Here is a 57,671-nt window from a genome sequence, read left to right as displayed (position 1 = left end):
ATTGTCTGCCGTGCGTCGGATGATCCACGAGACGCCGTTCTCGACTGCTTCGCATCTGACCTGCGTGGGGGCAACGCGCGAGGAAACGCATCGTGTCATCGACGATTTGCTCGCCGCCGGCACCCGCCGTTTCGTGGCGTTGCGTGGCGACCCGCCGGGCGGGGTCGGCTCCGCCTACCAGCCGCATCCGGGCGGCTACGCCAATGCGGCCGAGCTGGTATTGGCACTACGCGAGCGCGGCGATTTCGATATTTCCGTCTCCGCCTATCCGGAGAAACATCCGGAGAGCCGTGATACAGCAGCCGATATCGACATGCTGAAGCGCAAGGCCGATAACGGCGCCAACAGGGCGCTGACCCAGTTCTTCTTCGACAATGACGCGTTTGAACGTTATCACGACCGCGTCCGTGCCGCCGGTATCAAGATTCCCGTCGTGCCGGGTATCATGCCGATCCAGAACTTGACGCAATTAAAGCGGTTTGCCGGCGCCTGCGGCACCAACATTCCTTCCTGGCTGGACGAGCGTTTTGACGGCTTGGACGAGCAGGCCGACAAGCGGGCCAATGTCGCTGCGGATGTCGCCGCGGAGCAGATCGAGGACCTGGTTCGTCGCGGCATTCATGAGTTTCATCTCTATACGATGAACCGCTCGCCGCTGGTCTCGGCCGTTCTTGAGCGATTGGGCATACAGCGCAGGGCAGATGCGCGTGCCGGCGCCGCCGCCTGACAAGATCTGGGGTGTGAACATGAAAAAGCGCATGTCGGTTTCCGGCATGCGCTTTTTAAATGGAATAGGTGTTTTGTTCGCTTTCAGGAGTTCGGTTTCCTGCACTGTCGCTATTTCGTCAGATGAAAAGCATCGTCAAAACGAATAGGAACGCTGCACTGACCACTAGGACGTTGATGGATCGCGTCAATCCCATGTCTTCCTCCTTAGTCAACTGTTAGAGCCTATGTCAAAAATGTGTCGCTTGGAAAGCGAATTCGATGCTGCGACGCGGTAGGTTGCGCAGGTTTTGAATCGAGATATCGTGGCAAGTGATTGTTTTTAATGCGAAAACTATAAAGGTGTGGCGTTCACGAAATTTAATGCATCGTTAATTTAGCTGTGAACAAGATTAAGGCGGATGTCTTTTGCTGAGGCATGAATCGGTTAATCTGGGATATTCGCCGGCAGTGGAAAGGGTGGGTGAAGTGCGTCATGAGCGATGAGATAAATCGGTCGCGAGCGCACGATATCGGTCTTTTCCTCGTTCTTGTCGTATTGGCCGGCTTGCTTCTTCCGGCGCGAAACGGCGCGCTGAGCTTGACCGGCACATTTTATCTGGCGCTGTTCATCCATATCGGTTTTTCGATCTATATCGGCGATTTCTCAGCCTGGCGGAAAGTGCCGTGGGTCCTGCTGATCGGCGTTTGGGTGATGTCGGAACTGGTACCCTTCCTCTCCTTTCTGGTGCCTTGGGGACAGTTGGAGTTCTGGCTGGCGCAATTCCCGTTGATTGGCAACATCATGGCTGCCTGGTCCGTGACGGGCTATGATTGCAAGATCGTGCTGTCGCTTGCGCTCCTGATCGTCGATCTGGGCGTCATGCATCATGCGACCTGGCAAAGGCACTCCTGGCGTCGGATCATGATTTTCCTTGCCGTGGTTGGCGTCGCGGCGGTGGTCTCCGGCATTGCTTTCGGTCTGACGATGAACCGTCTGTTCAGCCTTCCCGATTTGCCGACGGAAGATACGTTTCAGATCGTGTCGCCCTGGTATCTTCTCCCGTTCTATGCGTTGTTGCGCGCGACGGAGAATAAGCTTGGTGGTTTGCTGTTGATGTTTGGCGCCATGCTCGCTCCGGCAATCGCGCCCTTCATGCGCGCCGAAAGGCTGCGACAGGGGCATCTGTGGCGTCTCTGGCTGTTCGCTTGTCTGGCTCTGGCCATCATCTGGGCCGCCCTCGGCTATCTCGGCAGTCTTTCTCCAGACGAGAGTGCCGTCGTCTATTTGGTGCCGGTGCTGACCACCCTTTATTTCGCGTTTTTCCTGATCGTGCCGTCAGTGCTTGGCAGATTGGTCCGGCGGGCCGTTGCGGCCGAATTATAGGTCACCCGTTCCCGCGTTCGGTCGCAGGCGTGCGAAAAGCCGCCCGTCGAGAATGAGCAGGCCTGTGCCGATCAGCAGCATGCCGGCAATTTCCGTCAGTCCCAGGCGTTCGCCGAGGAAGAGAAAGCCGAGGAGAATGGCGCTTGGCGGTACGAGCAGGGTCACCAGCGAGGCGTTGGTGGCGCCGGCGAGCGCCATGATGCGGAAATAGAGGATATAGGCGAAGGCCGTCGACAACAGCGCCATGCCGAGAATGGCGGCGAGGGCGCTGGCTGGTGGCGTGGCCAATGTCCAAGGTTGATCCAGCAAAAGAGCCATCGGCAGTATGAGCGCCGCGGAGCAGGTCAGTTGACCTGCTGCGATAACGGGCGGCGCCATGCCTTTGAAACGCTTGGCATAGATCGCGGCGAAACCGTAGGAGATCGCGGCAAGGATTGGCAGCAGCAGCGCCCAGAGCGGAACTTCGGCTCCACTCGCCACGCTTGGGCCGAGCAGCACGATCGTGCCGGCGAGCCCTGTCAAGCAGCCGGCGAGCTTGGCGGAGGTCAGCCGCTCGTCGGTGGTGAAGTGATTGCCGATCAATACGGTCCAGATCGGCGTCGTTGCGTTCAGAATGGATGCGAGCCCCGCACCCATCTGGGTTTGACCGACGAAGATCAGCGCATGCGGCACGGCGTTGTTGATCAAGCCCAGCAATAGGAACTGCCGCCAATGGGTTCGCAGCAAATCATAGATTGCGAAACGACCGGCAATGTAGGCATGCAGCGCTATTGCCGCGAGCGACAAGCGAAGGAAGACCAGCGTAAACGGCGGCACATAATGGACGGCGATGCGGGCGAAGAAGAATGAACCGCCCCAGATCAAGCCGAGCGCCAACAGCAGGCTCCAGGTCAGTGCGTTCATGCCATTGCTGGTGTTCATCCGCTGCACCTCCGCCATTTTGAGTTTATTTTGACGAAATCAGAGGCGCTTTCCACCCGTTTCTTGCCGAGCCTCGATCGGATACCCGGAAAATCATCTGATAGTTGCAGGTGCAAAAACGAAAAAGGCGGCCAGCGGCCGCCTTCCATGGCAAGGCAATCGCCCTTAAAGCGCGTTCAGCAATGATTGTGTCGCCCAGCCGTCAGCGGGAAGGCCGAGGCGAAACTGTTCTTTTTGAACGGCGACGCGCGTGCCCGAGCCGAGAATACCGTCTATCTTGCCGACATCGTAGCCGCGTGCCGAAAGCTTGGTTTGAAGCGCTTTCATATCGACATCGTTCAGCCCCGCTTCCGGTGTGCCTTTGTTATAGGTTGGAGCGCCAGCAAAACGTGTGGCGAAATAGGCTGCGGACGTCGTGTAGATGAACGACTGGTTCCATTCCAGATAGGCGTTGTAGTTCGGATAGGTCAGGAAAGCCGGGCCTTTGCGGCCCTGCGGCAGGATGAGGGCGGCCGCCAGGGAACCGAAATTGGTGTTACCGTCGCGCGGCTTGACGCCTAGCTGGAACCAGTCGGCGGCCGTGAGTGGGCCGCCCAGGCCGGATTTCTCCCAAGGCAGATTATCCGGCACCGTGACTTCCTGCAGCCAGGGTTGGCCGCGCTGGAAGCCCAGGCTTTGGATGTATCGGGCCGTCGTCAGAATGACGTCGGGCGCGCTTGTCTTCAAATTGACGTGGCCGTCGCCATCGCCATCAACACCGAAAGCAATGATCGAGGGCGGCAGCATCTGCGTCTGGCCGATTTCGCCAGCCCATGCACCGGTCGTGGTTTCCGGATCGGCATCGCCATGCTGCACCATTTCAATGAATGCGATCAGACGAGGGCGGAAAAACTCGGGGCGCCGGCAGTCGTGCGAGAGAGTAACGAGCGCGTTGCGGGTGTTGAAATTGCCCTGAACGGCGCCAAAATCGGTTTCCATCGCCCAATAGGCGGTGATGACGCCGGGCGGCACGCCGTAGTCCTGCTCGGCCTTGGCGAAGACGTCGGCATACTGCTTTATCTTCTGGCGGCCGATGTCGAGGCGGGCCTGGCTGACAGTGCGCTGCGAGAATTCGAGGAAGGTCTGGCGGAATACGCCCTGGCTACGATCCATAGCGAGGACCTTCTGGTCGATCTGCGCGCCGGCCAGTGTCTTGTCCGCGGCCGCAGCATCCGCGCCAGCCGCGGTGGCCTCGGCCTTGACGCCGGCCAGGAAGGAAGAGAGATCACCGCCGCAAGCCACCTGCGGGGCATTGGTTCCACCTGCATTCGCCGCCGCGGTCGGGGTCGCGTTCTGCGCCATTGCCACACTTGCCATGGCTGAAGCGAAGACAAACGCGAGTGCGCTGCGTCGAATGGTATAGGGGTCCATAGGCGATCCTCTTTGCTGATAGAATAGGGTCGCTTTCACAGAAGATTGTGACAGAAGCAAGAGAGAAATTCAGGTAGTCTCAAGAATTTCCTTGCTTCTCTACTGCCGCCACCCAGTTGTGCCAATTCTGTTCGGAACCGGCAAAAACATTGATGTCCGTTGGCCCCTTGATGCCTGGAATTACGCCTGTCGACGTGTATTGCCAGAATGCCCAGGAGCGATCGGCATAGGTCGCCGTCGGATGCTTTGCGACCGAGCGGACCCAGAAGTGATAATCCTTGAAATAGCCGGCAAGATTGTCGCGATGGAAGTCGACCGACGTATAGATGATCGGGCGCTTGCCGTAATAAGCCTCCAGGCGGTCCATGAACCGCTTGATCTCTGTGCGCACCGTCTGCGGATCCGGCCGGGTGCGGCAGGTCTTGGATTCGGCGTTCCACTCGACGTCGAGCACCGGCGGCAGCATCATTGCATTCTTCGGCACATTGTTGATGAACCAGTCGGCCTGGTCGTCCGCTGTCGAGCAGAAATAGTAGAAGTGATAGGGGGCGTACGGAATGCCGGCGCTATTGGCTTCCTGCCAATATTCGTTGAAGCGGGGATCGACCCTATCCTTGCCTTCGGTCGCCTTGATGAAGGCGAAGGCGACGCCGGAACTCTTCACCGTCCGCCAGTCGATATCGCCTTGCCATTTCGAGATGTCGATGCCGTGAATGGGGTGGCGCTCCGGATGGTCGCGACCGAAATCCTGCGGCTTCGTATCCTTGAAACGCGTCTTCGGTATCGACGCGGTCTGGAAGCTGTCATAACCCATGGTGCAGCTATTCAGCAGGAGGGCGAGCGGCAGTAAGCATGACAGAAGCCTGCGCATGGATATCCCGTTATGGCGCGAGTAATCTTGCTGCCCCAAGACTTGGCTTCCGTGATGTGTGGTCCCCAAAATCCAAAAGAGGCAAAGGACCAAGCTGTTTGTCAGCCGGCCCTTGCCACTTTTTCACCATATCAACGTAAAAAATGCGTTATCTTCAAGTAAATTCTTATACTTGGAATGCCGCATGAGCGGATTTCGTGCCGAATTCCACTTTTTTTGCTAGGCGGCCGGCTTAATGACGACAGCTCTCCATGCATAACCCCGGCCGATTTCTTCGAATACCAGCTTCGCGCCGCGCGCCGCGACTCGCTCTTCGAGCACGGCGCGGAGGTCGGCGCGGGGGGTGACGTGGAACTTTGTCAGCCAGCCTTTCAGCATGGTGCGGAACCAACCAGGCAGGCGCTCCTGTTGGCCGAAATCGACGATGTGCAGTTCGCCGCCGGGAATGACCGCGTTCAGCGAAGCATCGATCGCGCTCTTCCAGTCCGGGATCATCGAGAGTGCGTAGGAAATCATGACACGATCGAAACCGTCGACACCGAAATCACCAGCCGAGAAGGCAGTGGCGTCGGCGACGCGGAAATCCGGTACTTGTTTCAGCCCGCGAAAATTATTGCGGGCCGAAATCAGCATCTCTTGGGAGATGTCGAGGCCATAGAGTCTCGCCGAGGGAAAGCGACGATGAGCCAGCAACATGTTGCGGCCGGTGCCGCAACCCACTTCCAGTAGGGAGCCGCTCAAAGGCACGTTGAGGTGCGCAATGGTGCGATCGCGGCCGAAGAGGTAATATTTGCGGGTCAGGTCGTAGATGTGCCGCTGGTAACGGTACATGCCGTCCATCAGTCCGGCATGGTTCTTCGAGCTTGTCTGAAGACCTGTATCCGCCTGGCTCACGCTTTTTTCCCGTAGATGTGGAAGCCGCCGTAGATCGCCGAGCGGTCGCGGACGTTAAGCTCCTGCGAGCGCTCTTCGAAATAGACCCACTGATCGCGAATGGCGGGGGAGAGGCGACCTTCGATGATGCTCTTTTCGGCGGCGGTGCGGAAAATGACGCGGGCGCCTTCGCGGGCCGTGCGGGTAATTTCAGCCCAGAGGTCGTTGAGCTGTTCGTCGGTCATCCAGTCCTGGGCGTCGAGCAGGATATAGCGGTCGCGCGAAGCGGCGGGCTTGGAGGCCAGAAGCTCCGTGAAGTTGGCATGATGCACATCGACGCGGTCGGCATTGGCGCGGATTGCGGCGTAGTGCTCAGGCCGCAGATAGGTCGGCAACGGGCCTTGGTGTTGGGAGGCATAGCGCCGCGCAAAGGCCTGCCAGGCGAAATAATTGTCCCGCATCGGGAAGTGGCAGGCCAGCTTTTCCAGGCGGTGCTTCAGGACGCCAGATATGGAATCGTCACCTGCGAGGCTCGCAAGTTCGTCATATTGTTGCGGCGGGATGCCGAGGCCGAAAAGCGAGCTCTTACGGCCGAGTAGCCAGCGGACCATCGGCTTGTCGAAGATCGGCGCAATTTCGTTGTCGAAGAACTGCCGCTGTTCGCGGACCGTGCGGGCTTCCGTCATCTTGCCGAGGCGGACGCCGTGCAGGCGGGCCAGCACATGGGCGGCGCCGATGAAGCGGCCGAGCAGGCCGGTCTTATAGATGTTGCGGTTGAACACCGTGACGCGGCGGCGGCCATACATGTCGCGGCCATCCCAGTGAGCGGCGGTCGCCGGATCGAGACGCGGCGCGATGAACTGATCGTATGCCTGGCTATTGGCGCTAACGTCCGGCGTGCCGAAGAAGCGCACGAGATCGGCATGTCCGGGTAGCAGCCGGAAGGCGGCGAGCTTGAGCTTGTTCAGCGCGATGTGGTGACGATTGAGGTCGACGACATCGATGGAAGCCGGGTTCTGCGAAAGATAGGCGAGCATGTTGCAGCCGCCCGAGCCGATTGTGACGATGCGGTGGTGCGGCTGCAGCTCCATCGCCTCCATGTCGATATCCGGATCCTCCCAGATCTGCGGATAGACAAGGCCGGAAAACAACATGCCGAACAGGCGCTCCGAAAAGCCGGCCTTCGACAGAGCCTTGTGTTGCAGCAGAGCGTCCTTGAGTTTCCGATTCTTGTGGAGACCGGCATCCGGGGCAAATTCCGTCATCTGAGTCTTGTCACCGATTTGTCAGGTTCAGCGCGTGTAACCCGGCAATGCTACAGTCTGATGACGTGGACTGTTGGCAGACCCGGCCGGTAGGGCCGTCACGGTGATATTTGCAAGGCTGTGGCGACGATAGGTCTTTCACATTCCTGCATTTCCTGATTGTCTCCGCATTCCTTCGGAGGGTGTGTGATATGCGTTTAATATCGAGAGTGGTCGGGGCTCTTGTTTTTTTGCTGCTGATCATTGTCGCGGGCGGTGCGGTCTGGCTTTCGGTCTGGCCACCGGAATTGTTGAGGGTCGGGGACGGCTATGCCGCCAAGATCGTCTGCTCGAATACCTTTATCGCCAAGCGCGATCCCGAGCGGATATTGGCGGATGACGTGCAGGCGCCGGGCAATCCGGCGCTGAAGCTCGTTCGGGTTTCGGTCAATCGAGAGGAAGGCGTGGTAACCGCCCGCTTTCTCGGCATGTTTGCACCAAACTATGCGCTCTACCGCGGCGCGCTCGGCTGCACGACGGTGCCGGACGGCGATCTGCCGGCGGCGCGCAGCGCGGCGTTCCTCAATAAGATCAAAGCGGCCAAAAGCGATTCTCCTTGGCCGGATGGCGATAAGGCCGTGCTGGGCCAAGACGACACCGGCCTCGCGCTCTCCAAGCTCCTTGCCAATCCGGACTTTGCCGGTCCCGCCATGCGCGCCATCGTCGTCGTCAAGAACGGCCGCATCATCGCGGAGACCTATGGCGAGGGATTCGACAAGGGCACGCCTTTGATCGGCTGGTCGATGACGAAGACCGTCAATGCCGCCATCATCGGCCGCCTCATGCTTTCCGGCCGCATGTCCTTCGACGATCAGAATCTTTTGCCGCAATGGAGTGCCGACGCGCGCAAGAACATCAAGCTCAGCGATCTCCTTAGCATGGAGAGCGGTTTGGCCTTCAATGAGGGATATGGCGCAGTCTCAGACGTGACGCGCATGCTCTATCTCGATCCGGATTCGACCAGGGTTGCCTCGAGTGCGCCTCAAGAGGCGGCGGCAGGCGAACGATTCAGCTATTCCAGCGGCACGGCGACGCTGCTCTCTCGGATTTGGATGAACAAGCTTCCCAATGAGAGTGCGGCGATCACCTATCCGCGTGAAGCGTTGTTTGCGCCGCTCGGCATGTTCAGCGCTGTGTTGGAAGCCGATGAGCGCGGTACTTATGTCGGCAGTTCCTATCTTTATGCGACGCCGCGCGACTGGGCGCGCTTTGGCCAATTCCTGCTGCAGGATGGTGTCTGGAAGGGCCAGCGCCTGTTGCCGGAAGGCTTTGTTGGCGCGATGCGCACTCCGACGACGGCATCCGAAGGCATCTATACGCAGGTTCAAGCCTGGCTTGCCGGTCCCGGTGGTTCGGATGCGCAGTTCGGCCTGCCGACGGATACGTTCTGGATGCTCGGACATGATGGCCAGAGCGTCGCCATTGTGCCGTCAGCCAATCTCGTGCTGGTGCGCATGGGGCTGACGCCGGGCTGGCTGGACTATAAGCCGCAAATTCTACTGAAGAGGATACTGGATATAATCAACGCCGGTCAGGACATGGCCCAACCGGCGCTGGCGAAATGATCCGGGATAATCAGTAATTGCCTTGCGCGACGTCCGGCAGGCCCTTGCGCTTGGCATCATAATAATAGCCGCGCGCATAGAGCTGAACGGCATTGGCTTCTTTGGCCTCGGCCTTGTTGTCGGCCACCATCCATGCGCCGCGCAGATATTTCGCGGCATATTTGATGTTGGTCTCGGCATCGAGTAGGCCTGCAGGCGGACCGTCGTAGCCCATGGACTTGGCCGTGTTGTATCTAATCTGCATCAGGCCAAAGTAACCGCCGCGGTTATATGCCTTCGGATTGTAGCGGCTCTCGCGATGAACGACGCGATGGATCAAAGATTCCGGAATTTCATAAAGCTTGGCATATTTCTGGATGAGCTTCGAAACGTAGCTCTTCTCCTCCGCCGGCACGTCGGAATCGTAATTCTGAGGGGTCAGTACCGCCGAAACGACCGTCGGGCCGCTGGCATCGAAGTTGAAATCATAATGCATGCGGGTGTCCGCATAACCCATGCCGGCGATCTGCATCGGCGCGGCATAGGCGACTTCGGCAGGCGCCATGATCGGTGCATCTTCGCCCGGGCGGGGCGTCGGAACGACGGACTGAATGGCCGCCACGTCCGACGTCATCGGAATGGTCGCCTGACCCTGGGTCGCGGAACCTGACACCGGCAGCAGCGCGGTATCGCCTGGACGTGCCGGGTTCGGGATCGGGATGGCGACGACGGTGGGAACCACGGGTTCGTCGGAGGCCGCATAAGCGGCGGCTGCGGATGTGCCCGCTGCGGGCGCGCCGGTTACGGCCGCTATCGCGACAGTACCCTGGTTCGCTGCATTCGGTGCATTTGCCACCGGACCAACCATGCGGTCCTGGGCTGCCTGAATCTGATTCGGAGCCACCGAACCGGCGCCAACCCGGTCCGACTTCATCAATGCTGCCTGCTGCTGAGGCTGAATCTGCTGGCCTGTAGCTGGTGTGGTGGAAGCCACCGCTACGCCGCCTGTGGTCGACGCAGCACCGACCGGAGCCGGGTTTGTATTCGGATGCGGCACGTTGGTTTGTGCCGACGGGAGTTCTGCCTGGGACGTCTGCTGCTGAGTGCTTGCACACCCTGCGAGGACGCCGCACATCATTGCCGAAAAGGCAACGCTGCGCTTTAGGCTGGGAAATCCGATCGCTACCATTCTGTCACTTTCGAAAAAACCAAACCGCCCTGCGGTGCAAATCAGCCACAGGGTTGATAAATTTATGAATCCCCCATTAACCTATCCGTGATCGCCCCGCAACCCTGGACAGCATCAAGCGGCCAACCGGCGATATCCGGCGGTCACTGCGCCGGCGGCTATCAACAGGGTTCCGCCCGTCCGGTTAACGGCGCGTTGCACGCTTGCCTTGCGAATAAAACCGCGCGCCATATCGGCGATGAAAACGTAGAGCAGGGAGTTCAGTGCTGCCAGAGTGAGGAATGTCGCCTCCAAAATAACGGTTTGCTGAAGGAAGGGCTTCGACAGGTCGAGAAACTGCGGCACGAAGGCGATGAAGAAGACAATGCTCTTCGGGTTCAAGGCGGTCACAACGTAAGCGTGCAGTAAAATCTTGAGCGGCTTTTCCTCGGGAAGATTGTCATTGTCGCCCATCGGGCCGGTCACAATCGGGGCGCGCCAGAGCTTGATTCCCAGAAACATCAGGTAGGCTGCGCCGATCAGCTTGAGAATCGTGAACAGAGTGGCCGAGGTGGCGAGAAGGGCGCCGAGACCAGCGAGCGAGGCAGTCATCGCCGTGAAATCGCCAAGCGTTACGCCGGTCACCGTTGCCAGCGCCGTCTTACGACCGTGGCCGAGTGCATATGAGATCACAAGGAGAATGGTCGGACCGGGTATTGCCAGCATAATGCAGGATGCGGCGGCGAACGCGAGCCAGGTTTCGATGGACATGGAATCCTCCTCTATTCCTATTCGCCGCCAGCAAAGACATTGGATTTGCGATCCGTCAATTAGGATTGCGCGTATTTTTGCCCGATGTGATCCATGACTTCGGCGAACCACGGCAGGGACAGATCAAAGGGCTTGCCGCCCTTGATGCGCGGGAATTCGATGGTGCGCAGCTTGCCGCCCTGGCCTTCGTCATGGCCGGTGACGCCCGAGATCTTATTCAATGCGCTTTCGACCGCGAGGTCGACCATGCCCTGGATCAGGCGCAGGTCGTCGCCGTTAGCGGGCGCCGAGCGGGCAAAATAGCCCGACTTTTGCACCAGGGAGCGCTCTGCGCCGAGCAGGGTGGCGAATTGCTTCTGGAACCAGTTGCCGACATTGATAGTGTCGATCTTCACATGACCGAAGGCATCGCGCTTGATGGTTTCACCGGCAGCTTCCCGCTCGGCCACGATGGCCTCGAGGCCGGCGCCTTCCGAAACGAACAGCGTCACCTGGCCAGTCTTGTCCATAACGGCCTTCAGGCGCTCGGCTTCTGCTTCGATGTCGAAGGCCATTTCCGGGAGATAGAGGCCGTCGATGCTCTTCATGGCGGCATTCATCATGAAGCCATCCACATATTCATTGGCACTGGTCTTCTGAATATAGGCGCGGGCTGTCGCCGCCGTCAGCCAGCCGCAGCTTCTGCCCATGACTTCATGGATGACGAGGGTGCGCGGAGCGGCGGTCTGTTCGTTGCTGACATTGTCGAAGAAATGCGCGCCGACTTCGGCCGCCGTCCAGGCGCCGAGGGACTGGCGGATCGGCACGACATCGTTGTCGACCGTCTTCGGCAGGCCGACCACGGTCAAGTTATAGCCGTTGGCGCCGAGGTAGGCGGCAAGATCGGCTGCGGTCGTGTTGGTGTCGTCACCGCCAATTGTATGGAGAATGGTGACGCCGTCGGAGGCGAGGCGCTCGGCGGCCACGCGCAGCGGATTTTCGCCTTCCTTGACGAGACCGCGTTTGACGCAGTCGGCGGCGTTGGTGAGCTTGACGCGGCTGTTGCCGATCGGCGAGCCGCCGTAGCGGTGCAATAGATGTGCACGCTCGCGCATGCCAGGCGTCACCTCGATGCGGTCACCCAGCAGAACGCCCTGATAGCCGGAGCGATAGGCTATAATGTCGAGATCGGGCGCAACGTCGCTGTAGCGCTGGATCAGGCCGCCGACCGCAGAGGAGAGACAGGGCGCCAATCCGCCGGCGGTGAGCATTGCGACTTTCTGTTTGGCCATGGGTATCCTCCTCGCAGCCGGGCTGCCTCATTTCGGTGATTGCCTCGGAATGGATGCGACAGGCGGGCATGGCTGTAAAGTAAAGAATTTAAGAAATGCGTGCTTGCTTTTTCATCCGGGCAATGAGTTGCCCGATCCGGCGGAATCGCAAATCACAGCTTCGAACACGCCATCATTACCGAATTGTGAAAAGTGTTTTCGTCTGTGCGACCAATGGACTCCTTGCAATCGCAACCATTATTTGATCAACGTGTTTCTATTCAGAAGGGGTAATTGAGACCATCATGTCGTTTTGGGAAAAATTGCTGAATGCTGTTGGTGGCACCGCTGGCAATGCCCTGTCGGCAGTGGTCGAAGCCATTCGTACGCTGTTCGAAGGCGATCCGGAGACCCGCCGCAAGGTGGCCTTTTCCGTCGCTATCATCGCGCTTTCCGCCAAGATGGCGAAGGCCGATGGCGTGGTGACCGAAAACGAGGTCAACGCCTTCCGTGAGATTTTCGAATTTCCGCCGGATCAGGCGAAGAACGTCGCACGTCTTTATAATCTGGCACGCCAGGACGTTGCGGGCTACGAGGCCTATGCAGAAAAGCTGTCGTCGCTCTGCGTCACCTGCGCGAAGAATTGCCCGGTGCTGGAAGACGTGCTCGATGGTCTCTTCCATATCGCCAAGGCTGATGGTCTGATCCACGAGAAGGAAATGGCCTTCCTGCAGCATATTGCTCAGATCTTCCATATGAGCGAGCAGCGTTTCGAACAGATCATGGCGCGCCATGTCAGCGCCGGCGGCCGCGATCCCTACAAGGTGCTCGGCGTATCGCCCCAGGACGATTTCACGACCATCCGTCGCCGCTATCATGGCCTGGTCTATGAGAATCACCCTGACCGCCTCGTCTCGCGCGGTGTGCCGGAGGAATTCCACCTCATCGCCAATGAGCGCATGGCGGCGCTCAATGCAGCCTACGCGGAAATCGAGAAAGAACGCCGCGCTGCATGAGTTCCTTTGCGGCAGATTTTTCCGGTGCCAGCGTGCAGCCGTCGCCGAACCATGGCGAGCGGCGGGACGGGCGCAAGCCAGACATGATCCTGCTGCACTATACCGGCATGGGCACGGCCGAAGGCGCGCTTGATTGGCTCTGTCGCGACGAGAGCCAGGTGTCGAGCCATTACTTCGTCTTCGAGGATGGGCGGGTGATCCAGCTCGTACCGGAGGAACGTCGTGCCTGGCATGCCGGCAAGAGCGTCTGGCATAACGAGGCCGACATCAATTCGCTGTCGATCGGCATCGAAATCGCCAATGCCGGTCATCCCGGCGGGCTGCCGGATTTTCCCGATGCACAGATCGAGGCGGTCATCGAACTGTGTCGTGATTGCGGCCATCGCTGGGCGATTTCACCTGAGCGTGTGCTTGCACACTCCGATGTCGCTCCTGTTCGCAAGGTCGATCCGGGCGAAAAATTTCCGTGGGCGCGACTGGCCGAAGCGGGCGTCGGCCACTGGGTCGAACCGACGCCGATCACCGGCGGGCGGTTCTTTCAGAGGGGCGATGTCGGGCAGCCGATCGAGGCTTTGCAATCCATGCTCTCGCTCTATGGTTATGAAACGGAAATTACAGGCGAATTCTCCACAAAACTGGCGGGAGACGTCGAGGCTTTCCAGCGCCATTTTCGCCAGGAGCGAGTGGATGGGATCGCCGATTTTTCGACCATCGATACACTTCATCGTTTGCTGTCCGCGCTGCCTCGCTTCTCCTAAGGGTAGGTGGGCCTCGTTTTTACGGTGGAATAGACGCCGTAACGCTCAAAATGCGTAACGTGCTTCAGCGCCACATCATTTCCCTATTATCTCCGCATTGGGCTGGTCTAACGGCGCCCGCTTGAACGGCGGTCGCGCAAGTTAGTTTGTGTGTCGCGCGGCCGTAAAGAATAACGGGGACCGTGAACTCCGGCGGCTCTTTTTGCCTCCCGCCGGACTGATGGCTTGTGCTGTCCACGGTTCCGCGCTCGGAGACAAAAGACTAAATGAAAAATCTGATTGTTGCGGCGGCAGCGTGCGTGAGCGTACTGCTGACAGGATATGATTGCGCCTATGCCGACCCCCACGGCGAGAAAACCCAGACCGTCCCCCTGCAGATCATTACGCGTACGGTCGGCTATCCAATGCCGAGTGTCCCCGCCGAATTGAGAGATGCGGAAAACTCCTTCACGACGCAAAATCCCTATTCGGCGCTGATTACCAAATACGCTAAGCAGAACGGCGTGCCGGTCGAATTGGCGACCGCGGTCATTCAGATCGAAAGCAATTTCAATCCAAAACGGCGCGGTAGTGCCGGCGAGATCGGCCTGATGCAGATCAAGCCCACGACCGCAAAGCTGATGGGCTATTCGGGCAGTGCCAAGGGACTTTACGATCCCGAGACGAACATCAAGTTCGGCATGAAATACCTCGCCGCGGCACAGCAACTTGGCGGTGGACCAACCTGCAACACCATCCTCAAATACAATGCCGGTCATGCAGCAACGCGCATGAATCCGGTCTCGCAGAAATATTGCGGTAAGGTGCTGGCGCTCCTCGATTAATCGCCGCTTTTAAGAGGATTGCGGGTGGGGCGGACTCGCTTTCCATGTTATCGAATTTGCGATCATTTGCGAGGGACATAACATGGCAGCGGATTTCAGGTTCATCGTCGTCGGTCGAGGAATGATGGGGGCTGCTGCCGCGCGCCATCTGGCCAAACAGACAGACGGCATAGCCGTCATCGGCCCGGACGAGCCCGAAGACCGTGTGAACCACCAGGGCGTTTTCGGCAGTCACTATGACGAAGGCCGGATCACCCGCACCATCGATCCCGACGCCGACTGGGCGCGGCTCGCCAACCGTTCGATCGGCCGCTATGCGGAGATCGAGCGCGACAGCGGCATTCAATTCTACGCCCCGGTCGGCTGCCTTGTGGTCGGGTCCAAGCGTGGCGGCGCCCATGACTACGTCAGCAATGTCGTCGATGCGGCAGCTCGGCTCGGTGTCCGGACGGAGCTTCTGGACGACGCTGCGCTGAAGGCGAAATTCCCCTTCTTCTCCTTTGCTGAAGGCAGCGAGGGCGTCTACGAGCCGAAAGGCGCGGGACATATCAGCCCGCGGCGGCTGGTGAAGGCACAGTCGTTGCTGGCGGAGAAGGCGGGGGCTCGCGTCATCAAGCAGACGGTTGTCTCGATCCGCGACGAGGACCGTCTGGCGGTCGTCACAACGGCGGAAGGCGAGACGTTCCGGGCGGAGAGAGTCCTGCTTGCCGCCGGCAGTTTCTCCATTGCCGAGAATCTGTTGCCGCAGCCGGTTGAAGTGAAGGTTTATGGTCGCACTGTGGCTTTCTTCGAGGTGGGCGAGGCGGAGGCCGAGGCGCTCTCGGCCATGCCGTCGCTGATATCTTCGAGGCCTGACCATACCGACAGCATCTACCTGCTGCCGCCGATCCGCTATCCTGACGGGAAATACTACATCAAGATCGGCGGCGATCCAGACGATCTCCAGTTCGAAAACGAGCCGGATTTGCGTAAGTGGTTTCGAACCGCCGGTCGCGACAAGGCACGCGATCACCTGACGCGGATCATCCACGACCTGGTTCCGAGCCTGACAGGGCCATCGACGTTCACCAATTCCTGTGCCGTTTCCTATTCGCCGACTGGCTATCCCATGATCGGTTACACGTCGTCACCACGCGTAGCGGTGCTAACGGGTGGCTGCGGCACGGCGGCGAAGAGTTCGGACGAGATCGGCAGGCTCGGCGCCGAACTGCTGCTCGAAGGCCGAATCAAGGACGACGGCTACCGCACGGATTTCTCTGCACATTTCCGTACTTAGGTCCGAACGGAAATAAAGCTGCATATTTCGATGGCAATTGCCGGCGCTCTCGGCTAATGGAGCCCTGCCAGTTGGCCGGGCAGCCGCGCCTCACCAATGCCGAAAGGCGGTGGGGTGAGGAAAGTCCGGGCTCCACGGAAACACGGTGCCGGATAACGTCCGGCGGGGGCAACCTCAGGGAAAGTGCCACAGAAAGCAAACCGCCTGGTCTTCGGATCGGGTAAGGGTGAAAGGGTGGGGTAAGAGCCCACCGCGTCTCTGGCAACAGCGGCGGCACGGTAAACCCCACCGGGAGCAAAACCGAATAGGGATGACGCGGATCGCGAAAGCGGTCCAGCCCGTTTCCGGGCCGGTCATCCGGGTGGGTTGCAAGAGGCGGCGCGCAAGCGTCGTCCCAGATGAATGGCTGCCACGTTCCGGCCTCGGCCGGAGCCATACAGAACCCGGCTTACAGGCCAACTGGCAAATCATATTTTCGACCGGCGTCGATGCTCGTCATTGCCCTGTGGAAACAATTTCTCAGACCGCCAAAAGCCTTGGTTTTTCGGTCTTCCGACCGTGTCGGCGGAGGGGTTTTCGTCTGTGAAAACAATCCGTTTTGGATCGGCGGTTCAGGGCGATCATAACCTTTCGTTAAACTTAACGGGTTATGAATATTCAGGCTGTGGCCACGTCTCTGTGGCTTCATCCCATTGACGCCCATATGGTCCCATGGTATCCCAAAAGCACACTGCACAAGGGCAAATCATCGCCCATTCATCGCAAAGCCATGATCCCTCCTTTCTTGGGGGTGTCGGAAGAGTATTCTCTCTTTCGGCTTGCGAAGCTGTGTCCGATTTTGGCTATGTCTGCGGGCGAATGATCGCCCGTAAGTCATGGGAAACGGGTGTTTCGCGTCATGAACCGCTTCCTATCGAATGCGACCAACAGGATCGATGCCAAGGGCCGGGTATCCGTGCCGGCGGCATTTCGTTCCGTGCTGGCGGAGCGCAATATCCAGGAGCTGTATTGTTTCCAGGATTTTGTGTTTCCGGCGATCAGCGTCGGCGGTCTCGATCTGCTCGATCGGTTCGAGCGGCAGATTGCGGCGGACGATCCTTTTTCGCCGGCGGCGAACCAGATGTCGCTCCTCATTCACGGGGGCGGGGTCTTTATGAGGCTCGATGCGGAAGGGCGGCTGATGGTCACGGATTTTATCCGCGGTTTCACCGGTATCGCCAACGAGGTGACCTTCGTTGGTCGGGCGGATCATTTTCAACTGTGGCAGCCGGAGGCTTTTCAGGTCTTGCAGGCGCAGGCACGAGAGGAGCGCAAGCTGGCGGGCAGGCGCTCAGAATAGAACGGGGAAACGGAATGGCGGCGAATCCTGGCGGAGGCTCGACTGATGCTGGTGGCGGACCGGTTCGTCACATTCCGGTTCTTCTTGCTGAGGTGCTTGAGGCGCTGGCACCGGCCGCCGGCAAGGTCATTCTCGACGGCACGTTCGGTGCTGGTGGCTATACCTCTGCTATTCTGTCTGGTGGTGCCGATGTGATCGCGCTCGATCGTGATCCGACGGCGATCGCGGCGGGGCAGGCGATGGTTGCCGCTCATGCGGGTCATCTTTCACTTATTCGTTCGCAGTTTTCGCAGCTTGCCGATCATGCGCCGCAGGGTGGGCTCGATGGTGTCGTGCTCGATATCGGTGTCTCTTCCATGCAACTCGACGAGGCCGAGCGCGGTTTCTCGTTCAATAAGAACGGCCCGCTCGACATGCGCATGTCGGCAAGTGGCGTATCGGCCGCCGATGTCGTCAACCGCGCCAAGCTCGCCGATCTCATCCGTATCTTCGCCTTCCTCGGGGAAGAAAAGCAGGCGCCGCGCATTGCCCATGCGATCGAAAAGCGTCGGGCGGAAGCGCCGTTCGTTACGACCCGCGATCTCGCTGGTCTGATCGAGATCGTCACGCCGCGAAAGGCCAAGGACAAGATCCATCCGGCGACCCGTGTTTTCCAGGCGCTGCGCATTTTCGTCAACGACGAGCTTGGCGAATTGGCGCAGGCGCTGTTTGCGGCCGAGCGCGTGCTGAAGCCCGGCGGGCGTCTGGTTGTCGTTACCTTTCATTCACTGGAAGACCGGATCGTCAAGAAGTTCTTCGCCGATCGCTCCGGCCGTGCCACCGGTTCTCGTCATATGCCCATGGTTCATGAGCGGCTCGCGACCTTCGATCCGATCGGCAAGTCGATGGTTTCGGCAAGCGATGCGGAAGCGGAGGCCAATCCGCGGGCGCGTTCGGCCAAGCTGCGCGCGGGTCTTCGCACCGCTGCGCCCGCCGAGGCTGCCGATCTCTCGATCTTCGATCTGCCCAATCTCGCCAGTCTCGGAAAGCTCGGAGGTTGATATGCTGAAGACTTTTGACATCGTCCTGATTGGCGTCATGACAGCGATGGCCACCGTGACCTACACGATCAAGCATCGTGCCGAACTGAAGCTCGAAGAGGTTCACCGCCTCGAATCGGAAATCAAGCTGGAGAAGGACACGATCGAGCTTCTGAAGGCGGATTGGGCGCTGGTCGTGCAGCCAAACCGCCTGGAGCGATTGGTCAACAACTACAGCAGCGAACTCAAATTGCAGCCGACGCTGTCGACGGCGATTGTTCAGCCGAGCGAATTGCCGATGCTCCGCTCGCAGGTTCCGCCGGAAACCGTCGCCGATGCCAAGGATGCCGCCACGCCTGACAAGACGACCAAGGCCGGAAATGCGAAACCCCACTCGAGCGCCAGCGCGGCATCGAAGAGTGGCGACACGACGGATGCCGAGATCAGGAAGGCGATCGCCGATGTCGCCGCCGCTCCCGCGCCGCGTCCGGTCGCCAAGGCGCCGTCGCTGCTGAAGCGCAAAAAACAAGAAGTCGACAATATCGCAACGGGATCGGTGGACGAGTGATGTCTTTTCTTTCGCGCATCATGGTCTTGAAAAGCAAGGCACATTTCTCCACCGACGGCAATAACCGCCCGAATGACGGCTTTGGCCGTTCGACCTTCGAAGGTGCCCGTAAGCGCAAGTCTAATCAGGCCAAAAGCCGCGTCATTCTGTTGGTTGCGAGCTTTGCCGTTGTCTACTGCATCATCGGCGGTCGTCTTGCTCAGTTCGCCATGACGCCGCCGGATACGACGTCGAGCATCCTGCCGCCGGACCGGCTGATGGCATCGCGCCCCGATATCGTCGACCGCAACGGCGCACTGCTTGCGACCGATATCCGCACGGTGTCGCTGTTTGCCGAACCGAACAAGATCATCGATCCCGATGAAGCGGTCGAGCAATTGCGCACCGTGCTGCCCGATCTCGACACCAAGGGCACCTATAAAAAGCTGGCCGTCAAAACCTCGCATTTCGCCTGGCTTCGCCGCCAGTTGACGCCGAAACAGCAGAGCCAGATCCTGGCGCTCGGCATTCCCGGCATCGGTTTCCGTCCGGAAAAACGCCGCTTCTATCCCGGCGGTTCGACCGCTGCCCATATTCTCGGCTACGTCAATATCGACAACCGCGGCGTCACCGGTATGGAGAAATATATCGACGACCAGGGGCTTGCCGATCTCGCGGCTGCCGGCATGACCACCGACCAGCCGCTGCAGCCGGTGAAGCTGTCGATCGATCTTCGCGTGCAGGACATCGTGCATGACGCCGTCGTCAATGCCGTCAATAATTTCCAGGCAAAGGGTGCCGGTGCCGCGGTGCTCGACGCCCGCACCGGCGAAGTGCTGGCCATGGCGTCGGCACCCGATTTCGATCCGAATTATCCGAACGAAGGCGCTGCAGAAGGCTGGCTGAACCGTATGACGAACGGCACGTTCGAAATGGGATCGACGTTCAAGACCTTCACCATGGCGATGGCGCTTGATGCTGGCAAGGTGACGCTGCGCGATGCCTTCGACGCCACCAATCCGATCCGCATCGGCGGCTTCACCATTCACGACTTCCACGGTCAGCATCGTGTGCTGACGGTTCCGGAAATCTTCCAGTATTCGTCCAACATCGGCACGGCAAAGATTGCCGACATAGTCGGTATCGACGCGCACAAGGAATTCCTGACGCGGATGGGGCTGCTCACCAAGTTGAACACCGAGCTGCCGGAAGTGAAGATGCCGACGCAGCCGCGCGTGTGGAAGAAGATCAACTCGATTACCATCTCCTTCGGCCACGGCGTCTCCACCACGCCGCTGCAGACAGCGGTTGCCGGTGCGGCTCTCGTCAATGGCGGCAAGCTGATCGAGCCGACCTTCCTGCCGCGGACCCGCGAACAGGCCGACGCGATCGCCAAGACTGTCGTCAAGAAGAGCACGAGCGACGACATCCGCTTCCTGCTCGATTTCAACGGCTCCAAGGGTTCCGGCCGCGCCGCTCGCGTGCCCGGCTACGATGTTGGCAGTAAAACCGGCACGGCCGACAAGGTCGTCAACGGCCACTATTCGCATACGCTGAACTTCAACACCTTCCTGGCTGCCTTCCCGATCGACAATCCGCAATATGTCATCATGACCTTCTGCGACGAGCCGAAGACCGGTGAACATGGCGGCACGATCTCGGCATACACGGCGGCGCCGATCGCTCGCGATATCATCGCCCGGGCAGCGCCGATCCTCGGAATCCAACCGAGTTTCGGAAACGGTAACTCCGCCTTGCTGGTGTCTTATTAAGCGTGAAAGAATAAACGGGTCGATTCGCGAGGGGCGGACTGATCAAGAACGAAAAGTATATTCGATGAACTTGCGGGATATTGCCGGAAATGCGTTTCCGGAACTCAATGAACAAATTGGCGGGACACTTGGCGATCTTGAGATAACAGGCCTTTCCGCCGATAGCCGTAAGGTTGCGCCCGGCATGGCTTTCATAGCTGTCGCCGGCACGAAGGCCGATGGCGCAAGTTTCATTGCTGATGCCGTTTTGCGTGGTGCATCTGTCATTGTTGCCGGCCAGGGTGCGGTCGCCGCTGGTGCGCCGCTGTTGACCGTTGCGGAGCCGCGGCGTTTCCTCGCCGTTGCTGCTTCCCGCTTTTACGACAGGCAACCGGAGACGATGGTCGCCGTTACCGGCACCGCCGGCAAGACCTCCGTCGCTTCTTTCACTCGGCAGATATGGGCGCATGCGGGCCATCCGGCGGCAATGATTGGAACGACCGGTGTTATATCACCGACGCGTAACGATTACGGTTCGCTGACGACACCCGATCCGGTGTCGCTGCATCAGTTGCTTGCCGAGCTTTCGGATGAGGGCGTCACCCATGCGGCGATGGAAGCCTCCAGCCATGGCCTCGACCAATTCCGCCTCGATGGCGTCAGGCTTGCTGCTGCCGCCTTCACCAATCTCGGCCGCGACCATATGGACTATCACCCGACCGTCGAGGATTACCTGGCCGCCAAGATGCGGCTGTTCAGGGATCTGCTGCCGAAAGGCTCGCCGGCCGTGATCTTTGCCGACGATGCGTGGTCGGAACAGGCGATTGCCGCTGCGCGCAACGCGGGGCAGGATATACGCACTGTCGGCCGCAAGGGCGATTTCCTGGCGTTGAAGCGTGTCGAGCATTTCCGTCATAAGCAGATCGCGGAAGTGCATCTGGGTGACGATATTTTCGAGGTTCACATCCCGCTTGCCGGCGATTTCCAAGTGGCCAATACGCTCGTTGCCGCCGGTCTTGCCATTTCCACCGGCGTTGCCGCGCCGGTTGCCATGGCGGCGCTGGAAAAGCTCTCCGGCGCTTCCGGGCGATTGGAGCTTGTCGGTCATACCCATGATGGCGCACTTGCCTATGTTGACTATGCGCACAAGCCGGATGCCTTGGAAAATGTGCTGAATTCGGTGCGGCCGTTCACCACCGGCCGTGTCATCGTCGTCTTCGGCTGCGGCGGCGACCGCGATCGCGGCAAGCGGCCGATCATGGGCGAAATCGCCTGCCGTCTAGCCGATGTGGTTGTGGTCACCGACGACAATCCGCGCTCCGAAGAGCCGGCGGCGATCCGCGCCGAGATCATGGCCGCGGCACCCTGCGCCACCGAGATCGGCGATCGCGCCAAGGCGATCCGCGAGGCAGTCGGCATGCTGAAATCCGGCGATACGCTGATCGTCGCGGGCAAGGGGCATGAGGAAGGTCAGACGATCGGCAGCGTGACGCTGCCTTTCTCCGACCATGCCGAACTGCGCAAAGCACTGGAGGAGGTAAAGTCTTGAGCTGGCTATGGACAACTGAAGACATGATCGCCGCCATTGCGGGCCGCTCCTTCGGAGTGCTGCCTGAGGGCGTTACGGGGATTTCCATCGACAGCCGTTCGATCAAGCCGGGCGAAGCTTTCTTCGCCATCAAGGGCGATCGCGTCGATGGCCATGACTACGCCAACTTGGCGATGGCGAACGGCGCGGCGTTGATCGTGATCAGCGAGGCGCGGTTGCCGGCGATGGGCCGGCTGACCGTGCCAAAGATCGTTGTCGACGACGTATTGGCTGGGCTCGCCAGGCTTGGCGTTGCCGCCCGTCAGCGTACGCAGGCGAGCATCATCGCTGTGACTGGCTCGGTCGGCAAAACCACCACAAAGGAGATGCTGCGCCGGACATTGTCGCCCTCGGGCAAGGTGCATGCCTCCGTCGCCTCCTTCAACAATCATTGGGGCGTGCCGCTGAGTTTGGCGCGCATGCCTCAAGATACGGATTTCGGTGTTTTCGAGATCGGCATGAACCATCCGGAGGAGATCCGGCCGCTGACGAGAATGGTGCAGCCGCATGTGGCGATCATCACCACGATTGCGCCGGCCCATCTCGGCAATTTCAAGAACATCACCGAGATTGCCGCTGCCAAGGCGGAGATTTTCGACGGCGTCGTGCCGGGCGGTCACGTCATCCTCAACCGGGACAACGATCAGTTCGATTTCCTGGAGCGCGCTGCGTTGGCCGCCGGCGTCGAGCATGTGCACAGTTTCGGCCAGCATGCCAAGGCGGATGTGCGGCTCGCGGAATTTAACGCCTCGGAAGAGAATTCGACGCTGTGGCTGACAATTGGCGGCGAGACGATGGAAGTGGCGATCGGAGCGCCAGGCCGGCATATCGCGGAAAACGCGCTGGCTGTCCTCGGTGCAGTGATGCTCGTCGAGGCCGATCTCGACAAGGCGGTCGATGCGCTGGCGACGCTGCAGGCGGAAAAGGGCAGGGGGCAGCGCCATAAGCGCGCAATCGCCAATGGCTACTTCACGCTGATTGATGAAAGCTACAACGCCAACCCTGCATCCATGCGCGCGGCCATCGCGCTGCTGGCGACATCTTCGCCGGATGCCAATGTCGGCGCTAGAGCGGGCAGGCGGATCGCCATCCTCGGCGATATGCTGGAAATGGGGGATTATGCCCAGAGAGTGCATGCCAATCTTGCCGGTCCGCTGCTGGCGGCAGGCATCGAGCATGTCTGGCTGGCAGGTCCGGAGATGGCGGCGTTGAGGGATGCGCTGCCGGAAAGTGTTCATGTCGAATATCGTGAGACGACGGAGGAGCTCTCGGAATTCGTGATCAACTCGGTCGCCCCTGGCGACGTTTTGATGGTGAAATCGTCGCTGGGGATAGGATTCGGGAAGATCGTGGCAGCTTTGCTTGACAAGTTTCCAGCATTTGCCGACACGGAGCCCCACTCCCATCAGGGGCTTTAGAAAGGGCTCTTATGCTGATCTGGCTTGCCGAACTGTCGGACCACGTTCATTTTTTCAGTACTCATTTCAGATTTCTCAATCTGTTCAGATACATCACGTTCCGCACCGGCGGCGCTTTGTTCACTTCGGCGTTGATCGTCTTCCTCTTCGGGCCGCGAATCATCTCTTCCCTGCGTGTACGCCAGGGTAAGGGCCAGCCGATTCGCGCCGACGGTCCGCAGACTCATTTCAAGAAGGCAGGTACGCCGACCATGGGCGGGCTGATGATTTTGGCCGGCATCGTCGTGTCGTCAATGCTTTGGGCCGATCTTGCCAACGTCTATGTGGTCGCGACGCTGCTGGTGACATTGGGCTTCGGTGCCATCGGCTTCTATGACGATTATCTCAAGGTAACGAAGCAGAGCGATAAGGGCTTTTCCGGCCGCGCCCGCCTCGGCATCGAATTCGTCATCGCCGCCATTGCCGTCTATTTTATGATGAGTACGGCATTGTCCTCCGGTACCGCCGGTTCGACCTTCGGTTCGTCGATCGCGTTCCCGTTCTTCAAGAATTTCATGCTCAATCTCGGCATGTTCTTCGTGCTGTTCGGTGCTTTCGTCATCGTTTCCGCCGGTAACGCTGTCAACCTGACCGACGGTCTCGACGGGCTTGCCATCGTGCCGGTCATGATTGCCGCCGCCTCCTTCGGCGTTATCGCCTATCTCGCCGGCAACTATGTCTTCGCCGACTATCTGGCGATCAACTTCGTGCCCGGTACCGGCGAATTGGCCGTGGTGTTGGGCGCTGTTATCGGCGCCGGCCTCGGCTTTCTCTGGTTCAATGCGCCGCCGGCGGCCATTTTCATGGGCGACACCGGTTCTCTTGCGCTGGGCGGCATGATCGGTTCGGTGGCAGTTGCTACCAAGCATGAGATCGTCATGGCGATCATCGGCGGTCTCTTCGTGCTGGAGGCGCTTTCGGTCATCATCCAGGTCGGTTTCTTCAAGATGACCGGCCGGCGCGTCTTCCTGATGGCGCCGATCCACCATCACTTCGAGAAGAAGGGCTGGACGGAAAGCCAAGTGGTCGTGCGCTTCTGGATCGTTGCGGTCATCCTGGCGATGATCGGCCTCTCGACCTTGAAGCTTCGGTGAGGCGGCGATGATCCCTGTCACCACGCTCAAGGGGAAAAAGGTCGCATTGTTCGGCCTCGGTGGCTCGGGTTTTGCCACCGCGCGGGCGCTTGTCGCCGGTGGTGCCGAGGTGACTGCCTGGGACGACAATCCCGACAGCGTGGCGAAGGCTGCGGCCGAAGGTATCCCGGCCGCCGATCTCAGAACGATCGACTGGAGCGGCCTCTCGGCATTCGTGCTGTCGCCCGGCGTGCCGCTGACGCATCCGAGGCCGCACTGGACCGTCGATCTCGCTCACGCAGCCGGTGTCGAGATCATCGGCGATGTCGAGCTCTTCGTCCGCGAGCGGCGGGCGCATGCGCCGGAGTGCCCCTTCATCGCCATCACCGGCACCAACGGCAAGTCGACCACGACGGCATTGATTGCCCATATCCTGCACTCGAGCGGCCGCGATACGCAGCTCGGTGGCAATATCGGTACGGCCATCCTGACGTTGGAGCCGCCGAAGGCGGAGCGCTACTACGTCGTCGAATGCTCTTCCTATCAGATCGATCTCGCCCCGACCCTCAATCCTTCCGCCGGCATTCTACTCAATCTGACGCCCGATCATCTCGACCGGCACGGCACGATGCAGCATTATGCCGATATCAAGGAACGGCTGGTGGCCGGCAGCGGCGTTGCCGTCATCGGCGTCGACGACAGCTATTCTTCGCTGATTGCCGATCGCGTCGAACGGGCGGGCGGCAAGGTTACCCGCATCTCGCGCCGGCATGCGTTGGCTGACGGGCTTTATGCCGAAGGCAGCCGCATCGTCCAGGCATCGACTGGGGCAACCTCGGACATTGCCGATCTCGACGGCATCCAGACGCTGCGCGGCGGTCACAATGCGCAGAATGCCGCGGCGGCGATAGCCGCATGTCTGGCTGTCGGTGTTTCCGCTGACGATATCCGCGCCGGGCTCAAATCCTTTCCTGGCCTCAAGCATCGCATGCAGCCGGTCGGCCGGCGTGGCCGCGTCGTGTTCGTCAATGATTCCAAGGCGACCAATGCGGATGCCGCCGCACCTGCGCTCTCGAGCTACGATCATATCTACTGGATCGCCGGCGGCCTGCCGAAAGAAGGCGGTATCACGACGCTGGCGCCGCTCTTCCCGCGCATAGCCAAGGCCTACCTGATCGGTGAAGCGGCACCGGCCTTCGCGGCGACGCTCGGCGAGCAGGTGCCCTACGAAATATCCGGCACTTTGGAGCGCGCTGTCGCCCATGCCGCAGCCGACGCCGACAGGGACGAACACGAGACGGCGGCGGTGATGTTGTCACCGGCTTGCGCAAGCTTCGATCAGTACAAGAATTTCGAGGTCAGGGGTGATGCCTTCGTCAGCCACGTGGCTGCGGTCGAAGGTGTCACCATGCTGGTCGGGTCAGCAACAGGAGGCGATTGATATGGTAAGCCGCGTTGAGCGTGGGGCCTTGGCCGAATGGTTCTGGACCATCGACCGTATTTTCCTGGCATTGTTCATCCTGCTGATCGGCATCGGCTTCATGCTCTCGTTCGCGGCGTCGCCCGCCGTCGCCGAGCGCATCGGGCTCGAACCCTTCCATTTCGTCAAGCGTCACGCCTTGTTTCTGGTTCCGGCGATCGCGACGATGATTGGCATCTCCTTCATGACGCCCCGGCAGGTGCGGCGCACTGCGGTCATCCTGCTGATCGTTTCGCTGGCGATGATGCTGTTCGCATTGTTCTTCGGTGTCGAGGTCAAGGGGTCGCGGCGTTGGGTCAACATCGCAGCGCTCTCCATCCAGCCGTCGGAATTCATGAAGCCGGCCTTCGTCGTCGTCTGCGCCTGGCTGTTTGCCGAGCATGCGCGCCAGCCGGAAATTCCGGGCAATCTCTTCGCCATCATCCTCTTCGGCATCGTCGCCGCACTCCTCGTTGCTCAGCCCGACCTTGGGCAGACGATCCTTACCACCGCCGTCTGGGGTGGCATGTTCTTCATGGCCGGCATGCCCTGGCTGTGGATCGGGGTGCTCGGCGGCCTCGGCGTCGGCGGCTTCGTGACGGCCTATTACGTCTTTCCCCACGTAGCACTTCGCGTCGACAAGTTCTTGACCGGCGAAGGCGACACGTTCCAGGTCGATACCGCCAAGGAAGCGATCATTCACGGCAATTGGTTCGGTGTGGGGCCGGGTGAAGGCATCGTCAAGCGCATCATTCCGGACGCCCATACCGACTTCATCTTCTCGGTGGCAGCCGAGGAATTTGGTGTCGTCTTCTGCATGGTGCTCGTCTGCATCTTCGCCTTTCTGGTGCTGCGCGGCCTGTCGCATGCCTATAAGGAAAAGAACGATTTCAACCGTTTTGCCGTTGCCGGCCTGGTGCTGCAGATCGGTATTCAGTCGATCATCAATGTCGGCGTGAACCTGCAATTGCTGCCGGCCAAGGGCATGACCCTGCCGCTGATCTCCTATGGCGGCTCGTCGATGACCGCCATCTGCGTGACGGCGGGCTTTATTCTGGCCCTGACGCGTCATCGGCCGGAAAAGAGAGCGCAGGACCGCAGCCTCTTTCGCGTCACGCATGGATTGCCGGCGGAGTGATCGTTTTGGACCTATCTGCGCTTCGTTCCCATCTCCCGGATTACGCTTATTCTTCGTTCGCTTTCGCGAAGACGGGGGTCTATGAAGGAAGCTTGACGCGCTTCAGTGACGCGGGCATGGCGGCTTCCTATATTAGGGAGATGCCCCGCGCAGGGGCTGTTCGCGGGAGCGAAGATCATGAGTAAAGGTATTATTCTGCTTGCCGCCGGCGGAACCGGCGGCCACGTATTTCCGGCCGAAGCGCTGGCCTATAAGCTCAGGGAGCGCGGTTATTCCGTGCACCTCGTCACCGACAGTCGCGCGGAACGTTATGCCGGCAAGTTTCCGGCGGATGAGATTCATGTGGTGCCGTCGGCAACGATCGGTTCGAAGAATCCGATCAAGGTCGCAAAGTCGCTTTGGACGCTGTGGATGGGCATGCGCGCCGCTCGCAAGCTGATCCGCAATATCAAGCCGCTTTGCGTCGTTGGCTTCGGTGGTTATCCGACCGTGCCGCCGCTGCTTGCCGCCACTCGTATGGGCGTGCCGGCGATGCTCCATGAGCAGAACGCCGTGATGGGACGCGCGAACAAGGCGCTCGCCGCCCGTGTCCAGGCGATTGCTGGCGGCTTCCTGCCGGAAAAGGGCGGCGCGTTTCCGGAGAAGACGGTGACGACAGGCAATCCCGTGCGGCCGGCCGTGATCGAAGCGGCGAAGCAGCCCTATGTGCCGTCCGGCCCGGATGATCCTTTCAATCTGGTCGTCTTCGGCGGCAGCCAGGGTGCGCAATACTTCTCCAAGGCAATGCCGACGGCGATCAGCCTGTTGGAGGAGCCGCTGCGCAAGCGCCTGCGCATCACGCAGCAGGTGCGTCCCGAGGATATGGAGACGGTCAATAGCTGCACCAGGCGGCTGGAGATGGGCGCCGAAGTCGCGCCGTTCTTCACCGATATGGCCGAGCGCATCGGCGCCGCCCATCTCGTCATCTGCCGGTCCGGTGCTTCCACTGTATCGGAACTCGCCGTCATCGGTCGTCCGGCGATCCTTGTGCCCTATCCCTATGCTCTGGACCACGACCAGGCAGCCAATGCGGCTGCGCTTGCGGCCACGGGTGGCGTGAAGGTCATTGCGCAAGCCGAGCTGACGCCGGAGAAGCTCTCGACGATCCTGCGCGGCGCGATGACGATGCCGGAGAAACTTGCGAAGATGGCGGCTGCGGCCAAACAGGCCGGCAAACCGGATGCGGCGAGCTTGCTCGCCGATATGGTTGAGGCTATTGCCGCAAAACGTTCAATTCAGGAATTCAAGGGGGCGGGCGTATGAAGCTGCCGAAGGCTATCGGCCTTGTGCATTTTATCGGTATCGGCGGTATCGGGATGAGCGGGATTGCGGAAGTGCTGCATAATCTCGGCCATCGCGTGCAGGGGTCAGACCAGTCGGAAAGCGCCAACGTGCAGCGGCTGCGCGACAAGGGCATCACGGTCCATATCGGACACAAGGCGGAGAATCTCGGCGACGCGGAAGTCGTGGTCGTCTCCACCGCCATCAAGAAGAGCAATCCGGAACTCATCGCCGCGCGCGAAAAGCTGCTGCCGGTGGTGCGCCGTGCCGAGATGCTGGCCGAGCTGATGCGCTTCCGCAACTCCATCGCCATTGGCGGCACGCACGGCAAGACGACGACGACCTCGCTGGTCGCGACCCTGCTCGAAGCCGGCGGACTTGACCCGACGGTCATCAATGGCGGCATCATCAATGCCTATGGCACGAATGCCCGCATGGGCGAGGGCGAGTGGATGGTGGTGGAGGCCGATGAATCGGATGGAACCTTCCTGAAGCTGCCGGCCGATGTCGCCGTCGTCACCAATATCGATCCGGAGCATCTGGATCACTACGGCAATTTCGACGCCGTGCGTGCCGCCTTCCGGCAGTTCGTGGAGAACGTGCCGTTCTACGGCTTCGGCGTTATGTGCCTCGACCATCCGGAAGTACAGTCGCTGGTCGGCCGCATCGAGGACCGCAAGGTCATCACCTACGGCGAAAATCCGCAGGCTGACGTGCGCTTCATGAATGTGCGCATCGACGGGACGCGCTCGCTGTTCGACATTGAAATTCGCCGGCGCCGCACGGGGAAGGTCATAGAGATCAAGGATCTCGTCATGCCGATGCCCGGCCGGCACAACATTTCCAATGCCACCGCGGCGATCGCCGTCGCCAACCGGCTCGGCATCTCCAATGTGGCGATTGCCAAGGGGCTGGCCTCCTTCGGCGGTGTCAAGCGTCGCTTCACGCTCACAGGCGAATGGAACGGCGTGAAGATCTTCGACGATTACGGCCATCATCCGGTCGAGATCAAGGCCGTGTTGAAGGCGGCGCGCGAAGCCTGCAAGGGCCGCATCATCGCTGTTCACCAGCCGCATCGCTATACGCGCCTGTCGAGCCTGTTCGAAGAGTTCGCCGCCTGTTTCAACGATGCTGACAGCATTTTCCTGGCACCCGTCTATGCCGCCGGCGAAGACCTGATCGAAGGTGCGGATTCGCAGGCTCTGGTGTCGCGCATCAAGGCAGGCGGCCATCGCGATGCGCGTTATCTGCCGTCCCAGGAGGATCTTGCCCGCATGGTCGCGGAGATTGCGCGACCGGGTGATTTTGTGGTTCTCTTGGGGGCTGGTAGCATCACTTATTGGGCAGCTTCATTGCCAAAGGAATTGGAAGGCCTCTCGGGTAAGTCCGCATGAAACAGGTGAATGGGGAAAAGCTTCTGGCGTCGCTCGGCGACAGCGTAAAGGATATTCGCGGCCGGTTGACGCCGGACGCGCCGATGGATCGCGTCACATGGTTTCGCGCCGGCGGGCTGGCGGAGCTAATGTTCCAGCCGCATGATACGGACGATCTGATCGCTTTCCTGAAGGTGCTGCCGGCCGAAGTGCCGTTGACGGTGGTCGGCGTCGGTTCGAACATCCTGGTGCGCGACGGGGGTATACCGGGTGTCGTTCTGCGCCTCTCGGCGAAGGGCTTCGGTTCGGTCGAGCTCGCCGGTGAGAACCGCATCCTGGCCGGCGCTATTTGCCCCGATAAGCACGTTGCCGCCATGGCCATGGACAACGGTATCGGCGGCTTTCATTTCTACTACGGCATTCCCGGCGGCATCGGTGGCGCGGCGCGTATGAATGCCGGCGCCAACGGCTCCGAGACGCGCGATCGCGTCGTCGAGGTGCATGCAGTTGACCGCAAGGGCAAGAAGCATGTGCTAACCAATGCCGAGATGGGCTACACCTATCGCCATTCGACGGCATCGGACGATCTGATCTTTACGCACGTTCTTTTCGAGGGGTATCCCGAGGATCGGGCCAAGATTCGAGCCGAGATGGATGCTGTGCGGGCGCATCGCGAGACGGTGCAGCCGATTCGCGAAAAAACCGGTGGTTCGACATTCAAGAACCCGGAGGGACATTCTGCTTGGAAGCTGATTGACGAAGCCGGCTGCCGCGGCCTCGTCATCGGCGGCGCGCAGATGTCATCGCTGCACTGCAATTTCATGATCAACATGGGGCAGGCGACCGGCTACGATCTCGAATATCTCGGTGAGCAGGTCCGTCGCGAGGTCTTCGAAAATTCCGGTATCAAGCTGGAATGGGAAATCAAGCGTCTCGGCTGCTTCATGCCCGGCCGGGAGGTCCGGCCGTTCCAGGGTGTGACGACGGAATAACGGGCTCAGATCTGTCTGCAGTTCATAAACTGATTCAACAAAAAGGCCGGGTTTTTGCCCGGCCTTTTCAATTGGTTATGGCGAAGTTCTCAAACTTCGTCGTTGCCTGACAGCAGAATGCCGATCAGCGAAAGAACGGCTGCAATCGTCAGATAGTAACCGACATAGGCGAGGCTGTAATTCGACGCCAGCCAGGTGGCGATGAAGGGCGCCAGCGAGGCGCCAATAATGCCGCCAAGATTGAAGGTCATCGACGCGCCGGTATAGCGAACGGCTGTCGGGAACGGAGCGGCAAGCGCAGCACCGATCGGGCCGTAAGTGAAGCCCATCAAGCCGAGACCGATGATCGAGCAAGCGAATGCGCCGCCGAGACCGGCGGTCAGCAGTGTCGAGTAGAACAGGCCGAAGATCAAGATGCCGATCGTCGTCAGGATCAGAACTAGCCGGCGCGAATAGCGATCGGACAAAAGGCCAGAAAGCGGGATCATCAGGCCGAAGAAGACCACGCCGACGAGCTGGACGACCAAGAACTGCTGCTGCGAATAACCGAGACCTGCCGGTGTGGCCGTGAGCGGCCTGGTACCCCAGCTCAGCGTGAATGCCGTCATCAGATAGAACAGCACGAAAGTCGCGACCGCGATGATCGTGCCGAGGATGAGGCTGCGCAGATGCGAACGGAAAATAACGGCGATCGGAACGGAAACGCGCTCTTCCTTATCGATTGCGCGCTGGAATTCCGGGGTTTCAGTGATCTTCAGGCGCACATAGAGGCCGACTGCAACAAGCGCCAGGCTGATGAGGAACGGAATGCGCCAGCCATAATTCAGGAAGTCCACATCACTCATGCTTTCGCGCAGGATGAGAAAAAGGCCGGCCGAGAAGATGAAGCCGATGGGAGCACCGAGTTGCGGGAACATCGCGTACCAGCTCCGCTTGCCTTCCGGAGCGTTTTCGGTTGCGAGCAACACCGCGCCGCCCCATTCGCCGCCGAGGCCGAGGCCCTGGCCGAGGCGGCAAAGCGCCAGCAGTACCGGCGCGAGAACGCCGATCGACTCATAGGTCGGCAGCATACCGATCACAACTGTCGAGAGGCCCATGGTCATCAGCGCTGCGACAAGCGTCGCCTTGCGGCCGACCCTGTCACCAAAATGCCCGAAGATCATCGCGCCGATCGGACGGGCGAAGAAGGCGATCGAGAATGTTGCGAAAGACTGTAAAGTCGCCGCAGTCGGATCGGCAGCCGGGAAAAACAGCTTTGGGAAGACGATTACCGCCGCCGTCGCATAAACGTAAAAGTCGAAAAATTCTATCGTCGTGCCGATAAGACTCGCGATCAGAACGCGTGCCTTGGAATTCGCAACAACGCTGTTCGATGACGAGGGGGTCGGCGATAAAGGAGATATCGCGTCTGTCATGGTCCCACCAATTTAGATGATGCTAAGGTTATCTTAGCGGTAAGACGTGTCCTTAGCGCAATTTTTGTTCAGCGCAAACGTCTAAGACGCAAGAAACCGGCAACCCTGCCGCAATCGCTGATTTGAGGGCGAATGAGGTCGCATTTGCAATTTAGGCTAGCGTTTATCCAGCAAAGTCTTGACCAGAATCTCGTTCTCGTAAATGTCTTACTTTCGCTCTGGTTGAGGGCTGAGGAGAATAGATTTCATGCAGAAAAAATTAATTGCGGAGTTTCTTGGAACATTTTGGCTGGTGTTTGGTGGCTGCGGAAGCGCAATCTTTGCGGCAGCTTTTCCGAGCCTCGGTATTGGCTTTCTCGGTGTTTCTTTCGCCTTTGGGTTGACCGTGCTCACCATGGCCTTTGCGGTCGGCGGTATATCGGGCGGCCATTTCAATCCGGCGGTGTCGGTCGGTCTTACCGTTGCCGGCCGCTTGCCCGGTTCGCAGCTCATTCCCTACATCATCGCTCAGGTCGTCGGCGCGATCGCTGCCGCGGCTGTGCTTTACCTGATCGCAAGCGGCAAGGTTGATTTCCAGCTCGGCGGTTTTGCGGCCAATGGTTATGGCGAGCATTCTCCGGGCGGCTATTCGCTGGTATCGGCGCTGGTTGCCGAAATCGTGCTGACTCTCTTCTTCCTGATCGTGATTCTCGGTTCGACCAGCAGCAGGGTGCCGGCTGGGTTCGCACCGATTGCCATTGGCCTTGCACTGACGCTGATCCATCTGATCTCGATCCCGATCACCAATACGTCGGTCAATCCGGCCCGTTCCACCGGTCAGGCTCTGTTCGTCGGCGGCTGGGCGCTGCAGCAGCTTTGGCTGTTCTGGGTGGCCCCGATCGTCGGTGGCGCGCTGGGCGGACTCATCTGGAAACTGATCGACGATCGCGACTGATTCAGGGTTGCAATAAGCCTTATGAAGGCCCGCACCGGAGACCTCGGCGCGGGCCTATTTGTTTAAAAATTTCTAAAAGTGGATATTCAAACATAGCAACTCCATGATTCTAATGGCAGAATTCTTCAACTCGATTTGATTCGAAAAAATTGACTTCGGCGAAAGCGGTCGAAAGTTAACGAAAGTAAACGCTTCATTAACCTTAATGTTGTTCTAATGGAGCATGCAAAGACGTCGCGAGAATCGCTGCTCGGCGCATCGAGCAAACGTCGATTGAAGGTGTGAATTGGGGGTATTAATGGGTGGCAAGCATGTGGCTGTCCTTTTGGGCGGATTTTCCTCGGAGAGGCCGGTTAGCCTGTCTTCGGGAAAAGCATGCGCTGACGCCCTCGAGTTGGAAGGCTTTCAAGTCACGCGTGTTGATGTGGAGCGCGATGTGTCCGCGCGCCTTGCAGATCTGAAGCCCGATGTCGTTTTCAATGCTTTGCATGGCCCGTTCGGCGAGGACGGCACCATTCAGGGTATCCTTGAATATCTGCAGATCCCTTACACGCATTCCGGCGTGCTGGCCTCGGCGCTCGCCATGGACAAGTCGCGCGCCAAGAAGGTGGCTGATGGCGCCGGCATTCCTGTGGCCGATTCGCGTGTGATGAACCGTTTCGCCATTACCGGCGAGCATCCGATGAGGCCGCCCTACGTTGTGAAGCCGGTGCGTGAAGGTTCGAGCTTCGGTGTCGTGATCGTCAAGGAAGATCAAACGCATCCACCGCAGATCATTACCTCTTCCGAGTGGCGTTACGGCGACGAAGTGTTGGTCGAGCGCTACATCTACGGCCGGGAGCTGACGTGCGGCGTCATGGGCGATACGGCGCTCGGCGTCACTGAGATCGTGCCGCAGGGCCATAGCTTCTACGACTACGATTCCAAGTATGCGGAGGGTGGATCAAAACACGTCATCCCCGCCAGAATTTCACCGAATCTTTACCAAAAGATACAAACATTATCGTTAAGGGCGCATCAAGCTATCGGCTGCCGTGGCGTCAGTCGATCTGACTTCCGTTATGACGATCGCTTTTCCGAAGAGGGCGAGCTTATCTGGCTGGAAATCAATACCCAGCCGGGCATGACGCCTACCTCGCTGGTGCCCGAAATGGCCGCTCACGCCGGCTACTCTTTTGGTGAATTTCTCCGGTGGATGGTGGAGGACGCGTCTTGTTTGCGCTGACGGTCAAAAATATGAGGCGGTCCCGCCATCGCGTCCCGCTCGCGATCGACGATGTCGAGGATGCGTTTGTGTTGCCGCGCCCGCTGCGTCGTGCCGTGCGTTTCCTCGTGAGCCTTGGTTCCGGACGCGTCAATATTCCGGCTCATACGGGCACGGTTTCCGCTCTCGCTCTGTTCGCTGCGACCGGCCTCTATGGCATGTCGATCGGTGGCCATACGCAGGATGTTGCCCAGGCGACGACGTCGGCTGCTGGCTTTGCCATCGAAGATGTGAAGGTTTCCGGCAACGATCAGACTTCGGAAATCGAAATCCTGCAGCTTCTCGGTCTCGACGGCACGACGTCGCTGGTGGCGCTCAATGTCGATGCGGCTCGTCAGAAGATTGCGAGCCTGCCTTGGGTGCAGGGCGTCGAAGTCCGTAAGGTCTATCCGAAGACGGTCGAAGTGAAGCTCACGGAGCGCAAGGCTTATGCCATCTGGCAGCACGGCTCCGAACTCTCGCTGATCCAGAAGGACGGCAGCGTGATTGCCCCGTTGCGCGACAACAAGTTCGCCAAGCTACCGCTTTTCGTCGGTCGCGATGCCGAAACGGCTGCGGCGTCCATCGATGACGAGTTTGCCAACTGGCCGGATGTTCGCAGCCATGTGAAGGCATTCGTGCGCGTCGCCGGTCGCCGTTGGGATCTCTACCTCGACAATGGCGTGATCATCAAATTGCCGGAAGACAATATCGATGGTGCGCTCGCTCGGCTCACCAAGCTCGACAAGGACGAAAGCCTTCTGCAGCGTGATATCGCAGCCGTCGACCTTCGCCTTGACGACCGTACCGCCATTGAATTGACCCCGGACGCAGCACTTCGCCGCCAGGCGGCGTTGGATGTCAGAACCAAGGCTTTGAAGAAAGCAGGGCAGGATACATGAGCTTATTCAGTTCGTCCCATTTCGGTCTGCCGCGCCTGAAGCCGCTGTCCTCCAAGCGGTCGCACATCGTATCCGTCCTCGACATCGGCTCGACGAAGGTCGTCTGCATGATCGGCCGGCTGACGCCGCGTGAGGAAAGCCAGGTTCTGCCGAACCGCACGCATAATATCGAGATCATTGGCATCGGCCATCAGCGTTCGCGCGGCATCAAGACCGGTGTCATCGCCGATCTCGATGCGCTGGAAAATGTCGTCCGTCTCTCGGTCGACGCCGCCGAACGCATGGCCGGGCTAACCGTAGACAGCCTGATCGTCAATGTTTCGGCCGGTCGCCTTGGCAGCGACATCTACACCGCCACCATCGATCTGGGCGGCCAGGAAGTCGAAGCAAACGATCTGAAGAAGGTGCTTGCCGCCGCCTGCCAGCAGTCGCTCCGTCAGGAACGCGCCGTGCTGCATTCGCTGGCAACCGGCTACTCGCTCGACGGCGAACGCGGTATCCGCGATCCGCTCGCAATGTTCGGTGATGCCTTGGGTGTCGACATGCATGTGGTCACGGCGGAGCGCGCTGCGCTTCGCAACCTCGAACTCTGCATCAACCGGGCGCATCTTTCTGTCGAGGGCATGGTGGCAACACCCTATGCCAGCGGTCTTGCCGCTCTCGTCGATGATGAAGTCGAGCTCGGTTGCGCCGCGATCGACATGGGCGGCGGCACGACGACGATCTCGGTCTTTGCCGAAGGCAAGCTGGTGCACACCGACGCCGTCAGCCTCGGCGGCCATCATGTCACCACCGACCTTGCCCGCGGTCTTTCGACCCGTATCGAGGATGCCGAGCGGCTGAAGGTGGTTCATGCTTCCGCGCTCGCGAATTCTTCGGAAGAGCGCGAACTGATTTCCATCCCGCCGATCGGCGAGGATGAACGCGACCAGCCGACGCAGGTGCCGAAGGCGCTGGTGTCGCGCATCGTCAAGGCGCGCATCGAGGAGACGCTGGAACTGATCCGCGATCGTATCCAGCGCTCCGGTTTCAGCCCGATCGTTGGCAAGCGTGTCGTACTCACGGGCGGAGCCAGCCAGTTGACCGGCTTGCCGGATGTGGCGCGCCGCATTCTTGCCCGCAATGTCCGCATCGGCCGCCCGATGGGCGTATCCGGCTTGCCGACAGCGGCCAAGGGGCCTGCCTTTTCGACGGCGGTCGGACTGATGATCTATCCGCAGGTTGCGGACATGGAGACACATGCGGCGGGCAGCGGTCTGCTCTCGTCGCTTGGGGGTAACAACAGCCGTATCGGCCGCGTTGGCCAATGGCTGAAGGAGAGTTTTTGAGTGCCTGATCCCGGATCGCGGCAAGCGCTTTCCGGGCAGGGGTCAGGCAAGTGAAATATAGTGAATTGGCCGGCGTGGCGATGCGGCCATAAAGAGAAGGAACGGGTACCATGACTATCAAGCTGCATAAGCCAGATATCACCGAGCTGAAGCCGCGGATCACCGTGTTCGGTGTCGGTGGTGGTGGCGGCAATGCCGTCAACAACATGATCACGGCAGGTTTGCAGGGCGTCGATTTCGTCGTCGCCAATACGGACGCGCAGGCTTTGACGATGACGAAGGCGGAGCGGATCATCCAGCTCGGCGTCAATGTCACCGAAGGCCTCGGCGCCGGTTCGCAGCCGGAAGTTGGCCGCGCGGCTGCTGAAGAGTGCATCGACGAGATCATCGATCACCTGAACGGTACCCACATGTGCTTCGTCACCGCCGGCATGGGCGGCGGCACTGGCACGGGTGCTGCGCCGGTCGTCGCACAGGCCGCCCGCAACAAGGGCATTCTGACCGTCGGCGTCGTCACCAAGCCGTTCCATTTCGAAGGCGGCCGCCGCATGCGGCTTGCTGAAATGGGCATCCAGGAACTGCAGAAGTCGGTCGACACGCTGATCGTCATTCCGAACCAGAACCTGTTCCGTATCGCCAACGACAAGACGACCTTCGCGGACGCGTTCTCGATGGCCGACCAGGTTCTCTATTCGGGCGTTGCCTGCATCACCGACCTGATGGTGAAGGAAGGTCTCATCAACCTCGACTTCGCTGACGTCCGTTCGGTCATGCGCGAAATGGGCCGCGCCATGATGGGCACCGGCGAGGCTTCCGGCCAGGGCCGCGCAATGCAGGCTGCAGAAGCTGCCATTGCCAACCCGCTGCTCGACGAAACCTCGATGAAGGGTGCGCAGGGCCTGCTGATCTCCATCACTGGCGGCCGCGACCTTACCCTGTTCGAAGTCGACGAAGCTGCGACCCGCATCCGCGAAGAAGTCGATCCGGACGCCAACATCATCCTCGGCGCCACGTTCGATGAATCGCTGGAAGGCATCATCCGCGTTTCCGTCGTTGCGACCGGCATCGATCGCGCGATGAACGAAGCCGCCGACAAGGCCATGGAATTCCGTCCGGTCGCAAAGCCGGCTGTCCGTCCCTCCGCGGCCGTTGCTCCGGCAGCGGCCGCAGCTCAGCCTGCCCATGTCGCGCAGGCACCGAAGGCCGCCGTCGATCCGATCGCGCAGACCATCCGTATGGCGGAAGCCGAAATGGAGCGTGAACTGGAAATCCAGATGAGCCGCCAGCAGCAGCCGGTAATGCAGCAGCAGCCGGTCGCTCAGGAGGAGAGCTTCCGTCCTCAGAGCCGCATCTTCGCAGCACCGGAGGCACAGCCCGTCCGTCAGGCTCCGCTTCAGCAGCAGCCGGCCCCGGCCATGCATCAGCAGCCTGCGATGCAGCATCAGCCGGCCCCCATGCAGATGCAGCAGCCGGTACGCCAGGAGCCGATCATCCGGCAGGCTCCGGAGCAGGTCCGCATGCCGAAAGTCGAGGATTTCCCGCCGGTCGTTAAGGCCGAGATGGAGCATCGTGCTCAGCCGGTCGCCGCTCAGGCTACCGAGGAGCGCGGCCCGATGGGCTTGCTGAAGCGAATCACCAATTCGCTCGGCCGCCGCGACGAGGACCCGGCTTTCAACGATATGACGGCTTCGGCTCCGAGTGCCGCTTCGCAGCAGCGCCGTCCTCTGTCGCCGGAAGCAAGCCTCTATGCTCCGCGCCGTGGCCAGCTCGACGAACAGGGCCGCCAGGTTCCGCAGGCGCGGATGGCAAGCCAGGAAGACGACCAGCTCGAAATCCCGGCCTTCCTGCGCCGGCAATCGAACTGATCCGGTGTAGGGCATCCTTTTAATAGGATACTAACCATGTTTATCGAATCCGGGGCTCACGAGCCCCGGATTTCTTTATTTTCGGCCTCTCTTTAATTCTAAAATTACCTAGCAAATTCAATCGTCTGGTTTCGTAACAAAGCGAAAGAAACAGTGATTTGGAATGCGGTGCCCTCGCGCGTATTTAGGTAGCAAGCGAGCCAGCGGAATCGCATCCAGCAATGATTGCATGTGAATTCGCGGAATAGGTAACAGACTGAACCAGCGATGAGGGCAGGATCCAAAGATGACCGCCCGGTCTGGGACAGATAGACGAAGGCAGATTTTATATGGCAATCGGATTGCTGGGTTTTCAGACCACCATTGCAAGCCCTGTGACACTTTCGGGTATCGGCGTTCATTCTGGCGCCAATGTGTCGATTACGCTCTATCCAGCCGAAGCCGGTACCGGCGTCATCTTCCAGCGCATGCATGACAATGGCGATGTGACAGAGCTGCGCGCCGTTTCCTCGCAGGTTGGCAACACCGATCTTTGCACAGTTCTCGGCTTCTCGCCGGCGCGTTCCGTCGCGACGGTCGAGCACGTCATGGCGGCGATCTATGCGATCGGCCTCGACAATGTCATCGTCGAAGTTTCCGGTGCGGAAATGCCGATCATGGATGGCAGCTCCTATCCCTTCATCGAAGCGATCGAGCAGGTTGGTATCGTCTCGCTCGGCGTCAAGCGCCGCTATATTCGTGTGACCAAGCCGGTGCGAATCGAAGCCGGCGGTTCCTGGTGCGAGTTCCGGCCTTATGACGGCACGCGCTTCGAAGTCGAGATCGATTTCGAATGCCCGTTGATCGGCCGGCAGAAGTGGGAAGGCGATCTGACAGCCAAGACCTTCAAGGCCGAGCTGTCGCGTGCGCGCACCTTCGGCTTCATGCGCGATGTCGAGCGTCTCTGGGCTTCGGGCCATGCGCTCGGCTCCTCGCTGGAAAATTCTGTCGTCATCTCCGACGACAACACGGTGATCAATGTCGAAGGCTTGCGCTATGCCAAGGACGAATTCGTCCGTCACAAGGCGCTGGATGCCGTCGGCGATCTGGCGCTGGCTGGCGCGCAGTTCATCGGCTGCTACCGCTCCTATCGCGGCGGCCATCGCATGAATGCCAATGCGCTGAAGGCATTGCTCAGCGATCCCACGGCTTACGATGTCGTCGAGACTTCCGCACCGCGCCAGCGCGCGCATAGCCGCGAGTTCGTCGCCGTCAATGCTCCCGAATTCGCCCCCTGGTCTGCGTGACCTCCAGGAACCCAGGTGGCAGAGTCGCCGCTCCCGAAAGGGGGCGGCTCTTTTTTTGACGCGAGATTCGTCAGGGATGCTTTCAAAGCCGGTCAAAGCGTTGCGTTCGGACAATCAGAAAGCGGAATCTCTTGTCAATACAGCAGTTAAAGCCTGCCATCGCGCAGTCTTTGCCACAAAAATGCGTTAATGCATCATCATTGCGTTGCCCTGATGGTGCTTTTGCGGCTAGAAACGCCAGCGAGAGAGAACGCCGTTTCCGCAACAACGGCTAGTGGGACAGTCATCCGATGGGTTTTGCAGGGTCTGAAAGCATGAAGATTACAGCACGGGCTCTGCTCGTATCGCTTCTCCTGGCCGGTACCGGTGCGGTGGTAACGGGTTGTAACACGGACAAGGACATCGACATCACCAAGCTCGGTGTCGAGAGCGATCCGCCGGAAGCTCTCTACAATCAGGGCCTGGCCAATATCAAAGCCGGCAATATGACGGAAGCCGGCAAGAAATTCGACGCCATCAACAAGCAGCAGCCCTTCTCCGAATGGGCGCGCAAGGCGCTGGTAATGAGCACCTTCGTCAAATATCGCACCGGCCAATATGATGACGCCGTCCAGACGGGCAACAGCTACCTAAAGCAGTATCCCGGCTCCGAGGATGCCGACTATGTTCAGTATCTCGTCGGTGCGTCCTATGCCAAGCAGATCGTCGACGTGACGCAGGATCAGCGCGCCGCGCAGCAGACGATCGAGGCGATGTCCAAGCTCGTCAGCACCTATCCCAACTCGCAATATGTCAGCGACGCACAGGCGAAGATCCGCTTTGCCCGTGACCAGCTCGCCGGCAAGGAAATGCAGGTCGGCCGCTACTATCTCGAGCGTAAGGACTACCTCGCAGCCATCGCGCGCTTCCGTATCGTCGTTGAGCAATATCCGACGACGAACCAGATCGAAGAGGCGTTGGCGCGCCTGGTCGAAGCCTACTACGCCATGGGCATCGTTCCGGAAGCGCAGACAGCAGCCGCCGTTCTCGGCCACAACTATCCGGACAGCCGCTGGTACGCAGATTCCTACAAGCTTCTGAAGACCAGTGGCGTCGAGCCGCGTGAAAGCGAAGGCTCCTGGATTTCAAGGGCCGGCAAGAAACTTCTTCTTGGGACGTGAGATTGAGCGCACATGCTGGTCCAGCTTTCGATCCGCGATATCGTTCTGATCGAGCGGCTGGATCTCGCCTTCGAGACCGGGCTTTCGGTGTTAACCGGCGAGACGGGCGCGGGCAAATCCATTCTGCTTGACAGTCTGTCGCTGGCCCTTGGCGGGCGCGGCGATGGCGATCTCGTGCGTCATGGCGAGGATCGCGGCCAGGTGACTGCGGTATTCGACGTCGGCATGCAGCACGCTGCCCGCAAGCTTTTGCGCGAAAATGGCATCGACGATGATGGCGACCTGATTTTCCGCCGTGTCCAGTCCGCCGACGGCCGCACCAAGGCCTTCGTCAACGACCAGGCGCTTAGCGTTCAGTTGATGCGCCAAGTGGGTCAGCTTCTTGTCGAAATTCATGGACAGCATGACGATCGCGCTCTGGTCGATACCGACGCGCATCGCATGCTGCTCGACGCCTTCGCGGGCATTGCCGAGGAAACCCAAGCTGTGGGGCGGCTCTACAAGATCTGGCGCGATACCGAGCGGACGCTGAGGAAACAGCGGGAGCAGGTGGAAAATGCGGCACGCGAAGCCGATTATCTGCGTGCTTCCGTCGAGGAGCTGGAGAAGCTGGCGCCTCAGGATGGTGAAGAGGACGAGCTGGCTGAGCGTCGCTCGCGGATGATGAAGGCGGAGCGCATCGCCGGCGACATTTCGGAAGCTTCCGAGTTCCTGAACGGCAATGCCTCACCCGTGCCGCATATCGCCTCGCTGGTGCGACGGTTGGAACGCAAGAGCCACGAGGCGCCAGGCTTGTTGGAAGACACGGTGGCGCTGCTCGACGCGGCGCTGGATCAGCTCTCCAATGCGCAGATGGAAGTGGAAGCAGCACTCCGCAAGACCGAGTACGATCCAAGGGAGCTGGAGCGCGTCGAAGAGCGGCTGTTTGCGCTGCGTGCTGCCTCGCGCAAATATTCCGTGCCGGTGACCGGCTTGCCGGCGCTGGCTGAGAAGATGATCGCCGAGCTTGCCGATCTTGATGCCGGCGAAGAGAGACTGGCGCGGCTGGATGCGGAGCTTGCCGCTGCCAAGGCTGATTATGATGCTGCCGCGCTCAGCCTTTCGGCCAGGCGCCATCACGCCGGCGAGGCGCTTGCCGCGGCTGTCATGGCTGAGCTGCCGGCGCTCAAGCTGGAGCGGGCGCGCTTCATGGTGGAAATCACCACCGATGCCGATGAGGCGACGGCCGAGGGCATCGATATCATCGAATTCCATGTGCAGACCAATCCGGGGACGCGGCCGGGACCGATCATGAAGGTGGCCTCCGGTGGCGAGCTTTCTCGTTTTCTGCTCGCGCTGAAGGTGGCGCTTGCCGATCGCGGCTCGGCGCCGACCCTAGTCTTCGACGAAATCGACACCGGTGTCGGCGGCGCAGTGGCGGATGCCATCGGTCAGCGGCTGAAGCGCCTTTCCGAGCGTGTGCAGGTGCTCTCCGTCACCCATGCGCCTCAGGTCGCGGCGCGCGCCGCAACGCATCTGCTGATCTCCAAGGGGCCGGTCTCCGACGGTTCGGAGAAGATCTCCACCCGTGTCGCCACCATGGCTCCCAAGGACCGCACCGAGGAAATCGCCCGTATGCTCGCCGGCGCTTCGGTGACGGAGGAGGCGAGGGCGGCCGCCAAGCGGTTGTTGGCGGGCAATGGCTGATCGCTGAACGCAAACCGTCGTCGGGTTTTCCGGTCTTATCTATCAGATGCCCGGGATGCCCTTTTTGGCCTGAAGCGAACGATGGGGAGCACGAGGCTCAATCAGCTAGCCCGTGCCATTGCGCAAAAGCGGGACTTGGCATTTAGGATCAATCATATCCTCTGCGGATCCGAGGGATTTGTTTGCTCCGATTATTCTCGCCAGAATATAGAAGCCATGTTGCCCGTCCGGTAATGTGGCGCCAAAGACGCCAACGACCACATTTTTCATATTCGAGCGGGCTCCCTCAACACCGTCTGCGACAAGCTTCAACGGGTTCAAATTTGAGAGGTCATCGGCCGTATGGAACGTTGCCCACCAACCGGCGTTGGTCCTCAATTTTGTAAACCGGCCGCTTCCAATCTCTGCGGTGTGGGTCTTCAGCAGGGCACGAAAGCGCGGTGTCTCGCACCCCATGTGGATATGAAACCGATCTTGCGTGCGCCAACTGGCAGCGTTTATCGCTAGCGCAAAATCCTGTGGCGAAACCTTTGATGTGCGCAGGCCGATCGCGGCTGATCGCTCTCTCCATGCCGCGTCGAAATAGTTCGGCGCTCCCGCGGTCAGAAGGCGGGGGTCTTCGATGCCGGGCACATCGGCGAGGGGCGCAAGAATGGTTCGCTCTTTTTCGGTCGGCTCGCGAAGAACGGCGTAGGAAGATAGCGGATCCTGCGCCTGGACTATTTTAAGGCACGGATACGGCGATCCTGTCAGGACGGCGTTAACTTCGCAGGCTCTAACGACCAACCCCAAAGCAGAGCGGCTGACGAATGAGCTCATGATGATGACTGCGATAATGAGAGAAATAGAGAGAGCGACAGGACGAAGGTTCACGCATGATTCCGAATATTTGCTAACGAGCCCATCATTTCCGAAGATCTGGCTCTCATAATTCCTTACCTTAAATCGCCTGCGACAGACGCGGAAGAACCACTTACCTCAATAATTCGGCGCAGATTTCCGTTACGGCTGTCGGACACTGATATTTTCAGAATCTTTGTCTGGCAAAGCCGGAAATAGGGAATTTGTAACACCGCGAATGACCGCTTGTCGCGGAAAGTTGTCGTGAACGCCACTTTCGCGGTTGTCGGCTTCCAGATTTTTCTCTTTGTTCTTATGTGTTCCGAACGGAAAACCGCTTCGCACTTTTCCGGGAAGTGCTCTAAAACATCTCCGAAATCGGGGAGTGCGAATCCATGAGCAGCGAACAAAAGCCCGTCGAAGATTTGACCGAAGAAGAGGCGGCCGCTGCGCTTGCCTATCTGGCTGCCGAAATAGCGCGCAATGACGCGCTTTACCACGGCCAGGATGCGCCGGAGATTTCGGATGCGGAATATGATGGGCTGAAGCGGCGCAACGATGCCATCGAAATACGTTTCCCAGCACTAATTCGCGCTGACAGCCCATCGCGGCGGGTGGGTGCTGCGCCATCGGAAACCTTTGCGCCTGTCGTGCATGCAAGACCGATGCTCTCGCTCGACAACACCTTCTCTCAGGAAGACGTGCAGGATTTCGTCGCCGGCGTCTATCGCTTCCTCGGCAGGCTGCCCGATCAGTCGATCGCCTTTACCGCCGAGCCGAAGATCGACGGGCTTTCCATGTCGATTCGCTATGAGAACGGCCGGATGGTGAACGCTGCGACGCGTGGCGACGGGACGACCGGCGAAAATGTCACCGCCAATATCTGCACCATCAAGGAAATCCCGCAAACCTTGCCGGCCGGCGCGCCCGCGATCGTCGAAGTGCGCGGCGAAGTCTATATGGCCAAGAGCGATTTCCTGGCGCTGAACGCGCAGATGGAAGCGGAGGGGAAACAGACCTATGTCAATCCGCGCAATACCGCCGCCGGCTCGCTGCGCCAGCTCGACCCGAAGATCACGGCCAGCCGCAAGCTGAAATTCTTCGCCTATGCCTGGGGAGAGATATCGGACATGCCGGCCGATACGCAATTCGGCATGGTGCAGACATTCGCGAAATGGGGTTTTCCGGTCAATCCGCTGATGAAGCGGCTGAATTCGGTCGCCGATATCCTCATGCATTATGATGAGATCGGCCTTCGGCGTCCGGACCTCGATTATGATATTGACGGCGTTGTCTATAAGGTTGACAGCCTGGAGTTGCAGGCTCGCCTCGGATTCCGCTCGCGCTCGCCACGTTGGGCGACGGCGCATAAGTTCCCGGCGGAGCAGGCCTTCACCCGACTGATGGGCATCGACATACAGGTCGGCCGCACGGGAGCATTGACGCCAGTTGCGCGACTGGAGCCCATCACCGTCGGCGGCGTCGTGGTGACCAATGCGACGCTGCACAATGCCGATTACATCAAGGGCATCGGCAACAAGGGCGAGCCGATTCGCGATGGCCGCGACATCCGCGTCGGCGACATGGTGATCGTGCAGCGCGCCGGCGATGTCATTCCGCAGATCGTCGACGTCGTGATGGAGAAGCGGGAAGCGTCGAGCGCTCCTTACGAATTTCCCAAAGTGTGTCCGGTCTGCGGCAGCCATGCGGTGCGCGACATCAATGAGAAAACCGGCAAGGTCGATGCGGTGACGCGCTGCACCGGCGGCTTCATCTGCCGGGCTCAGGCCACGGAGCATTTGAAGCATTTCGTGTCGCGCAATGCCTTCGACATCGAGGGCTTGGGTTCGAAGCAGATCGATTTCTTCTTCGAGAACGAGGATCCGGCGCTGCAGGTGCGCACTGCGCCCGATATCTTCACCTTGGAAAAGCGCCAGCAGTCTTCGCTTGCCAAGCTGGAGAATATCGAAGGCTTCGGTAAGGTCAGCGTTTCCAAGCTCTATGCAGCCATCAACGAGCGGCGGGATATCGCTCTGCACCGCTTCATCTTCGCGCTCGGCATTCGCCATGTCGGCGAAACGACGGCGAAGCTTCTGGCACGCTCCTATGGCACCTACGAAGCCTTCGAGGTGGCGATGAAGGAGGCGGCGCCCCTTGCGGGAGACGCCTGGAACGACCTCAACAATATCGAGGGGATCGGCGAAGTTTTGGCCCGCGCCATCGTCGAATTCTACAAGGAACCGCGCAACATCGCGGTGATATCGCGGCTGCTTGAAGAGGTGCGGCCGCAAGAGGCGGAACGGCCGACCACATCGGGCAGCCCCGTCGTCGGCAAGACGGTGGTCTTTACCGGTTCTCTCGAGAAGTTCACCCGCGACGAAGCCAAGGCCAAGGCTGAAAGTCTCGGCGCCAAGGTTTCCGGCTCGGTTTCGAAAAAGACCGACATCGTCGTCGCCGGACCGGGCGCTGGTTCGAAGCTGGACAAGGCGCGAGAATTCAATGTGCAGGTCATGACCGAGGATGAGTGGCTGGGGTTGATCGGGGGGTGATCGACGGCGGCGGATCAAAGGATCGCCGCCCGTCGCCATCTATATCCTCACACGCGCCATCGTGAATGCATCCACATATTCGCCGTTACGAAACGCAAAGGCCCTGAGCCGCCCCTCGGTCTCGAAACCGAATTTCTCGTAAAGCCGAATAGCCGGTCCGTTGTCGATATAGACCGTTAATTCCAGGCGTTTGATCGCCAGCCAATTATCGGCGGCGTCGACGAGGGCGGCGAGCAGCGCCGAACCGATGCCCCGGCCGGTAAAATCGTCATGGACGCCCATGCCGAGATGGCCGGTGTGAATCTGCCGGCCGGAATGGCGGCGCATGCCGGCGTTGCCGACGACCTGCCCGTCGAGCACGGCGACGAGATTGATCGATGCGGGCGCGGGCTTTTCCAGCCATTGCCGCGTTTCTTCCACGCTCTGAAAGGGCAGGCGTAGCGTACCGGCGCGATAGCCGGGCAGATTGGCGATGAAGGCTACGGCTTCGGCGTCGGATGGCCGCGCGGCGCGGATTTCCACTCCGCCTGGTTCTCGGCGTCGTCGCTCGTCTGGATCTTGCTGTCCGGAATTCATGTTGCTCTCCTTGAGGTTCAAGAGGGAGCAAAGCTTTCGAACCCTGCTCGCCTCGGCAGGGTTGAAAGGGATCGCAGTCAGCTTAACGCAACGCTGCTCCCACTCTCCCTGCAAGGGGTGAGGTGGTGAGAATATGCATCACGGTTGTGCGATTTGCGATCATGCGCGCAGCTTCCAGCGGTTTTTTCCAGAAGTCAACTCCCCCAGCAAAAGCAACCGCGTTGTTAAATTTACTCGCGCATACCGTGCGGCCACTCGCCTTAGTACCAAAGGATGAATTGAACTAACCACGGAACAGGCCGCTGAATACCGTCGGGGGCATGATGTAAAAGGCGAATCCCTTTCGTCCGGTCCCAATCAATATGGGTGGGGTGAGTGCCGGGTTCCATGCGTCTCATACTTGTCAATGACGTCTCAATCATTCGCGGCGGTGCGACTAAAGTGGCGCTGCAATGCGTCGATGCGAGCAGGCAAGCAGGGCTGAATTGCGCCATCCTGGTCGGCGATGACGGCGAAGGACTGAAGCCGCGCTTTGCGGGCATCCGCACGGTTGCGCTTGGCGAACGCCCCCTTCGCGACGGCCCCACGTTCACCGACGTCTTCGAAAAGCATTATAACAAGCGGGCCTACGAGGCGTTGGACGGTCTGTTGAAGGAAACGGACGAGGAGACCGTCGTGCATGTGCATGGCTGGTCGCAGATTCTCTCGCCGTCGATCTTCTACGCGCTCGCCAAACACAAGGCCAAGGTCATCATCACAGCGCATGATTTCTTTCTGAGTTGTCCCAACGGAGGGTTGATCAATTTCCAGAGCGGAACGGTCTGCGATGTCCGCCCGCTGTCGGCAGCATGTCTTGCGACCAATTGCGACAAGCGAAACTATCTCCACAAGCTCTGGCGCTTTCGCCGCACGCTGACACAACGCGGCGTCGGCGAGGAGTTCTGGAGCCGCGTCGGCATCGTACTGGCGCATGAAAGCATGGAGGCCTATCTGCACTCGGGGCCGCTGCAGCATTTTCTGACCTTGCGCACGCCGACCGAGCCGTTGACGCCGACGCCCGTGGAGGCTTGGCGCAATCACCGCACCGTCTTCTTGGGACGGATGTGTTGGGAAAAGGGCGTCCGAACGCTCGCCGACGCGTTGAACAAGACCGGGCGAACGGCGACGCTGATTGGCCGCGGACCGCTGCTCGATGAGATGCAACGGGCATTGCCGCATTGTTGGGTTCCGGGCTGGCTGGCCGACGAGGAGGTGACGGCGCTCGCGGGTGAGGCGCGCGTCTTCATCATGCCCTCCCGCATGCCCGAACCCTATGGACTAGTAGCCGCCGAGGCGCTGATGTCCGGCATTCCTGTCATCGTCAGCAGCAATGCGCTGATAGCCGCCGAGGTAGAGCGGAACGGCGCGGGGCTGGTCTTCAAAAGCGGCGATGCCGGTTCACTGGCGGAACGCTTGGCGAGCACCGATGACGACCGGCTGATGCGGAGCCTTTGCGAAGGCGCGCGTGCGCTTGGCCAGCGGATTGCGCCCAGCAAGGCGGAATGGGGACGGCGCATGGTCGATATTTATACAGGCAGGAGCGGCTTCTTCGCTCAATAAAAAAGGATCAGTCACATGACGCGGGCTTTGGTAACGGGAGGCTGTGGTTTTGTCGGAAGGCATCTCATCAGGCGGCTTTTGGCCGAAGGGTTGGATGTCGTCTGCGTCGATCAACTGGTGGAAGGGACTGGGGCACGGCATCCCGATCTCTGGCAGCGCTTTCCCGGATCGCGCTTTACCTTTTTCGAGGAGGATTGCCGGACCTTCTTTTTCCGTCCGCTGGAACGCTTCGACTATGTTTTCCACCTGGCCGCATTGGTTGGCGGCCGCGTGACGCTGGAGGCGCGCTCGCTCGACGTTGCCGAGGATTTGGCGGTGGATACGGAATTGTGGAAATGGGCGGCACGCGCCAAACCCGGCTGTGTCGTGTTCTTCAGCTCCAGCGCAGCTTATCCCGTCTCGCTGCAGACGGCCGCCAACCATCGGCTGCTTTCGGAGGATATGATTTCCTTCGAGGCCGCCATCGGCGTGCCCGATCTCAGCTATGGTTGGGCGAAACTGACCGGCGAATATCTGATGAAGCTCTATGTCGAGCGTTACGGCAGCCGCGCGGTCGCTTACCGGCCGTTCAGCGGCTACGGCGAGGATCAGGATCTTGCCTATCCGTTCCCTGCCATCTGCCGGCGCCTGCTTGACGAAAGAGGCGCTGCGGAAGTTTTCGTCTGGGGTTCCGGCCGGCAATGCCGGGACTTCATCCATATTGATGATTGCGTCGATTTCATCTGGCAAACCAAGGAATTATTGCCGGATGGCGCCAGCCTCAACCTTTCGACCGGCAGGGCTACCTCCTTTATGGAGCTGGCGGAAACCATCGCCCGGCAAATCGGCTGGAATCCTGTCGTAAAAGGCCTCTGCGATCGCCCTGAAGGCGTTTTTTATCGCTGCGGCGATACGGCCCTTCAGCGCTCCTACGGGCTTGCACCGCACATCAGCCTGGAGGAGGGAATTGCGCGGATGCTCGATCATCTGCGCATGGAGCAGGAGCAATACGCCATCGCCATCTGACGCGCGACGTTTTCCCTTCCTCGGACTTTCTGCCGTACCCTCCGCTCATGTCACTTGACATGCAACCAAATAGTTGCCTATAAGATCATTAATAGGCAACTAAATGGTTCCGTGTTTGGTATGAACGACGATGCGGTTTTTCGAGCTCTGGCGGACGCAAGCCGGCGGCAATTGCTGGACCGTCTATATGAGCAGAACGGCCAGACGCTCGGCGAACTCTGCCAGGGGCTGGAGATGACGCGCCAGGCGGTGGCGAAACACCTTGCCATCCTGGAAGAGGCGAACCTGGTATCCGCACAGCGGCAGGGCCGGGAGAAGCTGCATTTCATCAATCCCGTTCCGATCAATCACATCGCCGAACGTTGGATAAACAAATTCGAGCGCCGCCAATTGAGCGCTCTTTCCGCTCTCAAGAAGGCTTTGGAGGGCGATGGCGGCCAATAGTTGCCGCCAGATCACCGTGCGCAGCAAATCACCTTACGCGAGGAGAAATGTCATGACCGGAAGCAGCTTCGTTTATGTCACCTACATCCGCACCACGCCCGACAAGCTCTGGACGGCGCTGACGACGCCGGAGTTCATCAAGAAATATTGGTTCAACATCCAGCATGAGACCGATTGGAAGGTCGGCTCGCCATGGAAGATGACTTACCCCGACGGGCGGGTCACCGACACCGGCGAGATCGAGGCCTTCGATCCGCCGAAGCGACTGGCCATCAAATGGCGAAACGAATTCATGCCCGAATTGAAGGCCGAAGGCTGGTCGCTATGCGTGATGGACATCGAGCCGATTGGGGATTCGGTCAAGTTCACCGTCACCCATACGATGGAACTGGAAAACGCCAAGTTCATCGGCGCCGTTTCGGGCGGTTGGCCGAAGATTCTCTCCAACCTCAAATCGCTTCTGGAGACCGGCGAGGTCGTATTGAAAGAAAAATGAGGAACAGCGGGGCGATTGTATTGCGCCCCGTCCTCCCTTGCATCCCCGAACCGCCACCTTACCTTAGCGGGGCCGCGGTTCGACCGGCGGCGATGTTGGAGGATGTTCGATGACGTCAGTGAAATTGCATGCCGCTATTGCCGCGTCGTTCCTGGCTCTGGCGCCCGTTTCCGCTTCGGCTGAAATTGTCGGCAAGGTTGGGGTGGATTGGACCGGCAATGACATTCTGGTCGATGCTGTGCCGGATCCGGAAGTGTCCGGCGTCACCTGCCACGTCACCTATTTCGACCGCAGCGTCATCGACCGGCTGAGGAAGGGCAATTGGTTCGAGGACCCCTCCAACAACTCCATCGCCTGCCGCCAGACGGGGCCGATCGAGATCGGCAACATCAGCCTGTCGGAGGGCGGCGAGGAGGTGTTTCGCGCCGGCTTGTCGCTGATCTGGAAGAAGCTAGTGGTCGACCGGATCTACGACAAGAAGAACGACACGCTGATCTATCTCGTCCATTCGCGCGAATTGACCAACGGGTCGGCGAAAATGGCGATCTCGACCATTCCGCTGTTCGGCCAGAATGTCACCTGGAAGAACGGCAAACCCTAAAGCATCCCGCTTTCAGGTGGTATAGGGCTGCCAGGGAGAGACCGGTTTGCATCGGGCGAGCTTTCTTAGTGATGCCCATTCGGCATCCCAAGAATCACTGAAATATCGATAAGCTCAGCGTTTCGCGCGGCGACGGAATGAGCAAGCTGTTGAAAGTTCACGGCTAGTAAGATTACCGGGATACCGCATAAACAACCGTCAAGGGGTTTGTACCAAAAAAAGTCCTGCTCTTTGGTCACTGAGGACGTCTCGGTCGCTTTCGGATTGCGCCGTTTTGGTGCAGTTCTAGGGCGAACGTGGAAGTGCCACTTCCATCTGTTCACGGCCTGCGCGACCGGCGCACCGGCAACACCCCTGCCGACGACGGTCCCACAAACACAATCGCCCTGAAGCTTTTGCTCCAGGGCGATTTTCTTTTGCGGTTTTGTCTGGAAATCAAGCGGCCTGGGCCAGCTCGTCGGCAATCACCGTGTCGAGGTTCAGGAAGCAGACCATGGTCTTTTCCAGCGCGACGATGCCGCGGCAGAAGGCGCGCTGCATTTCCGGAATGATTTCCGGCGCCGGCTGCAGATCTTCGCTCTTGATGCTCATCATGTCGGAGACCTGTTCGACGAGCAGGCCGACGAGCTTGCCGGCGATATCGGTCACGATGATGGCGGAGCGTTCTGACGGTTCGGTCATCTTCATGCCGAGGCGGCAGGCCATGTCGATGACCGGGATCACTGCGCCACGCAAATTGATGAGGCCAAGCACGTAAGGTGGCGTGTGCGGCATCGGCGTCACCGGCGCCCAGCCGCGGATTTCGCGGATGGCCATGATATCAATGCAGAATTCCTGATCGCCGAGGTGGAAGGAGACGATCTCCAGATAGGCGCCCGATTGTTTGATGGCATTCGTCATGGTTGAGAACTTCCCGTTTTGCGCCGGCGGCAGGCGGCGGTAGCGATTGAAAAGGGATCGGCTGGAGCGGCTGAAGGCTGCGGCAGCATCCGGTGGCTTTGGCGCTTAAAAAACGCTTCGCTGCTCCGGCGGGCGTCATGCCCTTCTAAAAGAAGATCGGTTTGCCGCGTATCCGGCGGCTGGCGAGTCGGACTTCGCCTCTTTTTCGATGTTGGCGCGGAGTGGTTAGAATTGGTTTAACGGCAGGGTGGATTCTGCATCTTTGCGCCGATACAGAACTGTAAGGCCGTGACGCCTTGATCTCCGAACGCCCGAAAACATCTTGTTGAATTGCGTCCTCCACTTCAACCCGCTAAACCCTCGAAATGATCGCCGGCGCGTCCCACATATCGAGCCGCGGATGGCGTGGTGAGGAAAACAGCGATGAAGACGATGCGGATTGTTGTCTGGGTAGCCGTGGTGATTGTGGCCGGGCTGTTGGGCTGGTTGAGCTTTGGCATCACCAAGTCACCGGAAGCTGCGGGTGAGGGGCCGTACGGGGTGCCGTTCACGCTGGTTGCGCAGAATGGTCAATCGATCAGCGATCAGGCGTTTCGCGGAAAGCCGACGGCGCTTTTCTTCGGCTATACGCATTGCCCCGATGTCTGCCCGACAACCTTGTTCGAGCTGGATGGTTGGATGAAGCAGGTCGATCCGGATGGGACGAAGCTCAACGCCTATTTCGTGACCGTTGATCCAGAGCGCGATACGCCGGCGATCATGAACCAGTATGTGTCCAACGTCTCGACCCGCATCACCGGCATCTCGGGTGACGCCGACAAGGTGATGGACATGGTCAAGGGCTTCAGGGTCTTTGCCAAGAAAGTGCCGCTCGACGCGAAAGATCCAAATGGCGATTATACCATGGATCATACCGCTTCGGTCTTCCTGCTCGATTCCGCCGGCCGCTTTGCAGGCACGATCTCCTATAACGAAAACGCGGATATAGCCGTCAAGAAGCTGCAGAACCTGATCAAGAAAGGGTAGGAGCGCCGATGGCGGACGGAGCCGGGGGAGACAGGAAATCCAGATCCGTCCTGATTGCGGGCGCAGGTCCGGTCGGCCTGACTGTGGCCCTGGAGCTTGCCCGCCGCGGCTTCGTCCCGCGCATTATCGATGACGGTCAAGGGCCGGCGCCTCTGGAAGAGAGCCGGGCTCTCGGCATCAATGCCCGCACGCTGACACTGCTTTCGCCCTCCGGCCTCACCGAACGCATCGTTGCGACCGCTCAGCCCATTGCGCATTTCCGTATCCGCTCTGGAGCGAAGATCCTTGCCGATGTCGATACCAGGCGCTTGCCGGGTCGTTTCGGTGCGGTTCATGCTCTGGCGCAAGGGGTGACCGAGCGGTTGCTGATCGAGGCGCTGGCTGCGCACGGCATTGCGCCGGAGTGGCAGACGGCGGTCGTGGCGGGAAAGATCGCCGATCTTCAGAAGCCGGAGGTGACGCTGCGGCACGCGGATGGGGCCACGGAGACGGTTCGTCCCGACATCCTGATTGGTGCCGACGGCGCGCATTCGGCCGTTCGCAAAGCGCTTGGCGCGGGCTTTCCCGGCGAAGCACTGGAGGCTTATTTCTATCTCGCCGATTTTCGGTATGTGAGACCGGTGGATGCGCATTTCGCCGAGATCACGCTTTGCGATCCCGGCATGGTCGGGCGTTTGCCCGTCTCCGCCGATGTGCTGCGCTACATCTCGACATTGGAGGATTTCGAAAGCCGCATCGTTCATCCCGAGGCGGTTGCCGAAAAGACCTGGGTCTCGCAATTCCGTATCAATTTCCGCCATGTCGAGCCGATGGCCAAGGGTAACGTGTTCCTGGCGGGCGATGCTGCCCATATTCACTCGCCCGCTGGCGCTCGCGGTATGAATCTCGGCATAGAGGATGCCTGCTGGCTTGCCTGGCTCATTGCGGAAGGCCGCGAAGAGGAGTATTCGGCGCTCAGAATTCCAGCCGTGAAACAGGTGCTGAAGCAGACTTATGGTCTGACCCGCCTGATCACTATGAAAAGTCCGCTGGCGATTGCCGCACGCAATCTGCTCGCGCCGCTGCTTCTGCGTTTCGGACCGGCGCGGCGTGGACTGCTTCATAGTGTGGCCGGCTATGACACGCCGAAGCCGCCGTGGATCGACTGGGCCGAATAAGAGCAAGAGAGAACGAAGACTTGAGTGAAATCCGCCTTTACGTAACGACGACCGAAAAAAAGGCCGAACAGATTCTCGATCTGATGACGCCGGTATTCGAAGACGAAGAATTGCCGATCGCCACCACCGAGATCGATGAGAAAAAGGATATTTGGGAAGCTTCGATCTATCTCTATGCAGACGACGAAGAAGAGGTCCACGCCCGTTTTGCGAGCGTGCTGAAGCCGGCGTTTCCGGAACTCGTCATTGAAAGGGAAGTCATTCCCGATGTCGATTGGATCGCAAAGTCGCTGGAGGGGCTTAAGCCGGTTCGGGCAGGGCGCTTCCTAGTGCACGGTTCGCATGATCGCGACAAGGTGGGGTCAGGCGATATCGCCATCGAGATCGATGCCGGCCAGGCCTTTGGTACGGGGCATCACGGCACGACAGCCGGCTGTCTGGAGACGATCGAAAAAGTGCTCGCCAGCCGGCGGGTGCGCAATGCGCTCGATCTCGGCACGGGCAGCGGGGTGCTGGCGATCGGCGTGCGCAAGCTGCGCAATATTCCGGTTCTCGCCACCGATATTGATCCGGTTGCGGTTCGTGTTGCCCGCGAAAACGTTCGCCGCAACGGTATAGCCTCCGGTATCGCGCTGGAGACGGCGCCGGGCTTTCATTCCACGGCCTTTTCCCGCCATGGGCCTTTCGACCTGATCATCGCCAATATTCTCGCGCGGCCGCTGATCAGAATGGCGCCGCAACTGGTTGCCCATCTTGCGCCCGGCGGTTCGGTGATTCTTTCGGGTATCCTTGCCGAGCAACGCTGGAAGGTACTGGCCGCCTACAACGGGGCAAGGATGCGCCATGTGCGCACGATCTGGCGCAACGGCTGGGTCACCATCCATCTCGACCGGCCTTAGAATCCTTCGCCCCTTGCCCAAATCCATTCCCGCGCGGGGAGTGGGACCTTACCGTGGAGCTAAAATGCAAAAGGCGGTGCCGAGGCACCGCCTTGCAGATCGGTATTTGACCGATCTTGCCCGCGAGCGTGTGGAGGAGTGCTCAAGCAGGCTCTACCGTTCTGGTCTCGATCCGAGTAGGGAGGAGGAGTTCCGGACCGCGATCCAAATACGAACGCGTAGTCTTATAACTGTTAGTGGCGACCGCCACGGTTTGCGCCGATTGCCTTCGACGTTTCGACTTCGAGCTGACGAAGCGCGCCGATGGAGTGGCGTACGGTGCGACGCTCGCCTGCCAGCGCCGGGCTAACATATACGGAGCGAGAGATTGGCATTTTCATAGTCCTTGTTTGAGTGGGTTCCTCGTGAACCCCGTTTGATGCGCTCCATATAATGACTCGCCCTTTCGCGCGGCAGTGGGGGTCCTTCATGGGAGCTATGCAGTCTCTGCATATTGCTCGTCGCGATGATGTCACAATCTATTCGCTTTGCTCACGAAATGGGCGGATTCGTTAACGCACGACTTCCCTTGTTTGAGTGTCCATCAGTCGGGAGTTTCTGCCTGTTCAACAGCACGCGATCTGGCCCGAAAATCGTTTCGCACTTCCTGGGATCATGCTCTAACATGCTGGCACCACTCAGTTTCGCGGATTCTCGATCAATTTCGGATTAAGCCATGTTCCAGTCTTTCGACGTCACCTCCACCCCGCAATTCGGCCGCGAGCGCGTCACCGGTCTGCGGGCCGCCTTCAGCGATCTTGGTATTGACGGCTTCCTCGTACCCCGTGCCGATGAGTATCAGGGTGAGTATGTGCCCAGATGTTCAGAGCGTCTGGCCTGGCTGACGGGCTTCACTGGCTCGGCGGGTGTTGCGCTGGTGACACAGTCACAGGCCGTGGTTTTCGTCGACGGCCGCTATGTGACGCAGCTTGCCGAGCAGGTGGACAGATCGGTCTTCACCGGCGGCGATCTGGTGGACGAGCCGCCGCATGTCTGGCTGCCCCGCAACGCGCCGAAGGGTTTCCGGCTCGGCATCGATCCGTGGCTGCACACCGGCGCGGAGGTTCGGCGGCTGGAAAAGGCGCTGGCGGGGATAGGAGGCAAGCTTGTCTTCCTGCCGCATAATCCGCTCGACAAGCTTTGGAGCGACCGGCCGGCCGAGCCGCTCGGCGGCGTCATTATCCAGGATATCGCGCAGGCTGGTGTCCTTGCCAAAGACAAGCTGACGGCCATTGCGGCCGATCTGAAGGCCAAGAATCTCAAGGCGGCGCTTATCACCGATCCGTCTTCGGTCGCCTGGATCTTCAATATTCGCGGCAACGACGTGCCGCATACGCCGCACCCTTTGGCCCGCGCCATCATCTATGCCGAGGGTGAAGCGGAGCTTTTCCTCGACAAGCGCAAGACTAAGGTCGAGGCAGAGGCCTATCTAGCGCAGATCTGCAAACAATTGCCGCCGGCCGATCTCGTCGAGCATCTGGCTGCCGCCTCTGCTAATGGCCGCCGCATTCTCGTCGATCCCGATCTCGCCTCCTATGCGCTGACCGACATCATCCGCCGTGAGGGCGGCGAGGTGGTGGAAGGCACCGATCCGGCCCGGCTGCCGCGAGCGCGCAAGAATTCCGCGGAAATCAACGGCTCGGCCGCTGCTCATCTGCAGGACGGGGCCGCCATGGTGGAATTCCTTTATTGGCTGGACAATAGCAAGCCCGGCACGGTGACGGAAATCGCCGCCGCCGAGCGGCTGGAGGCAAGCCGTGCGCGCGTCGGCCAGAGCATGCAGAACCCGCTGAAGGATATCTCCTTCGACACTATTGCCGGTGCGGGCGAACACGCGGCGATCATGCATTATCGCGTTACGACGGCTAGCGATCGGCTGATCCAGGCCGGCGAGCTGTTTCTGATTGATTCCGGCGCGCAATATATCAATGGCACAACCGACATCACCCGTACGGTGGGCATCGGTACCGTTTCCGAGGAGCAGAAGCGTCTGTTTACGCTGGTGTTGAAAGGTATGATCGCCATCAGCACGGCGCGCTTCCCCAAAGGCTCGCGCGGCTGCGATCTCGATCCGCTGGCGCGCATTGCTCTCTGGAAGGCGGGCGTGGATTTCGCTCACGGTACCGGCCATGGCGTCGGCTCGTATCTTTCCGTGCACGAGGGACCGCAGCGTATCTCGCGGCTATCGACGCAGGAGCTGCTGCCCGGCATGATCCTGTCAAACGAGCCCGGTTACTACCGTCCCGGCCATTTCGGCATCCGCATCGAAAACCTTATCTATATTCGCGATTCCGAGGAGATCGAGGGCGGTGACATGCCGATGCTCGGCTTTGAAACGCTGACCTTCTGCCCGATCGACCGCAGCCTCGTTCTGCCGGAACTGCTGACTCGCGATGAATTGCACTGGCTGAACGACTATCACGCCAGAACCCGTGAAGCGCTGATGCCGCTGATCCATGACAAGGATATCCGCGTCTGGCTGGAGAAAGCGACTTTGGCTCTAAGTCACTGAGGGGTGGCCTATTCCGCCCGTCAAGGGCAGGGCAGGCATCGCATTTGTCGGTGCTAGACGCCGGCGAGATGTCTC

Annotated in this window: 51 protein-coding genes and 1 other RNA gene (2 of these 52 running past the window's edge); 38 read left to right on the top strand and 14 right to left on the bottom strand. The window is 59.8% G+C overall.

The features are described 5' to 3' along the window. Positions 1 to 727, top strand: the 3' portion of a protein-coding gene (gene metF, locus PH547_RS03875; RefSeq protein WP_104823586.1) for a methylenetetrahydrofolate reductase [NAD(P)H]. 176 nt of this gene lie to the left of the window's left edge; the window shows 727 of its 903 coding nt (coding positions 177-903); its start codon lies off the left edge, out of view; the stop codon is at positions 725 to 727. A gap of 474 nt (positions 728 to 1,201) precedes the next feature. Continuing rightward, positions 1,202 to 2,092 carry a hypothetical protein gene (locus tag PH547_RS03870; RefSeq protein WP_158704473.1) on the top strand — a complete coding sequence of 297 codons (891 nt, stop codon included), beginning with the start codon at positions 1,202 to 1,204 and terminating at the stop codon, positions 2,090 to 2,092. Here PH547_RS03870 and PH547_RS03865 read toward each other — a convergent pair. From PH547_RS03865 to PH547_RS03845, 5 genes are all read right to left on the bottom strand, one after another. Then, positions 2,087 to 3,013 (bottom strand): DMT family transporter, encoded by a 927-nt coding sequence (locus tag PH547_RS03865; RefSeq protein WP_104825141.1) that lies wholly within the window; start codon positions 3,011 to 3,013, stop codon positions 2,087 to 2,089. The genes PH547_RS03870 and PH547_RS03865 overlap by 6 nt on opposite strands. Positions 3,014 to 3,178: 165 nt before the next feature. Next, positions 3,179 to 4,423 carry a lytic murein transglycosylase gene (locus tag PH547_RS03860; RefSeq protein ID WP_104823584.1) on the bottom strand — a complete coding sequence of 415 codons (1,245 nt, stop codon included), beginning with the start codon at positions 4,421 to 4,423 and terminating at the stop codon, positions 3,179 to 3,181. Between the two features lie 79 nt (positions 4,424 to 4,502). Continuing rightward, positions 4,503 to 5,294, bottom strand: a complete 792-nt coding sequence (locus PH547_RS03855; protein WP_104823583.1) for a glycoside hydrolase family 25 protein — start codon at positions 5,292 to 5,294, stop codon at positions 4,503 to 4,505. A gap of 219 nt (positions 5,295 to 5,513) precedes the next feature. Next, positions 5,514 to 6,188, bottom strand: coding sequence for a class I SAM-dependent methyltransferase (locus PH547_RS03850; RefSeq protein WP_104823582.1), 675 nt, complete (start codon positions 6,186 to 6,188; stop codon positions 5,514 to 5,516). Further along, positions 6,185 to 7,432 carry a BtaA family protein gene (locus PH547_RS03845; RefSeq protein ID WP_104823581.1) on the bottom strand — a complete coding sequence of 416 codons (1,248 nt, stop codon included), beginning with the start codon at positions 7,430 to 7,432 and terminating at the stop codon, positions 6,185 to 6,187. Before PH547_RS03845 ends, PH547_RS03850 begins: the two co-directional genes overlap by 4 nt. Before the next feature lie 191 nt (positions 7,433 to 7,623). Between PH547_RS03845 and PH547_RS03840 the strand changes: the two genes are divergently transcribed. Continuing rightward, positions 7,624 to 9,036, top strand: coding sequence for a serine hydrolase domain-containing protein (locus PH547_RS03840; RefSeq protein WP_104823580.1), 1,413 nt, complete (start codon positions 7,624 to 7,626; stop codon positions 9,034 to 9,036). Between the two features lie 10 nt (positions 9,037 to 9,046). Here PH547_RS03840 and PH547_RS03835 read toward each other — a convergent pair whose 3' ends face one another. From PH547_RS03835 to PH547_RS03825, 3 genes are all read right to left on the bottom strand, one after another. Further along, the gene (locus tag PH547_RS03835; RefSeq protein ID WP_104823579.1) at positions 9,047 to 10,204 is read right to left on the bottom strand and encodes a transglycosylase SLT domain-containing protein; all 1,158 of its coding nucleotides are present in this window, start codon (positions 10,202 to 10,204) and stop codon (positions 9,047 to 9,049) included. Positions 10,205 to 10,318: 114 nt separating this feature from the next. Next, entirely contained in the window at positions 10,319 to 10,954 is a 636-nt protein-coding gene (locus PH547_RS03830) for a LysE family translocator (RefSeq protein ID WP_104823578.1), read from the bottom strand. A 59-nt stretch (positions 10,955 to 11,013) separates the two neighbouring features. Continuing rightward, positions 11,014 to 12,225, bottom strand: coding sequence for a pyrophosphate--fructose-6-phosphate 1-phosphotransferase (locus PH547_RS03825; protein ID WP_104823577.1), 1,212 nt, complete (start codon positions 12,223 to 12,225; stop codon positions 11,014 to 11,016). 284 nt (positions 12,226 to 12,509) lie between these two features. On the opposite strand from PH547_RS03825, the gene PH547_RS03820 reads away from it, so the two are divergent. The 17 genes from PH547_RS03820 to murB all read left to right on the top strand — a co-directional run bounded on the left by PH547_RS03820 (position 12,510) and on the right by murB (position 31,134). Then, a complete protein-coding gene (locus PH547_RS03820; protein ID WP_104823576.1) occupies positions 12,510 to 13,220 on the top strand; it encodes a J domain-containing protein in 711 nt (236 codons plus the stop codon). Next, positions 13,217 to 13,978 (top strand): N-acetylmuramoyl-L-alanine amidase, encoded by a 762-nt coding sequence (locus tag PH547_RS03815; RefSeq protein ID WP_104823575.1) that lies wholly within the window; start codon positions 13,217 to 13,219, stop codon positions 13,976 to 13,978. Before PH547_RS03820 ends, PH547_RS03815 begins: the two co-directional genes overlap by 4 nt. Positions 13,979 to 14,244: 266 nt before the next feature. Next, positions 14,245 to 14,802, top strand: a complete 558-nt coding sequence (locus tag PH547_RS03810) for a lytic transglycosylase domain-containing protein (protein WP_104823574.1) — start codon at positions 14,245 to 14,247, stop codon at positions 14,800 to 14,802. A gap of 82 nt (positions 14,803 to 14,884) precedes the next feature. Then, positions 14,885 to 16,078, top strand: coding sequence for an NAD(P)/FAD-dependent oxidoreductase (locus PH547_RS03805; RefSeq protein WP_104823573.1), 1,194 nt, complete (start codon positions 14,885 to 14,887; stop codon positions 16,076 to 16,078). Between the two features lie 67 nt (positions 16,079 to 16,145). Continuing rightward, an RNA gene (rnpB, locus tag PH547_RS03800) (RNase P RNA component class A) lies at positions 16,146 to 16,545 on the top strand. A gap of 431 nt (positions 16,546 to 16,976) precedes the next feature. Further along, complete coding sequence (gene mraZ, locus PH547_RS03795) at positions 16,977 to 17,417, top strand: division/cell wall cluster transcriptional repressor MraZ (RefSeq protein ID WP_104823572.1); 441 nt, start codon at positions 16,977 to 16,979, stop codon at positions 17,415 to 17,417. 14 nt (positions 17,418 to 17,431) lie between these two features. Then, complete coding sequence (gene rsmH / locus PH547_RS03790) at positions 17,432 to 18,457, top strand: 16S rRNA (cytosine(1402)-N(4))-methyltransferase RsmH (RefSeq protein WP_104823571.1); 1,026 nt, start codon at positions 17,432 to 17,434, stop codon at positions 18,455 to 18,457. A 1-nt stretch (position 18,458) separates the two neighbouring features. Then, positions 18,459 to 19,004, top strand: coding sequence for a cell division protein FtsL (gene ftsL, locus PH547_RS03785; protein ID WP_104823570.1), 546 nt, complete (start codon positions 18,459 to 18,461; stop codon positions 19,002 to 19,004). Continuing rightward, positions 19,004 to 20,755, top strand: a complete 1,752-nt coding sequence (locus PH547_RS03780; protein WP_104823569.1) for a peptidoglycan D,D-transpeptidase FtsI family protein — start codon at positions 19,004 to 19,006, stop codon at positions 20,753 to 20,755. Before ftsL ends, PH547_RS03780 begins: the two co-directional genes overlap by 1 nt. Positions 20,756 to 20,819: 64 nt before the next feature. Then, complete coding sequence (locus PH547_RS03775; RefSeq protein WP_104823568.1) at positions 20,820 to 22,283, top strand: UDP-N-acetylmuramoyl-L-alanyl-D-glutamate--2,6-diaminopimelate ligase; 1,464 nt, start codon at positions 20,820 to 20,822, stop codon at positions 22,281 to 22,283. Next, a complete protein-coding gene (locus tag PH547_RS03770) occupies positions 22,280 to 23,740 on the top strand; it encodes a UDP-N-acetylmuramoylalanyl-D-glutamyl-2,6-diaminopimelate--D-alanyl-D-alanine ligase (protein WP_104823567.1) in 1,461 nt (486 codons plus the stop codon). Before PH547_RS03775 ends, PH547_RS03770 begins: the two co-directional genes overlap by 4 nt. A gap of 11 nt (positions 23,741 to 23,751) precedes the next feature. Beyond that, positions 23,752 to 24,873, top strand: a complete 1,122-nt coding sequence (mraY, locus tag PH547_RS03765) for a phospho-N-acetylmuramoyl-pentapeptide-transferase (RefSeq protein ID WP_104823566.1) — start codon at positions 23,752 to 23,754, stop codon at positions 24,871 to 24,873. 7 nt (positions 24,874 to 24,880) lie between these two features. Next, entirely contained in the window at positions 24,881 to 26,293 is a 1,413-nt protein-coding gene (gene murD / locus PH547_RS03760) for a UDP-N-acetylmuramoyl-L-alanine--D-glutamate ligase (RefSeq protein WP_104823565.1), read from the top strand. Position 26,294: 1 nt separating this feature from the next. After that, positions 26,295 to 27,449 (top strand): putative lipid II flippase FtsW, encoded by a 1,155-nt coding sequence (gene ftsW, locus PH547_RS03755; RefSeq protein ID WP_285167447.1) that lies wholly within the window; start codon positions 26,295 to 26,297, stop codon positions 27,447 to 27,449. 177 nt (positions 27,450 to 27,626) lie between these two features. After that, positions 27,627 to 28,751, top strand: a complete 1,125-nt coding sequence (gene murG, locus PH547_RS03750) for an undecaprenyldiphospho-muramoylpentapeptide beta-N-acetylglucosaminyltransferase (RefSeq protein WP_285167445.1) — start codon at positions 27,627 to 27,629, stop codon at positions 28,749 to 28,751. Beyond that, a complete protein-coding gene (gene murC / locus PH547_RS03745) occupies positions 28,748 to 30,163 on the top strand; it encodes a UDP-N-acetylmuramate--L-alanine ligase (protein WP_283051007.1) in 1,416 nt (471 codons plus the stop codon). Before murG ends, murC begins: the two co-directional genes overlap by 4 nt. Continuing rightward, on the top strand, positions 30,160 to 31,134 hold the full coding sequence (gene murB, locus PH547_RS03740) for a UDP-N-acetylmuramate dehydrogenase (protein WP_104823561.1): 975 nt from the start codon (positions 30,160 to 30,162) through the stop codon (positions 31,132 to 31,134). Before murC ends, murB begins: the two co-directional genes overlap by 4 nt. 89 nt (positions 31,135 to 31,223) lie before the next feature. Here murB and PH547_RS03735 read toward each other — a convergent pair whose 3' ends face one another. Beyond that, positions 31,224 to 32,549: an MFS transporter gene (locus PH547_RS03735; RefSeq protein ID WP_104823560.1), complete on the bottom strand. Its 1,326-nt coding sequence runs from the start codon at positions 32,547 to 32,549 to the stop codon at positions 31,224 to 31,226. Between the two features lie 247 nt (positions 32,550 to 32,796). Here PH547_RS03735 and aqpZ point away from each other — a divergent pair, with 247 nt between their 5' ends. The 8 genes from aqpZ to recN all read left to right on the top strand — a co-directional run bounded on the left by aqpZ (position 32,797) and on the right by recN (position 42,953). Then, the gene (gene aqpZ / locus PH547_RS03730) at positions 32,797 to 33,483 is read left to right on the top strand and encodes an aquaporin Z (RefSeq protein WP_104823559.1); all 687 of its coding nucleotides are present in this window, start codon (positions 32,797 to 32,799) and stop codon (positions 33,481 to 33,483) included. A gap of 298 nt (positions 33,484 to 33,781) precedes the next feature. Next, positions 33,782 to 34,708: a D-alanine--D-alanine ligase gene (locus tag PH547_RS03725; RefSeq protein WP_285167442.1), complete on the top strand. Its 927-nt coding sequence runs from the start codon at positions 33,782 to 33,784 to the stop codon at positions 34,706 to 34,708. Then, a complete protein-coding gene (locus tag PH547_RS03720) occupies positions 34,696 to 35,628 on the top strand; it encodes a cell division protein FtsQ/DivIB (protein ID WP_104823557.1) in 933 nt (310 codons plus the stop codon). The genes PH547_RS03725 and PH547_RS03720 overlap by 13 nt, the downstream gene beginning before the upstream one ends. Beyond that, positions 35,625 to 36,956, top strand: coding sequence for a cell division protein FtsA (ftsA, locus tag PH547_RS03715; protein ID WP_104823556.1), 1,332 nt, complete (start codon positions 35,625 to 35,627; stop codon positions 36,954 to 36,956). Before PH547_RS03720 ends, ftsA begins: the two co-directional genes overlap by 4 nt. A gap of 110 nt (positions 36,957 to 37,066) precedes the next feature. Further along, a complete protein-coding gene (gene ftsZ, locus PH547_RS03710) occupies positions 37,067 to 38,821 on the top strand; it encodes a cell division protein FtsZ (RefSeq protein WP_104823555.1) in 1,755 nt (584 codons plus the stop codon). 329 nt (positions 38,822 to 39,150) lie between these two features. Next, positions 39,151 to 40,107, top strand: a complete 957-nt coding sequence (gene lpxC, locus PH547_RS03705; protein WP_104823554.1) for a UDP-3-O-acyl-N-acetylglucosamine deacetylase — start codon at positions 39,151 to 39,153, stop codon at positions 40,105 to 40,107. Positions 40,108 to 40,397: 290 nt separating this feature from the next. Continuing rightward, positions 40,398 to 41,267 carry an outer membrane protein assembly factor BamD gene (locus PH547_RS03700; protein ID WP_199773476.1) on the top strand — a complete coding sequence of 290 codons (870 nt, stop codon included), beginning with the start codon at positions 40,398 to 40,400 and terminating at the stop codon, positions 41,265 to 41,267. A 12-nt stretch (positions 41,268 to 41,279) separates the two neighbouring features. Next, complete coding sequence (recN, locus tag PH547_RS03695; protein ID WP_104823552.1) at positions 41,280 to 42,953, top strand: DNA repair protein RecN; 1,674 nt, start codon at positions 41,280 to 41,282, stop codon at positions 42,951 to 42,953. Positions 42,954 to 43,058: 105 nt separating this feature from the next. On the opposite strand, the gene PH547_RS03690 is transcribed toward recN, so the two are convergent. Next, a complete protein-coding gene (locus PH547_RS03690) occupies positions 43,059 to 43,826 on the bottom strand; it encodes a CDP-diacylglycerol diphosphatase (RefSeq protein WP_285167436.1) in 768 nt (255 codons plus the stop codon). 362 nt (positions 43,827 to 44,188) lie between these two features. On the opposite strand from PH547_RS03690, the gene ligA reads away from it, so the two are divergent. Further along, positions 44,189 to 46,342 (top strand): NAD-dependent DNA ligase LigA, encoded by a 2,154-nt coding sequence (gene ligA, locus PH547_RS03685; protein ID WP_285167435.1) that lies wholly within the window; start codon positions 44,189 to 44,191, stop codon positions 46,340 to 46,342. A gap of 39 nt (positions 46,343 to 46,381) precedes the next feature. Here the strand turns inward: ligA and PH547_RS03680 are convergent, their stop codons facing one another. Next, positions 46,382 to 46,918, bottom strand: a complete 537-nt coding sequence (locus PH547_RS03680; RefSeq protein WP_104823550.1) for a GNAT family N-acetyltransferase — start codon at positions 46,916 to 46,918, stop codon at positions 46,382 to 46,384. A 387-nt stretch (positions 46,919 to 47,305) separates the two neighbouring features. Here PH547_RS03680 and PH547_RS03675 point away from each other — a divergent pair, with 387 nt between their 5' ends. From PH547_RS03675 to PH547_RS03655, 5 genes are all read left to right on the top strand, one after another. Further along, entirely contained in the window at positions 47,306 to 48,517 is a 1,212-nt protein-coding gene (locus PH547_RS03675) for a glycosyltransferase family 4 protein (RefSeq protein ID WP_104823549.1), read from the top strand. Between the two features lie 15 nt (positions 48,518 to 48,532). Further along, positions 48,533 to 49,522 carry an NAD-dependent epimerase/dehydratase family protein gene (locus tag PH547_RS03670; protein ID WP_104823548.1) on the top strand — a complete coding sequence of 330 codons (990 nt, stop codon included), beginning with the start codon at positions 48,533 to 48,535 and terminating at the stop codon, positions 49,520 to 49,522. A gap of 120 nt (positions 49,523 to 49,642) precedes the next feature. Further along, a complete protein-coding gene (locus PH547_RS03665) occupies positions 49,643 to 49,966 on the top strand; it encodes an ArsR/SmtB family transcription factor (protein ID WP_104823547.1) in 324 nt (107 codons plus the stop codon). A gap of 52 nt (positions 49,967 to 50,018) precedes the next feature. After that, complete coding sequence (locus PH547_RS03660) at positions 50,019 to 50,462, top strand: SRPBCC family protein (protein ID WP_283050982.1); 444 nt, start codon at positions 50,019 to 50,021, stop codon at positions 50,460 to 50,462. 109 nt (positions 50,463 to 50,571) lie between these two features. After that, a complete protein-coding gene (locus PH547_RS03655) occupies positions 50,572 to 51,063 on the top strand; it encodes a CreA family protein (protein WP_285167433.1) in 492 nt (163 codons plus the stop codon). Positions 51,064 to 51,498: 435 nt separating this feature from the next. On the opposite strand, the gene PH547_RS03650 is transcribed toward PH547_RS03655, so the two are convergent. Beyond that, the gene (locus tag PH547_RS03650) at positions 51,499 to 51,963 is read right to left on the bottom strand and encodes a chemotaxis protein CheW (protein WP_104823544.1); all 465 of its coding nucleotides are present in this window, start codon (positions 51,961 to 51,963) and stop codon (positions 51,499 to 51,501) included. Positions 51,964 to 52,386: 423 nt separating this feature from the next. Here PH547_RS03650 and PH547_RS03645 point away from each other — a divergent pair, with 423 nt between their 5' ends. Genes PH547_RS03645 through PH547_RS03635 form a run of 3 tightly spaced genes read left to right on the top strand, consistent with a single transcriptional unit; the run spans position 52,387 to position 55,045 of the window. Next, complete coding sequence (locus PH547_RS03645; RefSeq protein WP_104823543.1) at positions 52,387 to 52,989, top strand: SCO family protein; 603 nt, start codon at positions 52,387 to 52,389, stop codon at positions 52,987 to 52,989. A gap of 8 nt (positions 52,990 to 52,997) precedes the next feature. After that, entirely contained in the window at positions 52,998 to 54,146 is a 1,149-nt protein-coding gene (locus tag PH547_RS03640) for an FAD-dependent oxidoreductase (protein ID WP_285167431.1), read from the top strand. 20 nt (positions 54,147 to 54,166) lie between these two features. Then, the gene (locus PH547_RS03635) at positions 54,167 to 55,045 is read left to right on the top strand and encodes a 50S ribosomal protein L11 methyltransferase (protein ID WP_104823541.1); all 879 of its coding nucleotides are present in this window, start codon (positions 54,167 to 54,169) and stop codon (positions 55,043 to 55,045) included. A 233-nt stretch (positions 55,046 to 55,278) separates the two neighbouring features. Here PH547_RS03635 and PH547_RS03630 read toward each other — a convergent pair whose 3' ends face one another. Beyond that, positions 55,279 to 55,419 (bottom strand): hypothetical protein, encoded by a 141-nt coding sequence (locus PH547_RS03630; RefSeq protein ID WP_181316075.1) that lies wholly within the window; start codon positions 55,417 to 55,419, stop codon positions 55,279 to 55,281. A 341-nt stretch (positions 55,420 to 55,760) separates the two neighbouring features. Here PH547_RS03630 and PH547_RS03625 point away from each other — a divergent pair, with 341 nt between their 5' ends. Beyond that, positions 55,761 to 57,596 (top strand): aminopeptidase P family protein, encoded by a 1,836-nt coding sequence (locus PH547_RS03625; protein WP_104823540.1) that lies wholly within the window; start codon positions 55,761 to 55,763, stop codon positions 57,594 to 57,596. Between the two features lie 53 nt (positions 57,597 to 57,649). Here PH547_RS03625 and PH547_RS03620 read toward each other — a convergent pair whose 3' ends face one another. Then, a protein-coding gene (locus PH547_RS03620) for an AzlD family protein (RefSeq protein ID WP_104823539.1) crosses the window boundary here: on the bottom strand, positions 57,650 to 57,671 show its 3' end. 290 nt of this gene lie beyond the right edge of the window; only the last 22 of its 312 coding nucleotides appear in the window; its start codon lies beyond the right edge, outside the window; it ends in the stop codon at positions 57,650 to 57,652.

The sequence above is a fragment of the Rhizobium cerradonense genome, assembly GCF_030182455.1.
GTDB lineage: Bacteria > Pseudomonadota > Alphaproteobacteria > Rhizobiales > Rhizobiaceae > Rhizobium.
The sequence above is the reverse complement of the archived record's forward strand: the minus strand, read 5'-3'. Positions and strand labels throughout refer to the sequence as shown.

Bases quoted from the DNA above. Each gene is read 5' to 3' on its own strand.
- murD (WP_104823565.1), top strand. From the start codon at position 24,881: ATGATCCCTGTCACCACGCTCAAGGGGAAAAAGGTCGCATTGTTCGGC.
- PH547_RS03805 (WP_104823573.1), top strand. From the start codon at position 14,885: ATGGCAGCGGATTTCAGGTTCATCGTCGTCGGTCGAGGAATGATGGGG.
- ftsW (WP_285167447.1), top strand. From the start codon at position 26,295: ATGGTAAGCCGCGTTGAGCGTGGGGCCTTGGCCGAATGGTTCTGGACC.
- aqpZ (WP_104823559.1), top strand. From the start codon at position 32,797: ATGCAGAAAAAATTAATTGCGGAGTTTCTTGGAACATTTTGGCTGGTG.
- PH547_RS03630 (WP_181316075.1), bottom strand. From the start codon at position 55,419: ATGCCAATCTCTCGCTCCGTATATGTTAGCCCGGCGCTGGCAGGCGAG.
- PH547_RS03835 (WP_104823579.1), bottom strand. From the start codon at position 10,204: ATGGTAGCGATCGGATTTCCCAGCCTAAAGCGCAGCGTTGCCTTTTCG.
- PH547_RS03830 (WP_104823578.1), bottom strand. From the start codon at position 10,954: ATGTCCATCGAAACCTGGCTCGCGTTCGCCGCCGCATCCTGCATTATG.
- PH547_RS03725 (WP_285167442.1), top strand. From the start codon at position 33,782: ATGGGTGGCAAGCATGTGGCTGTCCTTTTGGGCGGATTTTCCTCGGAG.
- PH547_RS03660 (WP_283050982.1), top strand. From the start codon at position 50,019: ATGACCGGAAGCAGCTTCGTTTATGTCACCTACATCCGCACCACGCCC.
- PH547_RS03735 (WP_104823560.1), bottom strand. From the start codon at position 32,549: ATGACAGACGCGATATCTCCTTTATCGCCGACCCCCTCGTCATCGAAC.
- PH547_RS03815 (WP_104823575.1), top strand. From the start codon at position 13,217: ATGAGTTCCTTTGCGGCAGATTTTTCCGGTGCCAGCGTGCAGCCGTCG.
- ftsL (WP_104823570.1), top strand. From the start codon at position 18,459: ATGCTGAAGACTTTTGACATCGTCCTGATTGGCGTCATGACAGCGATG.
- PH547_RS03645 (WP_104823543.1), top strand. From the start codon at position 52,387: ATGAAGACGATGCGGATTGTTGTCTGGGTAGCCGTGGTGATTGTGGCC.
- PH547_RS03825 (WP_104823577.1), bottom strand. From the start codon at position 12,225: ATGGCCAAACAGAAAGTCGCAATGCTCACCGCCGGCGGATTGGCGCCC.
- mraZ (WP_104823572.1), top strand. From the start codon at position 16,977: ATGAACCGCTTCCTATCGAATGCGACCAACAGGATCGATGCCAAGGGC.
- mraY (WP_104823566.1), top strand. From the start codon at position 23,752: ATGCTGATCTGGCTTGCCGAACTGTCGGACCACGTTCATTTTTTCAGT.
- PH547_RS03625 (WP_104823540.1), top strand. From the start codon at position 55,761: ATGTTCCAGTCTTTCGACGTCACCTCCACCCCGCAATTCGGCCGCGAG.
- PH547_RS03840 (WP_104823580.1), top strand. From the start codon at position 7,624: ATGCGTTTAATATCGAGAGTGGTCGGGGCTCTTGTTTTTTTGCTGCTG.
- PH547_RS03865 (WP_104825141.1), bottom strand. From the start codon at position 3,013: ATGAACACCAGCAATGGCATGAACGCACTGACCTGGAGCCTGCTGTTG.
- PH547_RS03855 (WP_104823583.1), bottom strand. From the start codon at position 5,294: ATGCGCAGGCTTCTGTCATGCTTACTGCCGCTCGCCCTCCTGCTGAAT.
- PH547_RS03845 (WP_104823581.1), bottom strand. From the start codon at position 7,432: ATGACGGAATTTGCCCCGGATGCCGGTCTCCACAAGAATCGGAAACTC.
- PH547_RS03640 (WP_285167431.1), top strand. From the start codon at position 52,998: ATGGCGGACGGAGCCGGGGGAGACAGGAAATCCAGATCCGTCCTGATT.
- PH547_RS03775 (WP_104823568.1), top strand. From the start codon at position 20,820: ATGAACTTGCGGGATATTGCCGGAAATGCGTTTCCGGAACTCAATGAA.
- PH547_RS03820 (WP_104823576.1), top strand. From the start codon at position 12,510: ATGTCGTTTTGGGAAAAATTGCTGAATGCTGTTGGTGGCACCGCTGGC.
- ftsZ (WP_104823555.1), top strand. From the start codon at position 37,067: ATGACTATCAAGCTGCATAAGCCAGATATCACCGAGCTGAAGCCGCGG.
- ftsA (WP_104823556.1), top strand. From the start codon at position 35,625: ATGAGCTTATTCAGTTCGTCCCATTTCGGTCTGCCGCGCCTGAAGCCG.
- PH547_RS03700 (WP_199773476.1), top strand. From the start codon at position 40,398: ATGGGTTTTGCAGGGTCTGAAAGCATGAAGATTACAGCACGGGCTCTG.
- PH547_RS03665 (WP_104823547.1), top strand. From the start codon at position 49,643: ATGAACGACGATGCGGTTTTTCGAGCTCTGGCGGACGCAAGCCGGCGG.
- rsmH (WP_104823571.1), top strand. From the start codon at position 17,432: ATGGCGGCGAATCCTGGCGGAGGCTCGACTGATGCTGGTGGCGGACCG.
- PH547_RS03670 (WP_104823548.1), top strand. From the start codon at position 48,533: ATGACGCGGGCTTTGGTAACGGGAGGCTGTGGTTTTGTCGGAAGGCAT.
- PH547_RS03680 (WP_104823550.1), bottom strand. From the start codon at position 46,918: ATGAATTCCGGACAGCAAGATCCAGACGAGCGACGACGCCGAGAACCA.
- PH547_RS03655 (WP_285167433.1), top strand. From the start codon at position 50,572: ATGACGTCAGTGAAATTGCATGCCGCTATTGCCGCGTCGTTCCTGGCT.
- murB (WP_104823561.1), top strand. From the start codon at position 30,160: ATGAAACAGGTGAATGGGGAAAAGCTTCTGGCGTCGCTCGGCGACAGC.
- PH547_RS03860 (WP_104823584.1), bottom strand. From the start codon at position 4,423: ATGGACCCCTATACCATTCGACGCAGCGCACTCGCGTTTGTCTTCGCT.
- murC (WP_283051007.1), top strand. From the start codon at position 28,748: ATGAAGCTGCCGAAGGCTATCGGCCTTGTGCATTTTATCGGTATCGGC.
- PH547_RS03780 (WP_104823569.1), top strand. From the start codon at position 19,004: ATGTCTTTTCTTTCGCGCATCATGGTCTTGAAAAGCAAGGCACATTTC.
- murG (WP_285167445.1), top strand. From the start codon at position 27,627: ATGAGTAAAGGTATTATTCTGCTTGCCGCCGGCGGAACCGGCGGCCAC.
- PH547_RS03650 (WP_104823544.1), bottom strand. From the start codon at position 51,963: ATGACGAATGCCATCAAACAATCGGGCGCCTATCTGGAGATCGTCTCC.
- lpxC (WP_104823554.1), top strand. From the start codon at position 39,151: ATGGCAATCGGATTGCTGGGTTTTCAGACCACCATTGCAAGCCCTGTG.
- recN (WP_104823552.1), top strand. From the start codon at position 41,280: ATGCTGGTCCAGCTTTCGATCCGCGATATCGTTCTGATCGAGCGGCTG.
- ligA (WP_285167435.1), top strand. From the start codon at position 44,189: ATGAGCAGCGAACAAAAGCCCGTCGAAGATTTGACCGAAGAAGAGGCG.
- PH547_RS03810 (WP_104823574.1), top strand. From the start codon at position 14,245: ATGAAAAATCTGATTGTTGCGGCGGCAGCGTGCGTGAGCGTACTGCTG.
- PH547_RS03870 (WP_158704473.1), top strand. From the start codon at position 1,202: ATGAGCGATGAGATAAATCGGTCGCGAGCGCACGATATCGGTCTTTTC.
- PH547_RS03675 (WP_104823549.1), top strand. From the start codon at position 47,306: ATGCGTCTCATACTTGTCAATGACGTCTCAATCATTCGCGGCGGTGCG.